The 57081-nt window shown below is 60.6% G+C and carries 52 protein-coding genes and 2 pseudogenes (1 of these 54 only partly in view); 34 read left to right on the top strand and 20 right to left on the bottom strand.

The window, feature by feature from the left end:
- The 6 genes from AAE029_RS14535 to guaA all read left to right on the top strand — a co-directional run.
- Positions 1 to 1030: the 3' portion of a di-heme oxidoredictase family protein gene (locus AAE029_RS14535; protein ID WP_371073570.1), read on the top strand. Its footprint begins 518 nt before the window's first position; only the last 1030 of its 1548 coding nucleotides appear in the window; its start codon lies off the left edge, out of view; it ends in the stop codon at positions 1028 to 1030.
- Positions 1030 to 2199 carry an imelysin family protein gene (locus AAE029_RS14530; RefSeq protein WP_371073569.1) on the top strand — a complete coding sequence of 390 codons (1170 nt, stop codon included), beginning with the start codon at positions 1030 to 1032 and terminating at the stop codon, positions 2197 to 2199. The genes AAE029_RS14535 and AAE029_RS14530 overlap by 1 nt, the downstream gene beginning before the upstream one ends.
- 2 nt (positions 2200 to 2201) lie before the next feature.
- The gene (locus AAE029_RS14525; RefSeq protein ID WP_371073568.1) at positions 2202 to 3296 is read left to right on the top strand and encodes a DUF1513 domain-containing protein; all 1095 of its coding nucleotides are present in this window, start codon (positions 2202 to 2204) and stop codon (positions 3294 to 3296) included.
- 140 nt (positions 3297 to 3436) lie between these two features.
- Complete coding sequence (locus tag AAE029_RS14520) at positions 3437 to 3886, top strand: PaaI family thioesterase (protein WP_371073567.1); 450 nt, start codon at positions 3437 to 3439, stop codon at positions 3884 to 3886.
- Positions 3883 to 4521, top strand: coding sequence for a 5'-methylthioadenosine/S-adenosylhomocysteine nucleosidase (locus tag AAE029_RS14515; protein ID WP_371073566.1), 639 nt, complete (start codon positions 3883 to 3885; stop codon positions 4519 to 4521). The genes AAE029_RS14520 and AAE029_RS14515 overlap by 4 nt, the downstream gene beginning before the upstream one ends.
- Before the next feature lie 81 nt (positions 4522 to 4602).
- The gene (gene guaA, locus AAE029_RS14510; protein WP_371073565.1) at positions 4603 to 6165 is read left to right on the top strand and encodes a glutamine-hydrolyzing GMP synthase; all 1563 of its coding nucleotides are present in this window, start codon (positions 4603 to 4605) and stop codon (positions 6163 to 6165) included.
- 244 nt (positions 6166 to 6409) lie between these two features.
- Here the strand turns inward: guaA and AAE029_RS14505 are convergent, their stop codons facing one another.
- The 3 genes from AAE029_RS14505 to AAE029_RS14495 all read right to left on the bottom strand — a co-directional run bounded on the left by AAE029_RS14505 (position 6410) and on the right by AAE029_RS14495 (position 9721).
- Positions 6410 to 6850 carry a hypothetical protein gene (locus tag AAE029_RS14505; RefSeq protein WP_371073564.1) on the bottom strand — a complete coding sequence of 147 codons (441 nt, stop codon included), beginning with the start codon at positions 6848 to 6850 and terminating at the stop codon, positions 6410 to 6412.
- A 589-nt stretch (positions 6851 to 7439) separates the two neighbouring features.
- A complete protein-coding gene (locus AAE029_RS14500) occupies positions 7440 to 8825 on the bottom strand; it encodes an amidase (RefSeq protein ID WP_371073563.1) in 1386 nt (461 codons plus the stop codon).
- 8 nt (positions 8826 to 8833) lie between these two features.
- On the bottom strand, positions 8834 to 9721 hold the full coding sequence (locus AAE029_RS14495) for a haloalkane dehalogenase (RefSeq protein ID WP_371073562.1): 888 nt from the start codon (positions 9719 to 9721) through the stop codon (positions 8834 to 8836).
- An 84-nt stretch (positions 9722 to 9805) separates the two neighbouring features.
- Here AAE029_RS14495 and AAE029_RS14490 point away from each other — a divergent pair, with 84 nt between their 5' ends.
- Positions 9806 to 10402: a CGNR zinc finger domain-containing protein gene (locus AAE029_RS14490; protein ID WP_371073561.1), complete on the top strand. Its 597-nt coding sequence runs from the start codon at positions 9806 to 9808 to the stop codon at positions 10400 to 10402.
- A 177-nt stretch (positions 10403 to 10579) separates the two neighbouring features.
- On the top strand, positions 10580 to 10999 hold the full coding sequence (locus AAE029_RS14485) for a VOC family protein (RefSeq protein WP_371073560.1): 420 nt from the start codon (positions 10580 to 10582) through the stop codon (positions 10997 to 10999).
- Positions 11000 to 11115: 116 nt separating this feature from the next.
- On the opposite strand, the gene AAE029_RS14480 is transcribed toward AAE029_RS14485, so the two are convergent.
- The 3 genes and pseudogenes from AAE029_RS14480 to AAE029_RS14470 form a co-directional block, all read right to left on the bottom strand.
- The gene (locus AAE029_RS14480) at positions 11116 to 11553 is read right to left on the bottom strand and encodes a DUF3237 domain-containing protein (RefSeq protein ID WP_371073559.1); all 438 of its coding nucleotides are present in this window, start codon (positions 11551 to 11553) and stop codon (positions 11116 to 11118) included.
- A 90-nt stretch (positions 11554 to 11643) separates the two neighbouring features.
- A pseudogene (locus tag AAE029_RS14475) lies at positions 11644 to 11739 on the bottom strand (VapC toxin family PIN domain ribonuclease); the annotation flags it as partial.
- A 47-nt stretch (positions 11740 to 11786) separates the two neighbouring features.
- Positions 11787 to 11981: a type II toxin-antitoxin system Phd/YefM family antitoxin gene (locus AAE029_RS14470; RefSeq protein WP_371073558.1), complete on the bottom strand. Its 195-nt coding sequence runs from the start codon at positions 11979 to 11981 to the stop codon at positions 11787 to 11789.
- 218 nt (positions 11982 to 12199) lie between these two features.
- Between AAE029_RS14470 and AAE029_RS14465 the strand changes: the two genes are divergently transcribed.
- Positions 12200 to 13153 (top strand): AraC family transcriptional regulator, encoded by a 954-nt coding sequence (locus AAE029_RS14465; protein WP_371073557.1) that lies wholly within the window; start codon positions 12200 to 12202, stop codon positions 13151 to 13153.
- Between the two features lie 7 nt (positions 13154 to 13160).
- Here the strand turns inward: AAE029_RS14465 and AAE029_RS14460 are convergent, their stop codons facing one another.
- The 3 genes from AAE029_RS14460 to AAE029_RS14450 all read right to left on the bottom strand — a co-directional run bounded on the left by AAE029_RS14460 (position 13161) and on the right by AAE029_RS14450 (position 15281).
- On the bottom strand, positions 13161 to 13895 hold the full coding sequence (locus AAE029_RS14460; protein WP_371073556.1) for an SDR family oxidoreductase: 735 nt from the start codon (positions 13893 to 13895) through the stop codon (positions 13161 to 13163).
- A 63-nt stretch (positions 13896 to 13958) separates the two neighbouring features.
- Positions 13959 to 14813 (bottom strand): oxidoreductase, encoded by an 855-nt coding sequence (locus tag AAE029_RS14455; protein WP_371073833.1) that lies wholly within the window; start codon positions 14811 to 14813, stop codon positions 13959 to 13961.
- 84 nt (positions 14814 to 14897) lie between these two features.
- Positions 14898 to 15281 carry an Atu4866 domain-containing protein gene (locus AAE029_RS14450; RefSeq protein ID WP_371073555.1) on the bottom strand — a complete coding sequence of 128 codons (384 nt, stop codon included), beginning with the start codon at positions 15279 to 15281 and terminating at the stop codon, positions 14898 to 14900.
- A gap of 106 nt (positions 15282 to 15387) precedes the next feature.
- Between AAE029_RS14450 and AAE029_RS14445 the strand changes: the two are divergent.
- Positions 15388 to 16291 (top strand): annotated as a pseudogene (locus AAE029_RS14445) (LysR family transcriptional regulator).
- Positions 16292 to 16362: 71 nt separating this feature from the next.
- On the opposite strand, the gene AAE029_RS14440 reads toward AAE029_RS14445, so the two are convergent.
- The gene (locus AAE029_RS14440) at positions 16363 to 16923 is read right to left on the bottom strand and encodes a methylated-DNA--[protein]-cysteine S-methyltransferase (RefSeq protein ID WP_371073554.1); all 561 of its coding nucleotides are present in this window, start codon (positions 16921 to 16923) and stop codon (positions 16363 to 16365) included.
- A gap of 187 nt (positions 16924 to 17110) precedes the next feature.
- On the opposite strand from AAE029_RS14440, the gene AAE029_RS14435 reads away from it, so the two are divergent.
- The 5 genes from AAE029_RS14435 (at position 17111) to AAE029_RS14415 (ending at position 22703) form a co-directional block, all read left to right on the top strand.
- Positions 17111 to 18502 carry a cache domain-containing protein gene (locus AAE029_RS14435; protein WP_371073553.1) on the top strand — a complete coding sequence of 464 codons (1392 nt, stop codon included), beginning with the start codon at positions 17111 to 17113 and terminating at the stop codon, positions 18500 to 18502.
- Entirely contained in the window at positions 18499 to 19143 is a 645-nt protein-coding gene (locus AAE029_RS14430) for a response regulator (RefSeq protein WP_371073552.1), read from the top strand. Before AAE029_RS14435 ends, AAE029_RS14430 begins: the two co-directional genes overlap by 4 nt.
- A gap of 200 nt (positions 19144 to 19343) precedes the next feature.
- The gene (locus AAE029_RS14425) at positions 19344 to 19892 is read left to right on the top strand and encodes a TRAP transporter small permease subunit (RefSeq protein WP_371073551.1); all 549 of its coding nucleotides are present in this window, start codon (positions 19344 to 19346) and stop codon (positions 19890 to 19892) included.
- Positions 19893 to 19908: 16 nt separating this feature from the next.
- Positions 19909 to 21468, top strand: a complete 1560-nt coding sequence (locus AAE029_RS14420) for a TRAP transporter large permease subunit (protein ID WP_371073550.1) — start codon at positions 19909 to 19911, stop codon at positions 21466 to 21468.
- 119 nt (positions 21469 to 21587) lie between these two features.
- Positions 21588 to 22703, top strand: coding sequence for a TRAP transporter substrate-binding protein (locus tag AAE029_RS14415; protein ID WP_371073549.1), 1116 nt, complete (start codon positions 21588 to 21590; stop codon positions 22701 to 22703).
- 41 nt (positions 22704 to 22744) lie between these two features.
- Here the strand turns inward: AAE029_RS14415 and AAE029_RS14410 are convergent, their stop codons facing one another.
- The 7 genes from AAE029_RS14410 to AAE029_RS14380 form a co-directional block, all read right to left on the bottom strand.
- A complete protein-coding gene (locus tag AAE029_RS14410; RefSeq protein WP_371073548.1) occupies positions 22745 to 23458 on the bottom strand; it encodes a class II aldolase/adducin family protein in 714 nt (237 codons plus the stop codon).
- A 16-nt stretch (positions 23459 to 23474) separates the two neighbouring features.
- Entirely contained in the window at positions 23475 to 24911 is a 1437-nt protein-coding gene (locus tag AAE029_RS14405; RefSeq protein WP_371073547.1) for an FGGY-family carbohydrate kinase, read from the bottom strand.
- Positions 24912 to 24934: 23 nt separating this feature from the next.
- Positions 24935 to 25786: a sugar phosphate isomerase/epimerase family protein gene (locus AAE029_RS14400; protein WP_371073546.1), complete on the bottom strand. Its 852-nt coding sequence runs from the start codon at positions 25784 to 25786 to the stop codon at positions 24935 to 24937.
- Positions 25787 to 25790: 4 nt separating this feature from the next.
- Positions 25791 to 26792 carry an ABC transporter permease gene (locus AAE029_RS14395; protein ID WP_371073545.1) on the bottom strand — a complete coding sequence of 334 codons (1002 nt, stop codon included), beginning with the start codon at positions 26790 to 26792 and terminating at the stop codon, positions 25791 to 25793.
- Positions 26789 to 27790 carry an ABC transporter permease gene (locus AAE029_RS14390; RefSeq protein ID WP_371073544.1) on the bottom strand — a complete coding sequence of 334 codons (1002 nt, stop codon included), beginning with the start codon at positions 27788 to 27790 and terminating at the stop codon, positions 26789 to 26791. Before AAE029_RS14390 ends, AAE029_RS14395 begins: the two co-directional genes overlap by 4 nt.
- Positions 27783 to 29297, bottom strand: a complete 1515-nt coding sequence (locus AAE029_RS14385; RefSeq protein WP_371073543.1) for a sugar ABC transporter ATP-binding protein — start codon at positions 29295 to 29297, stop codon at positions 27783 to 27785. The genes AAE029_RS14390 and AAE029_RS14385 overlap by 8 nt, the downstream gene beginning before the upstream one ends.
- A gap of 89 nt (positions 29298 to 29386) precedes the next feature.
- Positions 29387 to 30376 carry an autoinducer 2 ABC transporter substrate-binding protein gene (locus AAE029_RS14380; RefSeq protein WP_371073542.1) on the bottom strand — a complete coding sequence of 330 codons (990 nt, stop codon included), beginning with the start codon at positions 30374 to 30376 and terminating at the stop codon, positions 29387 to 29389.
- 323 nt (positions 30377 to 30699) lie between these two features.
- Between AAE029_RS14380 and AAE029_RS14375 the strand changes: the two genes are divergently transcribed.
- Positions 30700 to 31758, top strand: a complete 1059-nt coding sequence (locus tag AAE029_RS14375) for a LacI family DNA-binding transcriptional regulator (protein ID WP_371073541.1) — start codon at positions 30700 to 30702, stop codon at positions 31756 to 31758.
- Between the two features lie 22 nt (positions 31759 to 31780).
- Here the strand turns inward: AAE029_RS14375 and AAE029_RS14370 are convergent, their stop codons facing one another.
- Complete coding sequence (locus AAE029_RS14370; RefSeq protein WP_371073540.1) at positions 31781 to 33145, bottom strand: amidase; 1365 nt, start codon at positions 33143 to 33145, stop codon at positions 31781 to 31783.
- Positions 33146 to 33346: 201 nt separating this feature from the next.
- Positions 33347 to 34072: a transcriptional regulator NanR gene (locus AAE029_RS14365; protein ID WP_371073539.1), complete on the bottom strand. Its 726-nt coding sequence runs from the start codon at positions 34070 to 34072 to the stop codon at positions 33347 to 33349.
- 341 nt (positions 34073 to 34413) lie between these two features.
- On the opposite strand from AAE029_RS14365, the gene AAE029_RS14360 reads away from it, so the two are divergent.
- The 5 genes from AAE029_RS14360 to AAE029_RS14340 all read left to right on the top strand — a co-directional run bounded on the left by AAE029_RS14360 (position 34414) and on the right by AAE029_RS14340 (position 40281).
- Positions 34414 to 35625, top strand: coding sequence for an extracellular solute-binding protein (locus tag AAE029_RS14360; protein ID WP_371073832.1), 1212 nt, complete (start codon positions 34414 to 34416; stop codon positions 35623 to 35625).
- 204 nt (positions 35626 to 35829) lie between these two features.
- Positions 35830 to 36729, top strand: coding sequence for a carbohydrate ABC transporter permease (locus tag AAE029_RS14355; RefSeq protein ID WP_371073538.1), 900 nt, complete (start codon positions 35830 to 35832; stop codon positions 36727 to 36729).
- A gap of 2 nt (positions 36730 to 36731) precedes the next feature.
- A complete protein-coding gene (locus AAE029_RS14350) occupies positions 36732 to 37613 on the top strand; it encodes a carbohydrate ABC transporter permease (RefSeq protein WP_371073831.1) in 882 nt (293 codons plus the stop codon).
- Positions 37614 to 37648: 35 nt separating this feature from the next.
- Positions 37649 to 39166 (top strand): DUF5060 domain-containing protein, encoded by a 1518-nt coding sequence (locus AAE029_RS14345; RefSeq protein ID WP_371073537.1) that lies wholly within the window; start codon positions 37649 to 37651, stop codon positions 39164 to 39166.
- A 17-nt stretch (positions 39167 to 39183) separates the two neighbouring features.
- Entirely contained in the window at positions 39184 to 40281 is a 1098-nt protein-coding gene (locus tag AAE029_RS14340; RefSeq protein WP_371073536.1) for an ABC transporter ATP-binding protein, read from the top strand.
- Between the two features lie 19 nt (positions 40282 to 40300).
- Here the strand turns inward: AAE029_RS14340 and AAE029_RS14335 are convergent, their stop codons facing one another.
- Positions 40301 to 41005 (bottom strand): transcriptional regulator NanR, encoded by a 705-nt coding sequence (locus tag AAE029_RS14335; protein ID WP_371073535.1) that lies wholly within the window; start codon positions 41003 to 41005, stop codon positions 40301 to 40303.
- Positions 41006 to 41181: 176 nt separating this feature from the next.
- Here AAE029_RS14335 and oiaX point away from each other — a divergent pair, with 176 nt between their 5' ends.
- From oiaX to yjfF, 13 genes are all read left to right on the top strand, one after another.
- Positions 41182 to 42438 carry a 3-oxo-isoapionate-4-phosphate decarboxylase OiaX gene (oiaX, locus tag AAE029_RS14330; RefSeq protein ID WP_371073534.1) on the top strand — a complete coding sequence of 419 codons (1257 nt, stop codon included), beginning with the start codon at positions 41182 to 41184 and terminating at the stop codon, positions 42436 to 42438.
- A gap of 4 nt (positions 42439 to 42442) precedes the next feature.
- On the top strand, positions 42443 to 43783 hold the full coding sequence (locus AAE029_RS14325) for a four-carbon acid sugar kinase family protein (protein WP_371073533.1): 1341 nt from the start codon (positions 42443 to 42445) through the stop codon (positions 43781 to 43783).
- A gap of 112 nt (positions 43784 to 43895) precedes the next feature.
- Entirely contained in the window at positions 43896 to 44723 is an 828-nt protein-coding gene (locus tag AAE029_RS14320; protein WP_371073532.1) for a phosphogluconate dehydrogenase C-terminal domain-containing protein, read from the top strand.
- Positions 44724 to 44788: 65 nt separating this feature from the next.
- Positions 44789 to 45730 carry a D-ribose ABC transporter substrate-binding protein gene (locus AAE029_RS14315; RefSeq protein ID WP_371073531.1) on the top strand — a complete coding sequence of 314 codons (942 nt, stop codon included), beginning with the start codon at positions 44789 to 44791 and terminating at the stop codon, positions 45728 to 45730.
- 176 nt (positions 45731 to 45906) lie between these two features.
- Positions 45907 to 46551, top strand: a complete 645-nt coding sequence (locus AAE029_RS14310) for a DUF2291 family protein (RefSeq protein ID WP_371073530.1) — start codon at positions 45907 to 45909, stop codon at positions 46549 to 46551.
- 2 nt (positions 46552 to 46553) lie between these two features.
- Positions 46554 to 48098 carry a sugar ABC transporter ATP-binding protein gene (locus AAE029_RS14305; protein ID WP_371073529.1) on the top strand — a complete coding sequence of 515 codons (1545 nt, stop codon included), beginning with the start codon at positions 46554 to 46556 and terminating at the stop codon, positions 48096 to 48098.
- A complete protein-coding gene (locus AAE029_RS14300) occupies positions 48095 to 49159 on the top strand; it encodes an ABC transporter permease (RefSeq protein WP_371073528.1) in 1065 nt (354 codons plus the stop codon). The genes AAE029_RS14305 and AAE029_RS14300 overlap by 4 nt, the downstream gene beginning before the upstream one ends.
- 1 nt (position 49160) lies before the next feature.
- A complete protein-coding gene (locus AAE029_RS14295) occupies positions 49161 to 50195 on the top strand; it encodes a Gfo/Idh/MocA family protein (RefSeq protein ID WP_371073527.1) in 1035 nt (344 codons plus the stop codon).
- Positions 50192 to 52111, top strand: a complete 1920-nt coding sequence (locus AAE029_RS14290) for a hypothetical protein (RefSeq protein ID WP_371073526.1) — start codon at positions 50192 to 50194, stop codon at positions 52109 to 52111. The genes AAE029_RS14295 and AAE029_RS14290 overlap by 4 nt, the downstream gene beginning before the upstream one ends.
- 236 nt (positions 52112 to 52347) lie before the next feature.
- Positions 52348 to 53310: a galactofuranose ABC transporter, galactofuranose-binding protein YtfQ gene (ytfQ, locus tag AAE029_RS14285; protein WP_371073525.1), complete on the top strand. Its 963-nt coding sequence runs from the start codon at positions 52348 to 52350 to the stop codon at positions 53308 to 53310.
- Positions 53311 to 53421: 111 nt separating this feature from the next.
- A complete protein-coding gene (gene ytfR, locus AAE029_RS14280) occupies positions 53422 to 54945 on the top strand; it encodes a galactofuranose ABC transporter, ATP-binding protein YtfR (RefSeq protein WP_371073524.1) in 1524 nt (507 codons plus the stop codon).
- A complete protein-coding gene (locus AAE029_RS14275) occupies positions 54942 to 55949 on the top strand; it encodes an ABC transporter permease (protein ID WP_371073523.1) in 1008 nt (335 codons plus the stop codon). Before ytfR ends, AAE029_RS14275 begins: the two co-directional genes overlap by 4 nt.
- Entirely contained in the window at positions 55946 to 56914 is a 969-nt protein-coding gene (gene yjfF / locus AAE029_RS14270; RefSeq protein WP_371073522.1) for a galactofuranose ABC transporter, permease protein YjfF, read from the top strand. The genes AAE029_RS14275 and yjfF overlap by 4 nt, the downstream gene beginning before the upstream one ends.
- The last annotated feature ends 167 nt before the right edge of the window (positions 56915 to 57081 follow it).

Genomic DNA, 57081 nt, shown 5'->3' with positions numbered 1-57081 from the left:
ACGGGCGGAGGTTCTGAATTTTCCCGACCCGACCTATGGCGGGCAATTGCAGGATCTCGCCGTTCCCGGCCTTGCAGCCGAAGGCCGGATGGGCATTACCTATGAGGAGAAAAGGGTGACGCTCGGCGACGGCGAAACGGTATCTCTGCGCAAGCCGGTCTACCAAGCCAGCGATCTGGCCTACGGCCCGCTCGATCCGGCAACGACAATCTCGCCGCGGGTAGCACCCTCGATGCTCGGCCTTGGTCTGATCGAGGCCATCCCCGAGGCCGACATCCTTGCGCATGCGGATTCTGACGACAGGGATGGCGACGGCATATCCGGAAGAGCACAGATGGTGCGTGACCACCGCATGGGCAAGCTCGCACTCGGCCGTTTCGGCTGGAAAGCGCAGAATGCGACCGTGCGCGACCAGAGCGCCGATGCCTTTTCCAACGATATCGGCATCTCGACGCCCGACCGGCCCAGTTCGCACGGAGACTGCACCGCGGCCGAGGCGAAATGCCTTTCCATGCCGACAGGCGTCCAGAAACGCCTCGGTGACGTCGAGGCGCCAGACCCGGTTCTCGATCTCGTCACCTTCTATTCCGAAAATCTTGCCGTACCGGCCCGGGGCAAGGCGAGCTTTCCCAAGACCCTGAAAGGCAAGCAGCTCTTCTACCAGTCTGGTTGCACGTCTTGCCATGTGCCGAAATTCGTGACCCGCCGCGACACAGCCAACAAGGCGCAGGCTTTCCAGTTGATCTGGCCCTATTCGGACTTTCTGCTCCACGATATGGGCGAAGGCCTGGCAGACGGGCAACAGGTGGGACTTGCAAACGGAGATGAATGGCGCACGCCGCCGCTCTGGGGTATAGGACTAACCCGAACTGTCAGCGGACACACCTTTTTCCTTCATGACGGCCGGGCCAGAAATCTCACCGAAGCCATTCTCTGGCATGGCGGCGAAGCGGAAAAAAGCCGCAATGCGTTCTCTTCCTTATCCAGGGAGGATCGGCAAGCTTTGATAAATTTTCTGGAGTCCCTTTGATGCGCCACTGGCCAAGCCTGCTTTTCAGTATCGCCCTGATGGGGCTTGCTCTTTCGGCAGCGGCTCAGGATAGCAGCCAACAGTCTCCTGCCCAATCATCGCCAGCCGAGGCAGCGCCGACCCAGCCAGCTCAACCAGGATTGCCACCGTCAGGACTGAACGAGGAGGCGGTCCCGGCCGTGATCCAGAGGGCGATCGACGAGGTCATCCGGCCCGGATATCGCAACATGCAGCAATCGGCTGCCCGCCTGACGACGGCGATGAAGGATCTTTGCGACGGCGGCACCGAGCAGACGCTCGAAAGGGCCAAGACCGCCTTTGACGACACGATCCGCTACTGGTCGATCATCGAAATCGTGCAGACGGGACCTGTCATGGATGACAACCGCTTCGAGCACATCCTCTTTTATCCCGACCGCAAGGGCGTCGGTCTGAAGCAGGTTCAGGCACTGATCGCCAAGGCCGACGAGAAAGACACAACGATCGATGCCATCGCTGCAAAGAGCGTGGCGCTGCAGGGCCTGACGGCGCTCGAATATGTGCTCTACGGCAGCGGTTCCGAATCCCTCATCACCGAAAAGAACGGCTTCCGCTGCCGTTATGGCGCGGCCGTCGCCGGCAATATCCAGCGTGAGGCCGGCAAGATCGTCGCCGCCTGGGAGAAGCCGGACGGCGTGCAGGCGAGCTGGAAGCATCCCGGCCCCGACAGCGCCGACTTCATGGACAACCGCGAAGCCGTGACCGCACTTCTCGGCATTCTGGTCCACGGCGCCGAAAATGTTCGCGACCAGCGGCTCGAAACCTTTTACAAGGGCGGCGATACGACGCCACGGCCGAGAATGGCGATCTACTGGCGCTCGCGGAATACCTGGAAATCCATGGCGGCCAATCTGGAAGGACTGAAGACCTTCTGGGAGAAGGCGGGCATGGCCGATCTGCTGCCACCGGACAAGCGCGCCGTTGTTGCGGAGATCGACGCCAGCTTCAAGGCGCTGCTTGAAGCCGTGCCGAAGCTCAATCCTGATATCGAGGTCGCCGTCAGCGACGCCGAGCGCGCGAAGCTTGACACGCTGCTTGCCACCAGCCGCAACCTGATCACCGAGCTCAACGACCAGTATGGCGCTGCAATCGGGCTTTCGGCCGGCTTCTCCTTCTCCGATGGGGACTGAGGATGTGGCGTAGCGCGACCATGGACCGGCGCGGCTTCGTCAAGGCGGCGGGCCTGACCTTTCTGGCGGCACTGCAGCCGAAGGCATTGCTGGCGCTTGAACGTGCCGACGCCGTCTATGCTTCCGGTCTACGCGCGAAGGATGGCTCCTACGCGGTCGCAACGGTCACCGAGCGCGGCGAGATCGTCGACCAGGTCGCCCTACCCAACCGCGCGCACGGCCTGGCGTTCAGCCGGGCGACCGGCAAAACCGTCGCCTTCGCCAGACGTCCCGGTACTTACGCCATGATCTTCGATCCGTGGAACCGCGCCGAGCCGATCGTCATCACCTCGCCGGAAGGCCGTCACTTCTACGGGCACGGCGCCTTTTCGCCTGATGGCAAGCTGCTTTATGCCAGCGAGAACGATTTCGACAATAATCGCGGCATGATCGGCATCTATGATGCGACCGATCGCTTTACCCGTATCGGCGAATACGAGACTTTTGGCGTCGGGCCGCACGACATGACCGTCTCGGACGACGGCCGCACGCTCGTCATCGCCAATGGCGGCATCGAGACACATCCGGACTTCGGCCGCACCAAGCTCAACCTCGGCCACATGCTGCCGTCATTGACGCTCGTCGATGCGGCGACCGGAGCATTGATCGAAAAGCACGAACTGCCACCGCAGTTGGCGCAGGTCTCCACCCGTCACGTCGATATCGACGCCACCGGCCGGATATGGTTCGCCTGCCAGTACGAGGGGCACCGCAACGACCTGCCACCGCTTGTCGGCTATTTCGGCAAGGGCGAGGATCTGGCCTTCGTTTCGCTTCCCGAGGAAACGACGCGCAGGCTGGCCAATTATGTCGGCGCAATTGCGGTGAACCGGGACCAGGGTCTGGTCGGAGTCACCTCGCCCAAGGGTGGGATGGCCGTAACGCTGGATGCAAAGACTGGCGCCGTTGTCAGCGAGGAAAGCGTTACGGACGCGGCCGGCATTGCGCCTGCATCACGCGGTTTTGCCATTTCCTCCTATGACGGAGATTTTGGCGATATCCGCAGCGATGTTGCCTGGGATCAGCATATCGTGCGCATTTCAGAACCCACGCGCTAGCCCATTCGGCGACTGTTTCGTTGGAAACCGATTTTCCCGTCGGTGCGCTTGTCGAACCGGGCAAGCCATGCCACTTTCCGGCACCTAGAGCATACTTTGCGCGTTCGCTCGAACGTGCGGCGCTTTAGAAGAGGTGGCGCATGAACGATGACGACAATAGCGATTTCCGCGAGCGAATCCGGCAGATCTTCGCCCGGCAGGCAGCGTTGCATACGATCGGCGCCGAACTGACACGCATTGAACGCGGCACCGTGGAGATCGAGCTTCCTTTCGACCTGAAGCTGACACAGCAGCACGGCATGCTGCACGCGGGCGTCATCTCGGCAGCGCTCGATTCCGCCTGCGGATTCGCCGCCTACAGTGTCATCGACCCGAAAGCCTCGATCCTGACGATCGAGTTCAAGGTCAATCTCATGTCGCCAGGGCGCGGTGAGCGCTTCCTCTTTCGCGGGGAAATCACCAAACCAGGCTCCAATATCATCGTCGCCGACGGCCGGGGCTATGCCGTCAGCGACGGTCCAGCCAAGCTGATTGCTTCCATGACCAGCACCATGATGGTCGTCCGGGGGAGAGAAGGAATTACGGGATGAAGTTTGAACTGAAATCGATTGCGGGAAAATCCATCCTGTTCGTGATGGCGGCGGAAGCGGAATACGGGCCATTCCTGCGCTCGCGCATCGAGCCGCTGATGACCGGTGTCGGGCCCGTCGAAGCCGCAATCGCGATGACACGTGCGCTGAGCAGGCTGGAGGAGCAAGGTGACCTGCCGGACCTTGTCGTCTCCCTCGGTTCAGCCGGTTCCTCGAAGCTGGAGCAGACGGAAGTCTATCAGGTCACCTCGGTTTGCTACCGCGACATGGATGCTTCGCCGCTCGGCTTCGAGAGGGGCCGCACACCATTCCTCGATCTCCCTGCCGTCGTCGATCTGCCGCTGCGTATTCCCGGCATTCCGGAGGCAAGCCTTTCCACCGGCGGAAATGTGATCTCGGGTGCCGCGTATCAGAACGTCGCCGCCGACATGGTCGACATGGAAACCTTTGCGGTGCTGCGCGCCTGCCAGATCTATAACCTGCCGCTGATCGGGCTACGCGGAATCTCCGACGGGGTCGAGGAGCTGCAGCATATTTCCGGCTGGACCGAATACCTCCATATCGTCGACCGAAAGCTCTCCTATGGCGTCGACAGCCTGTTTACCGCGCTCGAGGACGGCGTTTTCTGGTTTTAGACGGACAATCGGGACAATATTTCCCTGGGTCCAGGCGTTTGCCCGATTGCAAGCCGGAACGCTTTTCTTTAAAGGCTCGACATGACCCAGACAGCACATCCCGACACAGTTCTAATCGTCGATTTCGGCAGCCAGGTGACGCAGCTCATCGCACGGCGCGTGCGCGAAGCGGGCGTCTACTGCGAGATCGTTCCTTTCCAATCCGCAGAAGCAGCTTTCAAGCGCCTGCAGCCGAAGGCCGTGATCCTCTCCGGAGGCCCGGCCTCGACCGTGGACGAAGGCTCCCCGCGGGCGCCGCAGATCATCTTCGACAGCGGCCTGCCGGTCTTCGGAATATGCTACGGCCAACAGACGATGTGCATGCAGCTCGGTGGCAAGGTCGAGAGCGGCCATCATCGCGAATTCGGCCGCGCCTTCCTCGATATCGAAACGGACTGCGCCCTCTTCGAGGGCCTCTGGTCTTCCGGCTCGCGCCATCAGGTCTGGATGAGCCACGGCGACCGCGTCACGGCACTGCCCGAGGGCTTCGAGGTCGTCGCCACCTCCTCCAACGCGCCTTTCGCCTTCATCGCCGATGAAGGCCGGAAATATTACGGCGTGCAGTTCCATCCGGAGGTCGTGCACACTCCCGACGGCGCCAAGCTGATCGCGAACTTCATTCACAATATCGCCGGCATCAAGGGCGACTGGACGATGTCGGCCTACCGTGCCAAGGCGGTCGAGGCGATCCGCGAACAGGTCGGCGACAAGCGCGTCATCTGCGCTCTTTCCGGCGGCGTCGATTCTTCCGTTGCCGCGCTTCTAATCCACGAGGCAGTCGGCGACCAGCTCACCTGCATCCTCGTCGACCACGGCCTGATGCGCAAGGACGAGGCCGCAAGCGTCGTCGCCATGTTCCGCGAGCACTACAACCTGCATCTCCTGCATGTCGACGCCTCCGACCGCTTCATCGGCGAACTCGAAGGCGTCAGCGACCCGGAGACAAAGCGCAAGATCATCGGCCGGCTCTTCATCGAGACTTTTGAGGAAGAGGCGAAGAAGCTCGGCGGCGCCGAATTCCTCGGCCAGGGCACGCTCTATCCGGATGTTATCGAATCGGTCTCCTTTACCGGCGGCCCGTCCGTCACCATCAAGTCGCACCACAATGTCGGCGGCCTGCCCGAGCGGATGAACATGCAGCTCGTCGAGCCGTTGCGCGAACTCTTCAAGGACGAGGTGCGCGCGCTCGGCAAGGAACTCGGCCTCCCCGACAGCTTCATCGGCCGCCACCCCTTCCCTGGCCCCGGTCTTGCGATCCGCTGCCCCGGCGGTATCACACGCGAAAAGCTCAGCATCCTACGCGAAGCCGACGCGATCTATCTCGACGAGATCCGCAAAGCCGGCCTCTACGACGCCATCTGGCAGGCCTTCGCCGTGCTGCTGCCGGTCCAGACGGTTGGTGTCATGGGCGACGGCCGCACCTACGAATATGTCTGCGCGTTGCGCGCCGTCACCTCGGTCGACGGCATGACGGCGGACTTCTATCACTACGACATGGAATTCCTCGGCCGCGCGGCAACGCGCATCATCAACGAGGTCCGCGGGATCAATCGGGTGGTCTACGATGTGACGTCCAAGCCGCCGGGCACGATTGAGTGGGAGTGAGGGTACAAACACGGGAATAGCGTAGTTTCGGCGGGCCGCTTGACCTTTGATCGAGACTGCATGGCATTTGCTCTAGTTGGGTTCGCGCTCCTTTGAAAAGCTGTTGATGTAAAGCGCCATCGGCATGGCATAGCGTTGTGGCGTGGAACAGCGTGCAAATCGGCGGATGTCTAGACCTGGCGTTCCTGGAAGTGCCCGATCGCTAATCGGGCCCGTCCAAGGAATGACGAACGGAGTGACGGCCTTACTTCACCGTGATGCTCATACCGCTGAGATCGGCGTTGATTTGCAGGCCTACCTGCCTGCCCGAGAGTTCGAGTTGGGCGCCCTTGTCATTGGTCATGACGATCACCTGAGCCCCTCTGCCGAGCGCGCCGCCACCGCCCACTGCACCGTACACACCCGTCACATCTCGGGCGCGGCGTATGTGGCGCACGGTACCTTGGAAATAGGTCTTGGAGGCACCGAAGGCGAGGCCGCCTGAGATGCCGCCGACCGTGATCGGATATCGGCGACCATGGAAGGTCAGCGTGCCCTCGCCTCCGGCGCCACCGACGAAGAAGGCCGCCTTGTAGATGGCGAAACGGATCGTACCGCTGTCGGCATGCGCCGCGCTGGCAAAGCTAACTCCTGCTGCGGCGATGACGGCAATCGCGACTGAACGAAATCTGGACGAAATCTTCATGATGAGAGCCTCCTCAAGAGCGCCGCTTACCCAGCCGGCCGGGCACGTCAGCGCCGCATCAATGTTATAGCTGAACAGTCTCGCACGTCATTAGTTCCGAGGCACGAGGACTGAATCCCGCTGCGGGCAGACCGCCACCAAACGAGGCGGTTGGCGAACATGTCTCGGCTGCGAGAAAAGTGGCTGAATAGTGGGAATCTGCCTACGCCAGCCGCAACTGAAAACAGTTGTGAAACAGTTAGGTGGATCAGTCACGCGGGTCGAGGTCAGACCCACGTGGTACGACTGCCGCCGTTCGCCGCGTCTTCCTTTTTCGTAGATGGTGCTGTCGGCAAACGGCACAATGAGTCGGAGTTCGTGCCACCTGTTGGTTCGGAGCAAACCGTCAGCACGGTCGCGGGACCTGAGTATCCCCGGTCTTTGACATCGTCATCTCGATAGGCGCCATCCGAATCCGCACGCGGTTCGTCTTATTGGTCATGCCTGTCCTCCCACCGCCGGGACTTTTGCAGCCTCATGCGAACCGGGCCGTGGGCCAGCAGGACGTAATCGAGAATAATGGACCTGGCAGATATCGGCGGCTTGTCCTTTATGGAAGCGGATGCCGCTTGTGCCAGGGCGTCGCTTGTTGATACTCCACCGCCGCGCGGATGAGCGTCGCCTCGTCGCGGCCGGCAAGCTGAATACCGATTGGCATATCACGCTCACTGAAGCCGCCCGGCAGCGTCACGGTTGGATGACCGGTAAGATCGAAAGGCGCCGTGTATCGCTGCAATTTCAGAATGAGATCCGGCTGGGCGCCGAGCGTGCTGATATCGGCAATTGTGAGCGGTGCGAACGGTTGTACCGGCACAAGGAGCGCGTCGATGCTCCGGAACAGGTGCGCGAAGCGCCCGCGCAGGTCCATGCGCCGCAGTCGGATGGCCTGGTAGTCGAGCGCGGAAATCGAGCTCCCCGCGTCGAGCACTGACGCGAGCACTGCGCCATATTCGTCCTTGCGAGCCGGATATGTGTCGCGATGCGCGAAGGCGGCCTCGAGCGCACAGGCCGGCGCCCAGTCAGCGACCGCTTGCGTGACATCGGGCACGCTCACCGGGACGATTTCCGCGCCGAGTTGGCGAAACACCTTCTCGACTTCTACGAGGACATTCCGTACCTCTGAAACGACGTCCGCGGTGTTCCATCGCGCGTCGACGCCGAGGTGCATGTCGTGGATGCTTCCCTTGGCTGCCCGGACATATTCGGGCGGCGGGTCGGCGAGCGTTGTGGGGTCCTCGCCATCCGGGCCTGCGATGGCCGTGAGAATCGCGGCGGCGTCGGCGACGCTGCGGGCGATCGGTCCGACATGATCGAGGCTCGCCGCGAGTTCCAGGACGCCGAAGCGGCTGACGCGCCCCCAGGCCGGTTTGATTCCCGACAGGCCCGTGGCGCCGCACGGCCAGCGAATTGATCCGCCCGTATCTGAGGCTAGCGCGCCGTAACAAAGCCCGGCCGCAGTGGCAACGGCCGCCCCACTCGAAGAGATGCCAGTCCAGTATGCAGGATTCCAAGGGTTCTTCGGCGGCGTGATCGCTGGATGATGATCGGAATACGCTCCTTCGGTCATTTGCAGCTTGCCGAGCACAACTGCTCCCGCGCGCTTCAGGCGCGCGACGACGGTGGCGTCCTCCGCCGGCACGAAGTCGCGACGGATCGTGGTACCCCCGGCGGTGGGTACGCCCTTTGTCCAAAACAGATCCTTGATTCCGAGCGGCACGCCGTGGAGCGGTCCGCGATAGCGGCCGGAGGCGATTTCGGCGTCCGCTGCCTGCGCGGCGACCAGCGCCTGCTCCGGCATGGTGCGCGTATAGCTCGCCAACTGGCCGTCTAGTCGGTCTATTCGTTCGAGCTGCGCGCGCGTTACCTCAACTGAGGTCAGTTCGCGCCGCCGCAGTAGATCCGCAAGCTCATTCAGTTGCAGATAGTGTAGATTCATCGGTCTCTTCACCTGATCTGGCCTGCAAGCACCTTCGCGACGAAGCGCGCAGACGCCTGTCCGACCTCGTCCGGCGAGTCCTCCTGCAAAAAGTGCGAACCGTGCACCGTGACCACCTGCTGGTTCGGCCAGGCACGGCAGAATTCCCTTTGCGCGCCGATGAGGAACCCTGCGGGCTCGGCGTCGATGAACAGTTTCGGGACGGGGCTCATCGACAGCCAGCGTGAATAGGACTCGACGATCTCGACGACATCCGCGGGCTCGCCGCCAATGGGCAGATCGCGCGTCCAGGCAAGCATCGGCATGCGAGAGGGGCCTGGATTGCGATAATGACGCCGGTACACTTCCAGAATCTCGGGGGCGATGTTCCGCAACGGCAGCAGGTACTCGATGAAGAGATTCTTCTCCAGGATCAGTTCCTCGCCTTTCGGCGAGCGCTGCGCTTGAAAGAAGGCGCGCGTTGCGTCGGGCCATTCGTCCCAGGAGAGGAACGGTCGCACGATCGCCTCCATGTAGACGATGGCCTTGACGCGCTCGGGATGGCGCCGCGCCCAGGAAAAGCCGAGCGCCGAACCCCAATCGTGAACGACGAGAATGACGGTCCGGTGGAGCCTGAGTGTCTCGAACCAGGCGTCGAGATACCGTTGGTGATCGATGAAGCGGTAGCGACCGTCTGGTGCCGCGCCTGAATTGCCCATCCCCACATAGTCCGGCGCCAGGCAGCGCCCGAACGGCAGCAGATGGGGAATTATGTTCCGCCAGAGATAGGACGGCGTGGGGTTCCCGTGCAGGAACACGATGGGATCGCCCACGCCAACATCGACATAAGCCATCGTCGTGCCCAGTACGGGCAGGTATTTTCGATAGGAAATGTCCTCCGTGGAGATAGGGGTCATCGAAAGGCTCCTTTCGAGGCAAATCGTCGACACCTGTATAACGCTTTTGCTGGTGTTATGTTCCCGTCAACCAGCAAAAGTGTTATGCTGGTGTCAATGAGGCTTTCGAAGAAATACGGCGTACCCCCCGAGCTGGCGCTGCTCTACGATTTCGTGAACACGCTCGACGAGCGCCGCTACGTCGAAAATGGGGTCCCGCACGCCGGAGGAGACGAGATCGAGACGCCGCGCATGCTGGAGTCGTGGATGCGTGAGTGTGGCTTGTTGCATCGGGGAAAGCATGTCGATGCCGGTGACCATCGGGCCGCGCTCGAACTGCGGGAGGCCCTGCGGGAATTTCTTTCGAATCCGCCGGAGCATAGGCCTCAAGCGATCGAGACGGCTCGCAAACTCAGCGCTGCGAGTCGGAAGTTCCCGCTCATGCTGATGGTATCCGACAAGGGGGCGGTCGAACTCGCCCCCGTTCCTGGCTCAAGTGCGCTAGGTAGTGTGTTGGGGCAAATGATCGGTCTGGCAAAGACGGAACGGCTGCTGCGGCTGAAGACCTGCGCCTCAGAGGAGTGCCACTGGATTTTCTTTGATCGCTCCAAGCCGGCGAACCGGCATTGGTGTTCATCCTCCCGCTGTGGCAATCGACAGAAGACCCGGGCATATCGGACAAGGCACCGACAAGCGTCCTGAATGGGCGTCCTGAATGGGCGTATCGCGGCCGCGCCAGGAAAGCCGACGCATGGTGAAGAACGGGACTATGAGATCGCCGCGATGACGAGCCGTGTGTGCTCTCCCCTTTTCAGTATGCTCATGCGGACATATTCTGTTCTAATCGGCAACAGCAACGCCGTCAGAACGGAGTGTCACGTGAAGATCTTGTTCATTTCGAGCATGGCCATCGTCGCGTCCGATCCAGCCGAGAGCCGCAAGCTCTTTGTGGACGCTTTGGGGTTGCCACTCAAGCGCCACAAGGGCGACGACTACTATTTCAGTGAAAGCATTGGCGGCAGCAAGCATTTCGGTGTGTGGCCGCTTTCACAGGCTGCCGAAGCATGCTTCGGAACCCGCGACTGGCCGGCGGATCGGCCGATACCACAAGCCTCTATCGAGTTCGAAGTCGAAGACTTGGACAGCGTCGCTGCCGCCGCGCAGGAGCTTCAGGAAAAAGGGTGTGCAATGCTCCATGGCGCGCGCACCGAGCCCTGGGGTCAGACCGTTGCCCGACTCCTAACGATGGAGGGAGCGATCGTCGGCATCTCGTATGCGCCTTGGATGCATGAGGCTTAGCTTTGCTTCCAAGGCGGAGACCCGCAAGGGAAAGAGCGCGTTCCGCGCCCTGAGCGAGATCGTGGCGCCGCCGACGCATGTCGTCCAGGAGTCGGTTCTTGACTAGCTTAGCTAAGCTAGGTGACGCGGTAGATGCGGTACTCAATCCGGTCTTTTCGAGTAAGACGGCCCTCGGCCACAAACAGATGCTGGTTAAGCCATGCGTATTTCAGTGCGCCGGCATCAAAGTGCATCGCCATCCGCATATAGTGATCCTCGAAGCGGGTGGCCTCACCCGCCTCGGCGGCCTTGGTGAATGCGTCATTCATCTGCACGAGGCCGATGTAGTGCAGCAGAATAACGGCGTCATCTTCCGTGATGAATTGAACGCGGACATCGGGCCGGCCAAAACCATCCGCTCCCGGCCGGAACCAGTCGCCGCCCGGCATCGCGATGCGCGCCTTAATACGCGGACCTTCAAGCGTGCCCTCGCTCATCTCCCAGTAGAGGCGCTCACCAACGGGCGAGCCTTGCGTCGCCGGCATGGGACCGCGCACGCGCAGACGATAGGTCATCTCGAACTCAAGGCCAGCCATCGGATCGGACTTCGTTCTTTTCGGCAATATGAATTAACGGCGGCGGAAGGCGCGGGTTCCTTGCGCCGGCGCCGGATCCTGCTCCGCCAGCCAGGCCTGTGCGCGAGCGGTCATTACCTCCTTGGAAAGTGCCGCGACAATCAGCGAGGTGTCGAGATAGGGTATCAGAAGCGATCATCGTCACGCATGGAGCGCACCAGATCGGCCGCATGCTAGGCCTGCGGTGTCATGGTGGTCGTCAGGGCCCGGAGCCTGGCAAAATCGATCCGCTTGCGGGGTCTGGCCACGGCGGTGAGCCGCGCAACAGGTTTGCCGCGCCGGGTGATGTTGATGGAATCCCCGGCTTCCACCCGATCGACGAGTTCGCTCAGATGTGCCTTGGCGTCAGCCAGATTGATGGCGTCCATTTCACGCTCCTGACCATGTGGATGGTCATATAGCCAGGGCAACGGATAGTTCCAGTGCAGAGGTCACCATGCATTCTGACCCGACATTAACCGGAACGGCGCGTCCAGAACTTCGGCGCCGCCGCGGTGGATGACACTTTTATCAATTTCGATAGTATTGCGACGTCAGCAGTAGCGGCTGCAGTTGAAGTGGATGCAGGAGGCTTGAACGGCAGCCGATGGAAAAGCTTCTCATATCGACCAGTGCATTCGCCGCAGGGGATCAGACCGAAGCGTTTCGTGAAACCTTCGGACGATCGATTCTGCGGATCGATATCGAGCCTTTGCACGGCCAGGTGCTTGAATCGGAAATGTTGCTTCAACGGCTGCCCGGCGTTGGAGTAGCCTCGGGTTTCGCCTCACCTGTCCATTGTCGCCACGCCGGTAACCTGATCGACAACGACGATCTGGTCCTCTCTTTCACGCTCGGCGGTTACAGCGTGCTCAATCAGCATGGACGCAAAACGGAGGTTGGCGACGGCGATGTCGTTTTGACTGCAAATGGCGAGCCTGCCACATTCCTGCATCCGACATGGATCCGCGTGCTCAATCTGCGGCTGAGCCGCGAACGCCTCGCTCCAAGGCTCCGCGACATCGGCGCCATTTTCCACGCGCCGCTTCTTCGCGACGGACCGGCTTTACGATTGCTGAAGGGCTATACACGTATTCTTCAGTCGAATGATTTACTTACAACTCCTGCTCTCGGAGATGCCGTGGCAACGCATCTCTACGACCTTGCCGCTCTCGCACTCGGCGCCACGCAGGATGCCGCAGCTGTTGCCAAAGGCCGAGGAGTCCGCGCCGCACGTCTCCATGCAATCAAGAACGACATTCTCGAGCGACTGACGAGCAGCGACCTTTCGATAGACATGATCGCGCGCCTGCATAAGATTTCGTCAAGCTATATTCGACAACTCTTCGCGGATGAACATACGACATTTGCGGATTTCGTGCTCGAGCAGCGGTTGGCACTTGCCCATCGTATACTGACCGGTCCGCGCATTTCCCCTCGCCCGATCAGTCAGGTCGCCCTCGATTGCGGCTTTGGCGACCTCACCTATTTCAATCAGACCTTTCGGCGCCGCTACGGAAGAACGCCTGAGGATATTCGCGCAGAAGCGCTTGGCATTTAATACAGCTTCAATGCGGGCTTGCTGTCGGACGTACGACAATCTCGCTGACATCGACATCCTGCGGCTGGCCGATCGCATAAGCGATGGACGCGGCGACCGCATCAGGGCTGATCGTGATCGAGCGCCATGACTTCATGAGGTCGCGCGCAGCCGGATCGCTGATCGTATCGGCCAGTTCCGACGTCGTCGTCCCGGGCGAGATGACCGTTACGCGGACGCGGTCGGTCTCCTGCCGCAGGCCGTCCGAGATCGCCCGCACGGCAAACTTGGTTGCGCAATAGACGGCGGCAGTCGGCGAAACGGCATGGCCTCCGATCGAGGAGATGTTGATGATCTGCCCCGAGCCCTGCTCCTGCATGATGGGAAGCGCTGCAGCGATGCCGTAGAGCACACCCTTGATATTGACGTCGACCATCCGGTCCCATTCCGCGACCTTGAGCGCTTCCAGCGGGGACAGCGGCATGACACCGGCATTGTTGACGATCACGTCAAACCGGCCGAATTCGGCAAGCGCATAATCCGCGAATGCCGCAACATCATCCTGCCGTGTCACGTCGAGCTTGCGAAACCGGACTTTTCCGCCGGTTGCCTCGATCTCGCCCGCAAGACGCTCCAGCCGGTCGGTGCGGCGAGCGCCGATCACGACCCGGGCACCGGCAGCTGCCAGCATTTTCGCGGTGGCTTCACCGATGCCACTGCTTGCACCCGTGATAGCCACGACTTTTCCTTCAATGCCAATCATTCTTCGATCCTTTTCAATTTTTCGGTTTGCGGAGGTGTCGCCTCCGGGTCCTGTCGATCTGATTCAGGCTACGCGCGTTTCCGGAAAGTCGGCGCTCAGGGTCGTGTCCGCCCAGGCGTCGAAATTCGCGCGCAAGGCCTCGAGCCGTTCCCGGGCGATCTTCAAGGCAGGCGCCCCCAGCAGCAGCCGCAGCGGCGGCTCGTCCGCTTCGGCCGCCTCTATGATCGCAAGAGCAGCACGTGCGGGGTCTCCCGGCTGATTGCCCGAAACTGCACGGGTCTGTGCGCGTCGCTTGCCGGCCGTTTCGGCATAATCGGCAATCAGAAGCGGCGACTCGACCATAGAACGGCCCGCCCAATCCGTCCGGAAGGCACCCGGTTCCACGATCGTCACGTGGATGCCGAGCGGCTTGACTTCGTGGGAAAGCGATTCCGACAAGGCTTCGACCGCAAACTTCGTGGCGTGGTAGTAGCCGGTGGCGGCGAAAGCCACGAGCCCGCCCAGGGACGAGATGTTGACGACGTGGCCGCTCCGGCGGATCCGCATGCCGGGAAGCACGCGCTTTGTCACTGCGATCAGGCCGAACACATTAGTTTCGAACTGCGCGCGAATGGCTTCTTCTTCCCCTTCTTCGATCGCCGCGAGATAGCCATAACCGGCATTGTTGACGAGAACGTCGATCCGGCCGAAGCGCTCTTCGGCCTCAGTAATCGCGCGATCGATCGAGGCGCTGTCCGTTACATCGAGATGCAAAGCGAGGGCACGGTCGCCATGATTTGCGACAAGACCCGACAAATCCTCAGGCCTGCGCGCCGTTACCACCGCGCGCCAACCGTTTGCAAGCACTGCCTCGGCAAGTGATCTGCCAAGGCCGGAGGAGGCGCCGGTAATTAGCCATACAGGTGTTTGCTCCGTCATCATAATCCTTTCGCCGGCGCTATCCGCTCCGGCCTCCTTGTTCTCTGATGGGTGGAAGTGGCCGACCTGAACCGGTCAGCGATGTCATCTGCGGCGAAAGATCATGCCGCCGTGGTGCAGGGTATCGCGGTCGACGAAGTCGCCGTCCGCCGTAAAGCCTGTGTCGTCCCAGTATTCGATGTGGTTGCCCCGGATTTCGTACCGGCCCTGATAAGCGCTTTTCCGATTGCCGCGCGCTTCGTCGTAGCGTCCGTTGGGAAAAAGCTCGTGCTGGATGTGACCGTCCTCGGTCACCCACATGCCGACATAGGGATGTTCTGCCATTCGCTGTTCGCTTTCGATCATTTGAGGGACCTCGATAATTTCGTTGTTGCGGTCCTGGCCAAGTGCGCCACCTTCCGCAAATCCCAGGAAGGCAACACAGGCGATGGCGAGGCCGGGGGCTCGATGCGAGGTAGGTTGCTTCATGTCTTGCCTTCCATTTCTTCCGTGGGATCGGCAAGGTGAGAGTAGGCGGTACAACGTGGCAGATCGAGTTGCCAATACCGGATGCATTGGTTAGATATATTAATCAATGACCGACGCTCTTGAGGGTATTTCCGTGTTTCTTGCCGTCGCGGAAGCGCGCAGCTTTCGCATTGCCGGCGAACGGCTGGGCGTCACACGCTCCGCCGTCAGCCAAGGCTTGCAAAGGCTGGAAGATCGGCTCGGCGTCGCGCTCGTCCAACGAACGACACGCAGCGTCCATCTCACCGAAGCGGGTGAGCAATTATACGAGAGCGTGCGTCCCGCGCTCAGCGATGTCCAAACGGCGCTTCAGACAGTTCGCGAGCTTCGAACACGCCCGAGCGGCCTGCTTCGTCTCACTGTATCCTCCATTGCCGAAAGCTTTCTGTCCGGTCCCACCCTCGCGGGCTTTCTAGCGGCATATCCCGACATCAGGCTCGACCTTACGATCACCGACGAAGAGTTCGACATCGTGCGCGAAGGCTTCGACGCCGGGGTAAGGCTCGGTGAGGTGATCGAGCAGGACATGATTGCGGTCCCAGTTTCCTCCGAGCAGCGGCAATTTCCCGTTGCCGCAAAAGCCTATCTCACCCGGGATGGTGCTCCGTCGCATCCGAGCGAGCTTACCTCGCATTCCTGTATCGGCTGGCGACCTCGACCCGATGCGGCACCCTATCGGTGGGAGTTCACGGAGAACGGACGCGACTTCGACGTTTCCGTCGAGCCAAGGGTAACGACCAATGATATGGCGACCATGATCCGTCTGGCCTGCGCGGGCGCCGGCATCACCTTCGGCATGGAGGAAACGTTTCGGCCGTCTTGCGCGCGGCGAACTGGTGCCCCTGCTGGAGGCATTCTGCCCACCCTTCCCGGGCTTCTATCTCTACTATCCGAGACGGCAGCATCAGCCATCGAAGCTGCGGGCGCTGGTTGATTATCTGCGGCAATGGAACCGCGAGCACAGCAGGTGATTGATGGCTGCAGTGCTGTTGTCCGCTTAGAGCGGTTCAACTCACGCGTAGAGCCGCCCTAAGCTCTTGTTTTAAAACAATGATTGCTGTGCGGCCTCAGACGGTCCAAGATGAACGCCTTCCAATTCCAGCATGCGGAGCTTTGCAGACGAACCGCCCGGTGCTGAAAACCCGCCAATCTTGCGGCCGGCGGCCAGGACACGGTGGCACGGGATGATCAACGCCACCGGATTCTTCGCCATAGCTTGGCCGACGTCACGCGCGGCTTCCGGTCCGGCTCCGAGTTCCTTTGCCAGGGCGCCATAGGTTGTCGTGTGGCCCCATCCCACTCGCCGCGCTGCATCGTAGATCTGCCTGAAGAACGCATCCTGCCCCTCGAGGTCGAGCCTGACGCCGGAAAAGTCCGTCTCCTCGCCCGCGAAATAGCGCTTTACTGCAGCAACTGCTTTGGCCACCTCCGGCGTGGGCGCGCCGGGTCTACCGCCGGGCAGACGACGCAAAAGGAGCCGCTCGGTCGCTTCGGCACTCTTCGTCGGCAATTGGAAACGCGTGATGCCGGCGCTGCTCCAGGCGATACCGCAGAAACCGCCCGCGGTTTCGAAGATGAGATAATGGTGCATTGTCTGAGCCATGACCTAGCCTCCATATTTGCACTTGCCCTGAAAATCGTGCAGCAGAGCCTTCAATTCAACCCGTTTCTTGCGGCGAGCCTCGGCTGAGCCGATGAAGACGGAATATTGAGCTGCCACGACTTTCCGGGCATATGTACCGTCCTGCTCGCGGTTGAAAGCATCCTGAGAGGGGGAAGGAGCACTCACCTTGAATTTACGGCATCAGATCGTGGCGCTGGCCATCGTGCCGCTCGTCTTCGCAATCCTTACGGTCACCATCTTCATTACGTGGCAATCGACCACCTTGGTACGCAGCAGCATCGACACCTTCGAGCGGAACATGCTGAAGGCAAAGGAAACGGAGCTACTAAACCTTACCAATCTGGCCTTGTCCGCGATCCAGGACATCTATCAGAAAGCCGGGCCGGACGACGAGGAGGCAAAGGCGCGCGTACGGGAGATCCTGACATCGCTCGACTATGGCAAGGATGGCTATTTCTTCGTCTACGATTACGACGGCAACAATGTCGTCCACCCGCGCCAGACCTTTCGGCCCGGCCACAACTGGCTGGATCTGGTCGATCCGGACGGGGATCAGGTCATCGCCAACCTGATCCAGAAGGCCAGAGAGGGCGGCGGGCTTCACCAGTACAAATGGGAAAAGCCTTCGACAGGAGGTATTGCCGATAAGCTCTCCTTCGCGGTCGGGCTCGACAAATGGAAATGGATGCTCGGAACCGGCGTCTATCTCGACGACGTCTTTGCCCAGACGGCAGCAGCCAATGCCGACCTGCGGGCGAATATTCGCAAAACCTTCCTCGTCGTTGCGCTTATCGCGGTCCCGGCGGTCTTCATTGTCTTTGCCACCTGCATGCTGCTGACCCTTCGCGAGCGGCGCATGGCCGATGGCAAGCTCAAGCAACTGACGCAGCGCATCATCGATACGCAGGAAGAGGAGCGTGCGCGGCTCGCCCGCGAACTGCACGACGGAATTTCGCAAAATCTCGTGGGCGTGCGCTATGCGATCGATCTGGCAAGCCGAAAGGTCAAGAGCCGCAGCGACGATGCGTCGAGCGCGATCGATCGCGGGGTCGAGGCGCTGAACGGCGCGATCAAGGAAGTGCGGCGCCTGTCACACGATCTGCGGCCGCGCGTGCTCGATGATCTCGGCCTGACACCGGCACTGAAGGCCCTCAGCCATAACTTTACCGAGCGCACGGGCATCCCCACGGAGCTCGAGGCGATGACGTTCAGGACCATGCTGAAGCCCGAAGCCAGCACAGCCCTCTATCGCGTTGCCCAGGAGGCGCTCAACAATATCGAAAGGCACGCGGGTGCGACGCGCGTCGATATCAAGTTATGGAGTGTCGCCGGTCGCATGCGGATGACGGTCGCCGATAACGGTATCGGTTTCGACGGCAGCGCCAGCGAGGATAGCGCCACCCACCGTGGAGGACTTGGGTTGCGAAACATGCAGGAGCGCATGGCCCATTTCGGTGGTCTGCTGCTCGTCAGCTCCAGCCCTCAAGGCACCACGCTCACGGCCATGCTCCCGAAATCGGCAACTCTCCGACCTCACCGTCGGACGGAGGCCGCATGAACGATCGGAACACCATCAAGGTACTGCTCATCGACAATCACCCGCTGGTGCTGGACGGGCTTCGGGCGGTTCTCGAAACCTATGGGCATATCGAAGTCGTCGGCACGGCGGCACTCGCTCATGCGGGGCTGGAGATTGCGCGGCAGACGAGGCCCGCGGTCGTCCTCATGGACATCAACATGCCGAAGCTCAATGGGATCGACGCTATCGAGCTCTTCAAGGACGAGCTGCCCGAGACACGTATCCTGATGCTTTCGATGCATGACAGCCGCGAGTACATCTCGACCTCGATCATGCATGGAGCGTCGGGCTATATCCTCAAAGATGTTTCCACCGATGAGATTATCGCCGCCATCGAAGCAGTAGCGGCGGGAAGAACCTATTTCTCGTCGGGCGTTTCTGACGTTCTGCTGGAGCGGAGGGAGAACGAGAACGCCGTGCCGCTGACGACGCGGGAGCAGGATGTGCTGTTGCTGCTTTCCGCGGGCAAGAGCAATCGCGATATCGCGCAGTCGCTCGCCATATCGGCCGCAACGGTGGAAACACACCGCAAGAACATCAAGAAGAAGCTCGGGATAGCAACGACTGCGGGATTGACGCGCTATGCCATCGAGCATGGGCTGGCCTCGTCCGATAGCTAAAGCTGTTGTTCTTCATGCATGCCGTTTCCGCAAAAACCGCTGTACAGTTTTGCGCGACATGCATTGGAAGTCGGCCTACCCAGTACTGGGTAGGCCGATGCATTTCGCCCGAACGCCATCTTGTTCCGTAAAAAACCGCGCCATACGAGTGGTTCCCGTGGACGGCCGCCGAACAGGCTGGCCTCGGGAGGAACGCTATCATGTCCGGCATTCTGTCGCTGTCGCGCGCCATCGACGCGATCAACACGTTTTTAGGTAAATCGGTCTCCTGGTTGCTTTTGGCAGCCGTATTGATCAGCGCGATCAACGCAACGACGCGCAAACTGTTCAATTTGAGCTCAAACGCATGGCTGGAGGCACAGTGGTATCTGTTCTCCGCAGTGTTCCTGATTGCCGCCGGTTACACTCTTCTCAGCAGCGAACATGTGAAAGTCGACCTAGTCTATGGTCAGTTGCCGCGCCGGGTGCAGCTCTGGATCGAAGTCCTCGGTACGATCTTCTTCCTGTTCCCGTTCTGCCTGATCACGATCTATCTTTCCTGGCCGATTGTTGTCGCCAAATTCATGAGCGGCGAGATCTCCAACAATACCGGCGGCCTGCTGCTCTGGCCCGTCTGGGCGCTGATTCCGGCCGGCTTCGGTCTCCTCGCCCTGCAAGGCCTTTCGGAACTCATCAAACGGATCGCGATCCTTCGGGGCGACCTGCCTGACGCAATAGCGCTCGCCGACGCCGAAGCCGAAAAACTCTAATCCGGGAACAGATCCTATGTTTGCGCTCATCGCGGAAAATCTCGCGCCCATCATGTTCCTGTCGCTGATCGTCGTGCTTTTGCTCGGCTATCCCGTGGCATTCGCGCTCGCCTTCGTCGGTTTCGCTTTCGGCTTCATCGGCATTGAGATGGGTCTCCTGCCGATCAACCTCTTCGGCGCCATTCCCGACCGCATCTTCGGCCAGATGTCGAACGAGACGTTGCTGGCGATCCCGTTCTTCACCTTCATGGGGCTGGTGCTCGAACGGAGCGGCATGGCCGAGGACCTACTGGATACGATCGGGCAGCTGTTCGGCCCGGTCCGCGGCGGGCTTGCCTTCGCGGTAATCTTCGTCGGAGCGATCCTGGCGGCCACCACAGGCGTCGTCGCCGCATCGGTCATCTCCATGGGCCTGATCTCGCTTCCGATCATGCTGCGCTACGGCTATGACCGCAAAGTCGCGGCAGGCACCATCGCCGCCTCGGGCACGCTGGCGCAGATCATTCCGCCGAGCCTCGTGCTGATCATTCTCGCCGATCAGCTCGGCCGGTCCGTCGGCGACATGTATAAGGGCGCCCTGGTGCCCGGCCTTCTGCTGGTGGCCGCCTATGCCGCCTACATCATCACCATGTCTTTCCTCCAGCCCAAGAGCGTTCCGGCGCTGCCGCTCGAAGCGCGGTCCCTGCGCGGCTGGAAGCTGGCTCGAAAGGTCGTCACCTCGCTGGTGCCGCCGCTGGTATTGATCTTCCTCGTGCTTGGCACGATCTTCATTGGGCTTGCTACGCCCACCGAAGGAGGGGCGATGGGTGCCGTCGGGGCGCTGGTGCTGGCGGCGATGAATCGTCGCCTCGACCTGGCGATGATCAAGTCGGCCCTTTATTCGACGGCCAAGCTTTCCTCCTTCGTGATCTTCATTCTGCTCGGCGCGCGCGTCTTCTCGCTGACATTCTACGGAGTGAACGGTCACGTCTGGGTCGAGCATCTGATGACCTCGATACCCGGCGGCGAAATCGGCTTCCTCATCGTTGCCAATCTGCTGGTGTTTTTCCTCGCCTTCTTCCTCGACTATTTCGAGCTGGCCTTCATCATCATCCCGCTGCTTGCTCCGGTTGCCGACAGTCTGGGCATCGACCTCATCTGGTTCGGCGTCATGCTGGCGATCAACATGCAGACCTCGTTCATGCATCCGCCCTTCGGTTTCTCGCTGTTCTATCTGCGCTCCGTGGCGCCGACGCGCCCGTACAAGGACAGGGTGACCGGGGCGACGATCCAGCCGGTCAAGTCAGGGCAGATTTACATGGGCGCACTGCCGTTTCTCGGGATCCAGCTGGCGATGGTCCTTCTTGTGATGGCGTTTCCGCAACTCGTCACACACTACAAGTCCGGGCAGGTCACCGTCGATCCCTCGACGATCCAGCTCAATGTGCCGATGCCAGGTGCAGGTGGCGAGAATCCCTTCGGCACGCCCGCACAGCCGTTCGGAGCACCCGAGCCGTCCTTCGGCGCCCCGGCTGCACCGAGTTTCGGCTCCCCTGCTCCGAGCTTTGGCGCTCCGCAACCCGAGCCGGCGAAGTGATGCACTTCTTTTGTGGCGGCGCCACAGGCGCCGTCAGTACCCAGACTTACAGCATCCAGCCGAAGCGGCAGCCAGGAAACGGGCCGTCAGGCGGTAAAACCCAAATGAGGAGGATTTTCATGACAAACGAATTCAATCGTCGCGGCTTCCTAAAAAAGGGCGCGCTTGCGGGTGCCGCCGCGGCTGCCAGCACTGCCCTTGCCGCTCCGGCCATCGCCCAGGAACTGCCGACTCTGCGCTGGCGCCTGACGTCGGGATTCCCGAATAACCTCGACACGATCTATGGCGGCGCCGTCGTCATGGCCGAGGCGCTTTCGAAGATCACTGAAGGCAAGTTCCAGATCCAGGTGTTCCAGGCCGGCGAATTGGTGCCAGGCCCGCAGGCGATCGATGCCGTACAATCCAATACGGTCGAGATCGCACATACCTGCGGCTACTACTTCACCGGCAAGAATCCGACCTTCGCGATCGGCTCGACTATTCCGTTCGGGCTGAACGCGCGCCAGCAGAACGCCTGGCTCTACCACGGCGGCGGCAACGAGCTTTACGATGAATTCCTGGCGGATTACGGCGTGGTCGGCAAGCCTGGCGGTGGCACCGGCGCGCAGATGGGCGGCTGGTTTCGCAAGGAAATCAACAATCTGGCTGATCTTAAAGGCGTGAAGATGCGCATCGCCGGCGTTGCCGGCGAGGTCATGTCACGCCTTGGCGTAGTGCCGCAACAGCTTCCGGGCGGCGACATCTATCCGGCACTGGAACGTGGCACGATCGATGCCGCCGAATGGGTCGGCCCCTACGACGACGAGCGACTGGGCTTCTACCAGATCGCGCCCTACTACTATTATCCCGCCTATTGGGAAGGCGGATTGACCATTCATTTCTTCATCAACAAGAGCCAGTACGAAGCGTTGCCGGAGGCTTACAAGGTGGCGCTGGACACGGCCTGCAAGGCCGCAAACATCAACATGCAGGCCCTTTACGACGTGAAGAACACGACGGCGATCCGCTCGCTCGTCGGCAAAGGCGTCAAGCTTCGCCCGCTGCCGCGCGATGTCATGGATGCAGCCTACAAGGCGACATTCGAGCTTTACGCCGAATACAGCGCTAAGAATCCGGCATGGGCGAAGATCTATCCGAAGTGGAAGAAATTCCGCGACGAATCCTTCGAGTGGTTCCGCGTCGCCGAATATAGCTACGACAGCTACATGTATGCTGCGCAGGCGGCTGGTAAGTAATCAGCAAGGCGGCGGGAGCTCCAGCCCCGCCGCCACGGAGATCATGTCTCCTTGTCGGCAACGGCCGCACGCGGCCGGGCGACGTCGTTCACGCCCTCGGCGTCAGGCGCATGGCCATAGCTCATCCGACGCATCTGCTCGATGACGCGTTCCATTTCGTCATCGGGCAGGATCGGCGGCTCCCCGAGCGTCAGGGCCTGCACGTACATGCGCGATAGCGTCTCCACTTCGATTGCGAGCCACAGCGCAGATTCGAGGGTCTTTCCGAGCGATATCTGCCCATGCTGGCCGAGAAGGCAGGCAAGGCGGCCCTTCAGGGCAATCAACGCGTTGTCCGACAGAGCCTGGGTGCCGAAGGTTGCGTATTCCGCGCAACGGATCGTGTTTCCGCCGGCGACCCCCGTCATGTAATGGAAGCTCGGGATCGTTTTGTGGTGACAGGCAAGCGTTGTCGCATAGAGGGAATGGCAGTGCAGCACGACATTGATGTCGGTGCGTTCGCGCAGGATATCGCGATGGAACCGCCATTCGGAAGATGGCCGGCGGCCGACATAGGTGCCGTCGAAGTCCATCTCGACAATGTCCTCCGGCTGCATCGTCTCATAGGCAAGCGAGGACGGCGTGATCAGGAACCCGCTTTCGGTCCGCAGCGAAAGGTTGCCCGCTGTTCCCTGATTGATGCCGCTACTGTTCATCCGGCAGCAGATGTCGACCATTTCCCGTCGAGCGGCGAGATCCGTCTGATCTCTCTTCATGGAGGTATCCTTTCATTCATGACTGTATGCGGCTAGTGAGAGAGCGCCAGCGTTTGACATAGCTGTCCAAAACGGGTTGGAAGGTTGCCATCCCTGCAGGCTCGCAGAGATTGATCGGGGCCGGGCGTGAACGCCCTATATGGCCCACCAACAACGCTGCCCCCGCCGTCACGCCGGCGCTGTCGAGATTATAGAGAAGCTTCCGTTGGGAAATGGCGGCGACGAGCCTTGCGTAAAGAGGATCGCGGACGAAGCTTCCGTCCAGAACGACAAGCGAGGCGGAGCCGAGCGCATTCAGGCATTCGCATGTCAGAAGCGCGCAATAGAGAAGTGCAAGCGCTTTTCGCTCCGCCGGGCTTTCGGGCAACGGCCCCAGATATCTGCCCCGGCCCGCGCTTCCCGGAAACAAGCCATCGTCATCGCTGAATGACGGCATCGCCATTGTTCCCTGCTCGACAAGCCGGACGAGGGTATCGAATTCGACATCAGCCTGAGGCGCATCGGCGCCGGCGACCCGGGAGAATTCGCGCCCGCCCATGCACAGTACACCGCCGAGGGGCACGCCGCTCACATCGCTATTGCAGGTCATACCGCGATGTTCATCGAGATCGGAAAGCGGTGTGGCGTCGCACAGTCCGACGATCCAGGTTCCGGTGGAGACGAGCGCAAAATTCCTCAGTCCGGCGGCCTGATAGCGATAATAGTTCAGGCTGCTGTCGTGGCCGCCGGCCAGCACCTTCAGGGCCGGCCGCAGGCCATGACGGGCGGCAAGGGCGGGGCGAATAGTGCCGATCGTATCCCACGCATTGGCAAAAGGCGGCATGAGTCTGTGCCATCCCCGCGCCTCAACGATCGGTGTCCAGTGCCGTTCGACGACATTCCAAAGATGCGATTGCGCGCCCAGATAGCTCACCTCGGAGACGGCCACGCCGCTGAGGCGCCAGGCCCAATATTGCGGAATACCCAGAAACCAGCACGCCCTGGCGAATGCCTCGGGCTGCTCTTGCTGCATCCAATACATCTGCCGGGCCTGATGCGTGGCCCCGAGCATGATCGCGCTGCCGCGATCGAAGAAGGAGCCGCTTTGAGGCGTGTAGGCATCACGGATATCATCCGGCAATGGCTGCTCGTAGTCGATCATCGGCAGGGCAGCGCCGTTACCCCGATCCGGATCATCGAAGGTCAGGACGCCGCCGGAACCATGGCCGGAACAGACGATGCTTGCGATCGGATGCCGGCGGGCCAGCTGGGCAAGTGTGGCGAATATCCAGTCGCCGAGCCCGTCGAGGTCATGATGCCGCCATGGAGGGGCATCATTCACCGCATTGACCACGCTCAGCACCTCGACGACCGTACCCGTCTCGGAAACGGCGCTGAGCTTCACATTGGTCTTGCCGATATCGAGAACCGCGATCGTCGCCTCGCTCTCTCGCTCATCCGAAGCCATCGTCATAACCCTCCGGACGTCGATGCCTCCTATGCAATAAGGCCGTATTGGCGCGCCTTGTTGCGCAGGAATGGCAGCCCGTTGCCCATCACCTCGGCCTCATCCTTGGCAACCGGCCGCCAGACGGCAAGACCGTAGGCGACTTCCGGCGGCATGTTGATGAAGCTTTCCATCGCCAGGCCTCCCTTGAAGCCAATGGCGGCCAGAGCGGCGTAGATTTCGTTCCACGGGCAATTGCCGTAGCCCGGCGTGCCCCGGTCGCTTTCTGAAAGATGGATATATTTCAAGTGCTCGCGCGCATCCAGGATACCGGTCGCCGCCCCCTTTTCCTCAATGTTCATGTGATAGGTGTCGAGGTGCACGAAGACATTGTCGGCACCGACGCGCTCGATCATGTCGACAGCCTGCCGTGCGGTATTGATCAGATGATTTTCGTAACGGTTGACCGCCTCGACGCCGAGCTCGATGCCATGCGGCCTGGCATGCCTGGAGGCCGCCTCCAGCACGCGGGCGATGTTATCGTATTCCTTCTGCGTGGGCGGTACGCCCGTGCGCTCGCCGATGCCGCCATAGATGACCCCCGATAGCGCTTCGGCGCCTATTTCCGCGGTCTTGTCGATCGCGACCTTCAGATGCTCGATCGCTGCCTCCGGCCGCACCGAGGCCCAGGCGCTTTCCGGGAGACCCAGCGAGCAGACGGCGCGGAGCTTGTGCTTTTCGAGCAGCGCCCGCGTATGGGGCGCGTCGACCGCCGGTGCATTCAACAGCGCGATCTCGATGAAATCCATCTCGTATTTGACCGCTGCCGCGATAGCTTTTTCCGCGCCGGCACGGTCCCAATTCATCGTCCACATGCTCGTATGGACACCAAAGCCTTCCATGGTCCTATCCTTTCCTGTTCCTTAGAAACTTGAGCTTGAGCTGTGCGGCTACCCAGCGCAGGACCATCACGCCGACAAGCAGGATGCCCCAGACGGCAGTCGCCAGATGCTGGTTGGCGCCGAGCAGATTGAGCCCGGACGAAAGAAGCTGCAGCACAATCAGCGCCACGAAGACCGGAATGACGCGGCCGAACCCGCCGAAGGGATTGACGCCGCCAAGGAAGCAGGCGAGCACCGTGATCAGCAGATAGGATTCGCCGTGGCCGACGCGCACGGAATTGAAGCGCGCAAGCATGATGATGCCGGCTACCGAACACATCAGTCCGGAAAGCGCATAGACCCAGATGATGACCTTGCGCGTATTGACGCCGGAATAGCGCACCGCCTCGATATTCGAGCCGATCATCGTGGTCGAAAAACCCAGTTTGGTGCGCGTCAGCAGCACATGCCAGATGAGAACGCAGATGATGAAAACGATCAGGGGAATGGGAATGCCAATGATCGAGCCGTGGCCGAGCGGCCGGAGGAAATCCGGGAACCCGGAGATATCCCCGCCGCGCGTCAGGAACTCGCCGAGACCGCGCAGGAAGATCATCATCGACAGCGACACGAGAATGGGATGGGCGCGGGTAAAGGCAATGACGAAACCCATGATGACGCCGCTTGCCGCACCCACAGCCAGCGCCAAAACGACGCCGACCACGAAGGCACCGAAGCCTGCATCGACACCGCCGTTCACCTGCAGCACCCACGCGAGCGTCAGGCCGGCAATGTTGGCCGTGAAAGTGATCGCCAAATTGAGCCCGCCGGTCAGGATCGGCAGCAGCATGGCAAGTGTCAGCAGCCCGAGTTCCGGGAGCTGGAAGGCGACGGAGCCGAAGGTGGCCCGGCTGATGAACTGGGGCGAGGCGATGCCGAAGAACAGCATGACGGCAACAAACGCAAGCGAAGGTCCGGCCATTTCCGGACCTGCCATGCTGCGGAGGCGATCGACAAGCCGGTTCATGGGCGCCTGCCTTCCGCGCGCATGAAGGGCAGCAGCCTTTCCATGCTGGTGTTCGAAAGCGTGATGGCGATGAGGATGATCGCGCCGACGATCATCTTGAAGGCAAAGGGCGAGACGCCCATCAGGTTGAGGCCGTTCTGGGTGATCGACACCAGGAGCACGCCCAGCACACAGCCGAGCACCGACCCCCTGCCGCCACCGAGGCGTGCGCCGCCGAGAACCACGGCGGCAAGCACATCGAGTTCCCGGCCGTAGAGCGCATTGGGCACGACTTCCTGCGCATAATGCGCCTGGATGAGACCGGCAATGCCCGCCATCAATCCCAACCAGCCAAAGGCGATGAACTGCATGGCGCCGATATTGATACCGAAACGGCGCGCACCTTCCGGATTATCGCCGAAGGCATAGAGCTGCCTGCCAATGGTGGTCCGCGTAATAAGCGCCCAGGTTACGACCACGCAGATCGCCATGACGAGCACCGGCAGTGTGATTTCAATCCAGCTGCCGTCCGCCATCTCATGCTCGAACAGCACGACGCGGCTCGTCAGCCAGTCCGGCAGATCGTAGATCGACACGCCCTTGGTGAAGAACATCAGGAGGCCGAAATAGATATTGAAGGTGGAGATCGTCGCGACGATCGAGATGATCCGGAATTTGTGGATGAGGAAGGCATTGAACGAGCCGAGCGCGATTCCGACGGCAGCAGCAAAAAGAAGCCCGATCGCCCAATTGCCGCCGCCGATCCAGCCGAGCGCCAGCGCCGTCACATACTGAACGACCGAAGCAGCGACCGCAAAAGAGATGTCGATGCCGCCCGCAATCAGCACGACCAGCAGCCCGACGGCGAAGATGATATTGACCGCGCTGGTGTTCAGCAGGTCGAAGACGTTGCCGAGCGTGAAGAAATTCTCCGTCGCCAGCGAGAGGAAAAGGCTCATGCAGGCAATGACGAGGAAAAGCGAGGATTCGGTCGCATGGGTGCGGATGAAGCTACGCATAGACCGCCTCCTCTATTTCCGCGAGACTGTGCCGGCGCGGATCGTATTCGCCGACGATGCGGCCCTTCTTCATGTGCAGCACCCGGTCGGCGTGAAAATAGACCTCCGGCACCTCGTCCGAGATCAGGAGGATGGCGAGCCCGCTTTCGGCGAGTCTTGCGACGATATCGAAGATGCCGGCGCGTGCGCCGACGTCGACCCCGACCGTCGGGGCGTCGAGAATGAGGAGTTTCGGGTCGGTCGCCAGCCATTTGGCGATCGCGACGCGTTGCTGGTTGCCCCCCGAAAGCGTGGCGATCGCGTCCTCCTGCAAGCCGATCCTGACGGCGAGTTCCGAGATCCAGTGGGATACCAGGCTGCGCTTGCGCTGTTCCGAAATCAAACCGCCGGAGACGATCTTCTTGAGTGAGGCGACGACGAGATTGTCGGCGATCGACTGCGGCTGGACAAGGCCGAGCGACAGGCGATCCTCTGAAAGATAGGCGACCCCGGCAGCAATCGCCCGCCGGTTGGACGAGAAGGAAACGCGACGGCCGTCGAGCGTCATCGTGCCGGATGTCGGCTTTGTCATGCCGAAAAGTGAGAGCGCCAGCTCCGTTCGACCTGCGCCGAGAAGTCCCGTGATACCGAGGGTCTCGCCGCTGCGCACGGTAAGGTTCACATCCTCGAATTGTCCACGACGGGAGAAGTGTTCCAGCGCCAGCACGACGGGGCGATCTTGCCTGGAAGCGGCGCGCACCTGCTGGTCGAAGGTCTTGCCGGTCATGAGTTCAGTGATCTTCGACTGCGTCATGCCGTCTGCCGGATAGACGCCGACCAGAGCGCCATCGCGCAGGACCGTGATCCGGCTCGAAATCTCCAGCACCTCCGCCAGCCTATGGCTCACGAAAACGACCGCAACACCGGAGGCCGAAAGATTGCGAACGATTTCCAGCAGGTAATCCGTTTCCGATTGCGTCAGCGACGCAGTCGGTTCGTCCATGAACACGATCTTGGCCTCGCCGACGAGCGCGCGTGCAATCGCCACAATCTGGCGCTGCGCGATCGCAAAGGATTTCAATGGCCGATCGACATCTAACGACACGCCGAGGCGGGCGAGCGCGTCGGTCGCGATCCGGCTCATGCGGCCGTAATCGACGAATTTGGGCCAGCCGCCGACTACCATCTCGAAGGCGATGTTTTCCGCAACGCTCATTTCCGGGAAAAGCGCCAGATCCTGCCAGATGACCTTGATACCGGACGCCTGCGCCGTCACCGGCGACATATGGGAATGGCTCTCTCCGTCATATTCGATGATGGCGCCGGCCTGAGGCCGGTAGACCCCGGTGATGATCTTGATGAGCGTGCTCTTGCCGGATCCGTTCTCGCCGGCAAGGCAGTGCACCTCGCCCGGCCGGACCTCGAAGCTGACGTTCTTCAGCGCCTTGACGCCACCGAAGGTCATATTGATGTTTCGCAGAGACAGCAGAGGCTGTGAGCTCTCTTCTGCGCCAGCGGGAATGGTCATGGAACGCCTGTAAGAACCGGATTTCTAAAGAGACTTGCCAGGCCGGCCGAAGCCGGCCCAGCAGCCGGGAGGTACCTGCGTAACTCCGATCAGAGACCCATGCCCGCCAGCTCGTCGACGGTATCCTTGTTGATCCGAACGAGCTGGTCGACGATGATATTGTGGTTCTGGAAATCAGGATGAATGACGCCGAGGCCTTCGATCTCCTCGCCATCCTTGATTTCCTCGCCCTTCATCAGCTTTTGGGAGAGCGTCACGAAGACCTCGCCCGCCTGCTTCGGGTTCCACATGAAGCCGCCCGAGATCGCGTCAGCCTTCAGAAGCTTCTGACCCTGCCCTGGCGAGAAGGGGCCGAGAACGAAGATCTTGCCAACCTTTCGGCGTTCCTCGATCGCACGGCCTGCGCCGATCGGTCCCTGGCTTCCGAATGCGAGGAAGCCCTTGAGATCGGGATGGGCGGATATCAGGTCGAGCGCCGTGCTGCGACTCTTGTCGACATCCTCGGCGACACCGTAGCGATCGCCGACAAGCTTCATGTCGGGGTAATTCTTCTTGAGGTAGGCGATGGCGGCGTCCGCCCAGGCATTATGCAGCGGGACGGTCAGCGAACCGACGAATACGGCATATTCGCCCTTGCCGCCCATCTTCTCGGCGAGAAGCTTGGCATGGGCCTCGCCAAAACCTGTAGACGATGCCAGCTCGAAATCCCAATCGGCGCCCTTCTGGTTCGGCGATTCATGGGTGATGACGATGATGCCTTGCTGCTTGGCTTTGTTGAGCACGGGCTCCAGCACCTTTGCATCATTCGGAACGACACCTATGACCTTGACGCCCTGCGCAATCAGATCCTCGATGGCGCGCACCTGAAGAGCCGGATCCGCGCTGGTCGGGCCGACCATGAAGGCATCGACTCCAAGCTTTTGACCCTGTTCCTTGATACCGGCCTCCATGGCGTTGAACCAGGGAATGCCGCCGATCTTCACGACGATACCGACTTTACCGGAATCCTGCGCATAGGCCGTGGCGGCGGCCGCCAGGGACAACGATGCTGCGAACACTGCGACCAGAAATCGTTTCATGTCTTCCTCCTCCACAATCCCCACAGGGGAACGACAAGGCCTGCCTGGGATGGCATCCTTCCTGTCCAGCTAGCGAAGAACTGATGCTCCCGCCTCCCTTCGAAGCCGCTTCCTCAAACGGCGACATCATTGAGCACAATCGATATTTCTTTTTTTGCACAATCGATGGTGCAATAACTATCTTTTAGATTTAATCTTTCGTCAAGCCGAATTCGGCACTACAGCATCCGCGCTTAGCGAGAGGACTTTCGGCATGGAAGGAAGCTCGCGGATTAAGGAGCTGGAGCGCCCGCTGGGCACCGAGGAAGGGGCGGGATACAGCCATGAAGAGAGACAGCAAGAGGAAAGCCACTATCTATGATCTATCCGTGCTTTCCGGCATTTCTCCGTCGACGGTAAGCGCGGTCCTTAACGGCACCTGGCGCCAGCGCCGCATCAAGGAAAGCACGGCCGACCTCATTCGCGACCTCGCCGAAAAGCATCAATATACCGCCAATCGCCAGGCACAGGGCTTGCGCAGCTCCCGCTCGGGTCTGGTCGGACTGCTTCTCCCGGTCTACGACAACCGCTATTTCTCGTCCATGGCGCAGACCTTCGAGGCGCATGTGCGCCGTCGCGGCCAATGCCCGATTGTCGTCAGTTCCAGCCGCGATCCTCGGGAGGAGCGGGAGACCGCCGAAAATCTCATCTCCTATTCCATCGACGAGCTCTTCATCTGCGGCGCGACCGACCCCGATGGCGTGCATGAAATCTGCGAGGCCGCCGGCCTCAAGCACATCAATATCGACCTGCCCGGGACCAAGACCCATTCCGTCATCAGTGACAATTACGAAGGCGGGCGGATGCTGACGGAGGCCATCATTCGCTATTTTCCGGCAGAGGATCCCCTGAAGCCCGAAGAGCTCTTTCTTTTCGGCGGACGAAATGATCATGCGAGCCGGGAGCGCATCCGCGGTTTTCGCGATGTTAAGCAGGAACTGCTCGGCGGTAATTTCGACGGCTCGATCCAACCGACGGGCTATTCCCCCAACACCGCCCGCATCGGATTCGAGACGTTCTACCAGCGCGAAGGCCGCCTCCCCCGCGCACTGTTCATCAATTCATCAATCAATTTCGAAGGCCTGCTCAGGTTCATGTCGGCGCATCCACGTGATCAGTTCGCGGAACTGGTCGTCGGCTGCTACGACTATGATCCCTTCGGATCCTTCCTGCCCTTTCCCGTCATCATGATGCGCCAGGACGTCGAGGGGATGATCACCAAGGCATTCGAACTGATCGAGGAGCCGCGTACGCCACCGCAGATCCATCTGATCCGGCCCGAACTCGTCCCGCCGCGAACCGCCTTGTCGGGACCGTTGGATGCGCTCAAGGACATCGCATAGTCCGTCATGAACTGATGTCGCCCTATTCGCCGCGAATGGCGGCCTCGGCCGAAAGCGCCACGGAAAGCAGCGGCTCGTCGTGATTGCCAATCGCCGACAGAAGGAAGCCGACCGGCATGCCGGCGTCACCGGTACCGCAGGGGATGGAAACACCGCACCAGTCGAGGAAATTGCCGATCAGCGTATTGCGCAGCGTGCGGCCGTTCGTGGCAAAGAAGTGATCATCGTCTGCCTCCAGCGGCCCGATCGGCGGAGCGACATGCGCAACCGTCGGGAAGGCGATGAACCTGTCGCCGACCAATCTGTTGACATCCTCGATCAGACGCTCGCGCGCGTTGCCAATCGCCACATAATCGCTGAGCGACGTTCTTTCGCCAAGCCGCGTACGCATCACGACGCGCTGGTCCATAGCCTCGGCACCGGGGCCGGCCAGGCGCTCCTGATGCAAGGCATAGGCTTCCGCCGTGACAAGGGCACCGTGCTTCGTCGTGAGCTCGAAAATCGCGCTGAAGGCGGGAATGTCTACCCTCGTCACAGAGACGCCCGCGGCGACAAGGCGTTCGATTGCGGCTTCGAAGGCATCAACAACAGCCATTTCCGCACCGTCGAAAACCACATTCTTCGGAATGAGGAATTCGACGCCGCGCAGGTCCCGACGGCGAACGGCCGGCGCTATCGCGCCGCGCATCGCGGCGTCGACCCAAACCGCATCCTGCACGGTATGGCAAAGCGGCCCCAGCGAATCCAGGCTCTTGGCGAGAGGAAATACCCCATCCATCGGATAGCGCCCGCGGGTCGCCTTATAGCCGACAATGCCGGTCAACGCTGCCGGAATGCGCACGGACCCGCCGGTATCGGTGCCGATCGCGACCGGAACGAGGCCGGCAGCAACGGCAGCGGCGGAACCTGAGGAGGAACCGCCCGGTATGCGCGGGACATCGGTGCTGCGTGGATTGTGCGGCGTGGCGTAATGCGGATTGACTCCGAGGCCGGAGAAGGCGAACTCACTCATATTGGTGCGGCCGATTGCGACCATGCCGGCCTCGCTGAGTGTCCTGACGACTGTTGCGTCACGGGGCGCGGGAGCTTCGCGCCGAAGGACCGTCGAGCCGGCGGTGGTGACAATGCCTTCCGTGTCGAAAAGGTCCTTCCAGGCGACCGGCACGCCATCGAGCAAGCCAAGCGAGCGGCCGGCCTTGATGCGTTTCGACGCGGCTTCGGCTTCCCTGAGCGCGCGGTCCTTCAATAGACTGACGAAAATTGCCTTATCGGGAAAGCTTTCGATTGCGTCGAATGTCGATTCCGCCACTTCCACGGGGTCGGCGGCACCACCTTGCATCAGCACCGACAGTTGCGTGGCGGACATTGCGCCGAATGATTTCGTCATCGTCTCGCTCCCGATTCACCTTTTGCGATCTCACCATAGATGAATCTTAGGGATTGCACAGGCGCGAGCTTGCCTGGTTCTTGTCGGATCTACCGCGTTTGAGCCGGTAGCTGCGCTGAAGATTTTCGCCACAGGGATTGAACGACTTGAGGGCTTCGCGATCGAAGCCTGTCGCGACCGATCTGTGTGCGCCAGATCCGATCATTCCTGACCCTTGTGACCCGTGTTCGAATACAGGGCGCGCGAACGCTCCAGATGCTTGAGCATGGCTTGCTCGGCGGCATCGGCGTCATTGGCCGCCAGGCAGTTCAGGATTTCCTCGTGTTCGACCAGAGTGAATTTCTCCTTGCCCGTCCAGATCAGCATGTCCGTATGATATTCCTTGAGCCATGCCAGCAACGCTTCACTGACGGCGACGAAGATCGGATTGCCGGAGATCTGAGCGATGCGGGTATGGAATTCCATATCGGCGGAAATGAACGGCTCCGCCTGACCAAGGCTTCGCCGCTGCCGCGCCAGAATTTCACGCAGCTCGTCGATATCCTGCTTTGTCGCCTTTGCCGCCGCTTCCCTGGCCATGCCGCGCTCGAAGAAGATGCGCGCGCTTTTCAGGTGTTCCAGGGAATCGGATGACTGCGAGAGCATGATCTTTGCGGTCAGGTCGACCTGTCGGAGGATCGTCTTGGCAGTCAGCTCCAGCACTTTGGCCCGCTCGCCATGCGAGATGGCGACCAACCCCATGTTCGCGAGCGCCTGCATCGCTTCGCGGATCGCGGGCCTGCCGACACCGAAGCGTTCCATCAATTCCCGTTCGGACGGCATTTCATCGCCCGGGCTCAGCTCGCCCGACGTGATCATTCGCTTCAAGCGCGCAAAAACCTCGTCCGAAAGTTTGCGACGGACAATCTGCTCGGCTGGCTGGACCATATTCTCTCGCTGGATCACGGCTTGATATTCTTGTGCGCCTCTCCTCATACCCAGAGCTAAAGACGGAGAGTGATTTGCTCAGGAACTTCGGGCCGCAATTCTAGTCGAAACTGCCCGCCGCACAAGTGATGTAATCATTATACCACACTAGACATTTTACGCGAGCAGCAGCGACTTTGCCCGGGAGTAATCGCTTACCCGTTCATTCACCAATGAACAAATGATTATCTCATCATACCAGTTGACATGCTTATCAGCATTTGTCAAAACCACGCCCATGCACTGTTGAGAGGAGGAGAACAATGCGCATCGGTAAGAGTTTCATCCGCTCTTTCGCCGTCATGGCGACTGCGGCCGCCGTCTTTTGCGCCAATGGCGTCAAGGCGGAAGATCTAACCTTCTGGACGCTGAACTACGACGCCGATTCCGCTAACAAGGCACTCAAGAAGATTGCCGCGGATTTCGAGGCCGCCAATCCCGATACGCATATCGAAATTGTCCAGCGCGCTGTGGACGAGCACAAGACGGCGCTGCGCGTCGCCGCCGGTTCGAGCAAGGGACCGGACATTTATTTCAGCTGGGCCGGTCTTGGCCTCGGCGGCGAATATGTGAAGGCAGGCCTGTCGCTGCCGCTCGACAAATATTACGACCAGTATAAGTGGACGGATGAGCTCCTTCCTTCGGCAGCCGCCTTTGCGGATCTCTATCCGGGTGGCAAGCACGGCGTGCCCTTCACTTTCAAGGGCGAGGCGGTCTACTACAGCAAGAAGCTCTTCGAACAGGCGGGCATTACCGAGGAGCCGAAGACCTATGACGAGCTTCTCGCCGCCGCCGAAAAGCTCAAGGCAGCCGGCATCCCGGCCTTCACCTTCGGCGGTTCCGTCAACTGGCACGTCATGCGTCTGATGGACGTGATCCTCGAGACCAAATGTGGCGCTGAAAAGCATGACGCACTGAAGTCGATGAAGGTGAGCTGGGCGACCGAACCCTGTGCCAGCGAGGCATTCACCGATTTCGCCAAGTGGACCAAGGACTACACGCTGCAGCCCTTCATGGGGATCGACAACAAGCAGTCCTACAGCCTGTTCGTCGCCGGCCGTGCCGCCATGATGCTGGAAGGCGACTGGCTCGTCGCTCAGCTCGCCGGCAGCGCCAATATCGATGATTACGGCCTGTTCCCGTTCCCAACGAACACCAATCGGCTCTACGGTTTCGCCGAGTACAATTACGTCAGCACCAAGAGCAAGAATCCCGATCTCGCCGCCAAATTCCTGGACTACTTCATCTCGACCAAGGTCCAGCAGGAGGTTCTCGGCCAGATCAGCGCGATCTCGGTCAACAAGGACGTGCAATATACCAACCAGCGGCCGCTGGAAGCTGAATGGCTGGATATCTTCAAGACCTACAGCAAGATCTACATGAACGGCGACCAGGCATTCCCGCTTGACGTCACCACCGAGTATTTCCGCGTCATCAATGACGTCGCCGCCGAAAACATCGAGCCAGCCGAAGCGGGCAAGCAGTTGCAGAGCTTCATCGAAGGCCGCTCCTAGAGCCGGATGACTTCAGGTCAACGTGACCTGAAGTCTGGATCCGCCTCTCAATCAAGTCGGAGCGGGATCTCGCCCGAAAAACCGCACACACTTTTGGCGTCCCGCTTCAGGTCCTCCCAGGACAGCCGCGCCGGTCCCGTCCGGGGCCGGCGCCCGCACCGAACATCGCAGATGCAATGAGACCGACGTCCGGAGCAGATGAGAATGTCATTCCTGAACAGAACACATGATCCACGCTTCCAGGCGCTTCTGCTCATCGCGCCTGCGGTCACGATCTATGCGATTTTCGCGCTTTACCCGATGCTGAACGTCGTCGTGGTGAGCTTCCAGAAATGGAACGGATTGGATCCGCAGCGCCAGTTCGTCGGGCTCGCCAACTACCAATACATCTTTACCCGCGATCCCGTCTTCTGGGTTGCCTTCCGCAACACGGTGATCTGGACCCTGATGTGCCTGGTCTTCCCGCCGTTCATCGGGCTCATGCTGGCGCTGAGCCTCAACCAGAAGATCTTCGGCCGCAACTCCTTGCGCGCCATATTCTACCTGCCGGTCATTATCGCTCCGATCGCTGTGGCGACCATGTGGAAGTGGATGTACGATCCTTTCTTCGGCCTTTTCAGCCAGATGCTGACCTCCATGGGGCTGCAGACCTGGATCAAGGACTGGCTCGGCAACCGCGACATCGCCCTCTATTCGGTCTTCGTCGCCTATCTCTGGCAATCCGTCGGCTTTTCGATGGTGCTCTTCCTGGCGGGCCTGCAGAACGTTTCCCAGAGCCTGGTCGAGGCGGCGCGCATCGACGGCGCCGGCCGCTGGGCGGTCTTCCGGCATGTGACCCTGCCGGCGCTTCGAACGACGATTACCATCGTGCTCGTGCTCTCCATCATCTCCTCCTTGAAGGCGTTCGACATCGTCTACGGCCTGACCGGCGGCGGTCCCGCGCAGTCCACACAGATGCTGGCGCTCTGGGCCTTCACCCAGGCGATGCAGATCTTCGACTTCGGCCGGGGCGCGGCGATCTCAGTCGTGCTGCTGCTGATCACCATCGCCATCGTCATTCCCTACCTGCGCTGGACCCAGAAGCACGAGGAGGCGGAGCAATGACAATGACGCCGGCAGAGACCATCCCCTCGGAGTTCGATGCAAGCGCCGCCACCAGGATGCGCCGCGATCCGATCCTGATCGGCCTATGGCTGGCCCTGATCGTCGTCGCGCTCATCTGGGTTGCTCCCTTCGTCTTCATCGTCTTCACCTCGCTGAAGACCAAGATGGAAGTGACCTCAAGCGGAGCGTTCATGCCGCCGAGTCATCTCGCACTCGAGAATTTCAGCGGGGCCTGGAACCGGGGCAATTTCGCGACCGCCTTCTTCAACAGCGTCATCATCACCGTGATCAAGGTTCCGCTCGGGCTCGCACTTTCGGCCATGGCGGCCTATGGGCTGGCGAAGATCCGCCTGCGGTTCGGCAAGCTGTTACTGCTCATCGTCGTCTTCGGGACGATGATTCCTTTCCAGGTGATGCTCGCGCCCCTTTTTACGCTGGTGAACTCGTTCGGGCTGATCGATACCTATCCCGGCGTCATCCTGCCCTATATCGCCTTCGGCGTTCCCTACCAGGTCTTCATCCTGCACGGCTTCTTCAAGAATATCCCGAAGGAACTTTCGGAGGCGGCGCTGATCGACGGTGCCAACCACTTCACCATCTTCCGGCGCATCTTCCTGCCGGTCTGCCTTCCGGTGCTCGCCGCGCTGCTGATTCTCGACTTCGTCTCGACCTGGAACGAATTCGCCATGGCGCTGGTGCTGCTGCAGGACCAGAACATGTGGACGCTGCCGCTCGGGCTGATGTCCTTCCAGGGGCAGTTTTCCAGCGATTACGGCCAGCTTAACGCAGCCATCGTCATGACCGTGCTGCCGGCCACGCTCGTCTACCTGATCTTTCAGCGATACTTCGTCTCCGGCCTTACCTCCGGCGCCGTCAAGGGATGAAAACCGATATTTCGAAGTCTTTCGAGGAGAAAAACATGTCCAAAGCAACCGTCGAAAAATGGGGTGTCTTCGAGGCGGCTTTCAACGGCCCTTCTGATGGCAATCCCTATCTCGACGTGGCCTTCGACGCCATCTTCATGCAGAACAGCCGGGAAGTCCGCGTGCCGGGCTTCTACGACGGCGAGGGCGTCTATCGCATCCGCTTCATGCCTGACAACGAGGGCGAATGGTCGTTCCGCACGCGATCTAGGAGCGCCGAGCTGGATGGCAAGACAGGCAGCCTGACGGCCACCGCTCCGTCCACGGACAATCACGGGCCGGTGCGCGTCCGTAACCAATTCCATTTCGCCTATGCCGACGGCAAGCCGTTCCTCTCCTTCGGTACGACATGCTATGCCTGGACGCATCAGCCGCTCGCCATGCAGGAGCAGACGCTGGAAACCCTGAAGAAGGCGCGCTTCAACAAAATCCGCATGGGCGTCTTTCCGAAGGATTATCCCTACAACGTCAACGAACCGCTTTATCCCTGCTTCGAAAAGGGCGCCGACGGCAAGGAGGATTTCGACAGGCCTAATCCCATCGCCTTCCGCCACTTCGAAAAGCAGGTCGCGGCACTCTGCGATCTCGGCATCGAGGCCGATATCATCATCTTCCACCCCTATGACCGCTGGGGTTATGCGGACATGTCGGCGGAGCAGGACTTCCGCTATGTGGCCTACCTTGCGGCGCGCCTCTCGGCCTATCGAAATGTCTGGTGGTCGCTTGCGAATGAATATGACTTCCTGCTGAACACGAAGCCACTGGAGCAATGGGACCGCTACTTCCACATTCTGGAAGAGAACGACCCCTACCAGCATCTGCGGTCCATCCATAACGGCGACGTGCGGATGAACTTCGACCATCGTAAGCCGTGGGTGACCCATACCTGCATCCAGAACTGGGATGTGAAGCGGACCCAGGAATGGCGCGATGCCTATGGCAAACCTGTCATCAACGACGAACCCGAATACGAAGGCAACATCATCCAGTCCTGGGGCAACCTGACACCACAGGAACTCGTCCACCGGTACTGGGTGACGCTCACGCGTGGCGGCTATGCAGGCCACGGCGAGACCTACTCGCATCCGGAAGACCTGATCTGGTGGGCGAAGGGCGGCGTGCTGCGCGGAGAAGCATGGAAACGCATCGGCTTCATGCGCGATCTTCTCGAACAGGACGTCGTCAACGGGCTCGAACCCATGGGAACGATCCACGACTGGCCGTGGAGCCGCGTGTCCGGCGCGCGCGACGGCGATGTCCGCTTCATCTATTTCGGCGAGCATCAGCCGGTGATCTGGTCGCCTGGCCTGCCGATGGATAGCGATGACTACGATGTCGACGTCATCGACACCTGGAACATGACGGTTACACCCGTCAGGAAAGTCGAGGCACCGATCACGCATCCGACCCGTCACGGCTCTGTCGTGCGCGGAGGCAAGCCCGATGCCGCCTTTGGTGTCGAATTGCCCGGGAAGCCTTATCAGGCGATCCGCGTTCGCAGGAAGAAGCAGTAGACGTCAGGGAGAGCACGATGTCCGGATTGACCATCAGCAACGTCAAGAAATCCTATGGCGCAGTCGAAATCATCCACGGTGTCAACATCAACATCGACGACGGCGAATTCGTCATCCTCGTCGGTCCGTCGGGTTGCGGAAAATCAACTCTTCTGAGGATGATTGCGGGACTTGAGGACATCTCCGGCGGAGAGATCAGGATCGGCGGGCGCGTGGTCAACAATCTCCAGCCGAAGGACCGCGACATCGCGATGGTCTTTCAGAATTATGCGCTCTATCCGCAAATGACGGTCGCGCAGAACATGGGTTTTGCGCTGGAGCTCGCGGGCGCCAAGCGCGCGGAAATCGACCGCAAGGTGGGTGAAGCCGCTCAGATTCTCGGCTTGCAGCCGCTTCTCGGACGCAAGCCCGCTCAGCTGTCCGGCGGCCAGCGTCAACGCGTCGCCATGGGCCGCGCGATCGTACGCGACCCAAAGGTGTTTCTGTTCGATGAACCGCTTTCAAATCTCGACGCCAAATTGCGCGTGAAGATGCGCTCCGAGATCAAGGCCCTACACCAGCGGCTGAAGACCACAGTCGTTTACGTCACGCATGACCAGGTGGAAGCCATGACCATGGCCGACAAGATCGTCGTGCTTCAGGGCGGCAAGGTCGAACAGATCGGCTCGCCCCTCGAACTCTATGACAGGCCTTGCAATATTTTCGTGGCCGGATTCCTGGGGTCTCCCGCCATGAACTTCATCGAGGGAGAGATAGACACGATCGGAGGTCCCGCTCTGCTCCTTCCGAGGGGAATGCGCATTCCGCTTTCGATTGCGCCCGATACGGCAGCAGGTTCCGTCACTCTGGGCATTCGCCCGGAAGATATTTCGCATGGCGAAGGCGACGACATCGATGCCATCGTCAAGGTCGTCGAACCAACAGGATCGGAGACTCATGTGGCTGTCGAGGTCGAAGGTACGGAGCTGACCTGGGTGGTGCGCGATCGCGTCGAGCTACGACCCGAGCAAGCTGTGAAGCTGTCGTTCAAGTCCTCGAAGGTGCACTTCTTCGATAGCGCAACGCAACAGCGAATCCATTCAGTCAAGGAATTCGCGACAAGCCCGGCGGCATAGGTCTTCGGCGCCCGTTTGCCTACTTGCCATAAAGCGATCTTGATCTTTCGAGGTGCTTGAGAACCGCGGCTTCAGCGCCGTCGGCATCGTTGGCCGCAAGCCGGTCGAGGATCTCCTCATGCTCGACCAGCGTGAACTTTTCCTTGCCGGTCCAAATCAGCATGTCCGTATGGTATTCCTTGAGCCAGGCCAGCATGGCTTCGCTGACGGCGACGAAGATCGGGTTGCCGGAAATCTCTGCAATGCGTGTATGGAACTGCATATCTGCGGAAATAAACTCTTCCGCATGGCCCAGCGAGCGCCGCTGGTGGTCGATGACCTCGCGAAGAGCCTCCACATCGCTGGGTTTGGCGCGCTGCGCCGCCTCACGCGCCATGCCGCGCTCAAAGAAGATGCGAGCGCTTTTCAAATGTTCCAGAGAATCGGCGGACTGCAGGAGCATAATCTTTGCGGTGAGATCGACCTGGCGAAAGATCGATTGGGCGGTGAGCCTCAGCACCTTCGCCCGCTCGCCGTGCGAGATGCTCACCAGGCCTTTATTGGCGAGCGATTGCATTGCCTCGCGGATAGCGGGCCGACCGACTCCGAAACGCTCCATGAGGACGCGTTCCGAGGGCATCTCGTCGCCTGGCTGCAATTCGCCTGAAGTGATCATCCGCTCCAATCGGTCAAATACCTCGTCCGATAGCTTGCGACGGACAATTTGCTCGATTGGTTGGGTCATGACGTCTCGCTGGCTCAAATCTTCCCTCCCTTAGCATTCCGGCACGCGGTTCGACAAAGCGCGGGCGATGGGAATTCCCAAAAATTTCCGTTGCAGAAAATGGAATACTCATTATACCAGATTACGAGTTGGCGCCATGACAAAGTGACATGGTCAGAGGAGCAACTGCATTCGTCATGATCATTCTTACCTACCGCATCGAAACCCCCGGCAGCGTCGAGGCCATGGCCGACAAGATCGCCAGCGATCAGTCAACGGGAACCTTCGTGCCGGTTCCGGGCGAAACGGAAGAACTCAAGTCGCGAGTCGCGGCGCGCGTACTTGCAATTCGTCCGCTCGAGGATGCGGAACATCCGACATGGCCAGAAATTGCTTCAGCCGACACGCGGCTGCGCCGGGCTGATGTCGATATCGCCTTTCCGCTCGATGCCATCGGGACCGATCTCTCCGCCCTGATGACGATCGCGATCGGCGGCGTCTATTCGATCAAGGGTATGACCGGCATCCGGATCGTCGACATGAAGCTGCCCGATGCTTTCCGGGGCGCGCATCCCGGTCCGCAATTCGGTGTCGCCGGCAGCAGGCGCCTGACCGGTGTCGAGGGCCGGCCGATCATCGGCACCATCGTCAAACCGGCGTTGGGGCTCAGGCCGCATGAGACCGCGGAACTGGTCGGCGAACTCATTCAATCCGGCGTCGATTTCATCAAGGACGACGAGAAACTGATGAGCCCCGCCTATTCGCCGCTGGCGGAGCGCGTCGCGGCGATCATGCCGCTGATCCTCGATCACGAGCAGAAGACCGGAAAGAAAATCATGTATGCCTTCGGCATCTCCCATGCCGACCCCGACGAAATGATGCGCAATCACGATCTCGTCTTGAAGGCGGGCGGCAATTGTGCCGTCGTCAACATCAACTCGATCGGCTTCGGCGGCATGAGCTTCCTGCGCAAGCGCTCCGGCCTCGTCCTGCACGCGCATCGCAACGGCTGGGACGTGCTGACGCGTCATCCGGGCGCCGGCATGGATTTCAAGGTCTGGCAGCAATTCTGGCGCCTGCTCGGCGTCGATCAGTTCCAGATCAACGGCATCCGGGTGAAATACTGGGAGCCGGACGAAAGCTTCGTCGAATCCTTCAAGGCGGTCAGCACACCGCTTTTTGACGCCAGCGACTGTCCACTTCCGGTAGCCGGCTCAGGACAATGGGGCGGGCAGGCTCCGGACACCTATCAGCGCACCGGGCGGACGACCGATCTTCTCTATCTTTGCGGCGGCGGCATCGTCAGTCATCCCGGCGGGCCGGCGGCCGGCGTGCGCGCCGTGCAGCAGGCATGGCAGGCCGCGGTCGCCGATGTTCCTCTGGAGGAATATGCCAGGGATCATCCGGAGCTTGCAGCCTCGATCGAAAAATTCAGCGATGGCAGGGGCGCCTGAATAGATGAACGACGGCAACCTCCTCATCAGCTACTACGGGGACGATTTCACCGGCTCCACTGACGTGATGGAAGCGCTCGCCTCCCATGGCGTGTCGACAGTCCTGTTTCTAGGTATCCCGCGAACGGAGATGCTCGAACGTTTCAAGGATTGCCGCGCGATCGGCATTGCCGGAACGAGCCGCAGCGAAAATCCGGTATGGATGGAGCAAAACCTCGCCCCGGCATTCGAATGGCTCAAGGGCCTCGGAGCGGCAATCTGCCATTACAAGGTCTGCTCGACCTTTGATTCCAGCCCGCAGATCGGCAGCATCGGCAAGGCGATCGAGATCGGCAGGGCTTCCTTCGCCCAGCCATTCGTCCCTGTCATCGTCGGCGCACCGCAGCTTCGGCGCTACACCGCCTTCGGGCACCTTTTCGCGGCCTATCAAGACCGGGTCTTCCGCATAGACCGTCACCCCGTGATGAGCCGCCATCCCGTCACCCCTATGAACGAGGCCGACCTTGCCCTGCATCTCGGCAGGCAGACGGCGCTTCCCATTGTTCTCGCCGACCTCGTTACAATGCGATCGGCCGATGTCGACTGGCGGATGGACGAGCTTGCCGCGCAATGCCGCGGTGTCCTGCTGATCGACGTGGATGACCTCGCCAGTCAGACGGCGGCGGGACGGCAGATCTGGCGACTTCGCCGCGACGGCGGCCTTTTCGTTGTGGGATCGTCGGGTGTCGAATATGCGCTTCTCCAGAACTGGAGAGCCGAAGGCCGGATCGGCGGATCCGCGGAGTTTCAGTCGCCGGGGAAGGTCGATCGTCTCGCCGTTGTATCCGGCAGCGTCTCGCCGACAACGGAGCGGCAGATCCGGCACGCCATCGATGACGGCTTCGAAGGCATCGGCGTCGATCCGCTCTCGCTTGTCGGCGAAAGCCGAGATCAGGCGATCGACGAGGCTGTCCAGTCAGGATTGGACGTGCTGAAGCGGGGACGCAGCGTTATCCTGCATACGGCGCTCGGTCCCGCCGCAGATCGCGGCAGTGAAATCGATCGGGTTCCCGGCGCGCGCCACCGGCTTGGCGAGGGTCTCGGTATCGTCCTTCGCCGTCTCGTCGAGACGGAAAATCTGGCCCGCGCGGTGATTGCCGGTGGCGATACATCCAGCCATGCCCTGAGAGAACTTCGCGTCGAGGCGCTGACGACCCTTCTTCCCCTTCCTCAGACGCCCGGCTCGCCGCTCTGCGTTGCCCATGGCGACTACGCGCCGACCAACGGTCTGCAGATTGCGCTGAAGGGCGGCCAGGTCGGCACGGACGGTTATTTCTCGCAGATCCGCGACGGAAGAAGAGGCTAGTCATGGACGCGCCCCCGCCCGCTTACAATTTTCAAGGCGGAAAGTGGAATGGTGATTGACTCATCATACCAGCTGGGATACCAATCTCGATATCCAAGAAAGGTGAGGAAACATGACTTCGATTGCGCTCTTCGGTGCCGGCGGCAAGATGGGATACCGGCTCGCCAAAAATCTCAAAGGCTCACGCTTCGACGTGCGACATGTCGAGGTCAGCGATGTCGGCAAGGCGCGCTTGAAGAACGATCTCGGATTGTCCTGCGTTCCCGCCGATGAGGCACTTGACGGGGCCGATGTCGTCATCCTGGCCGTACCGGATACGGCGATCGGCAAGGTCGCTGCCGGCATCGTCGACAAGCTGAAACCAGGCACGATGGTCGTGGCCCTCGACGCCGCAGCGCCTTTTGCAGGCCACCTGCCGAAGCGAGACGACCTCACCTATTTCGTCACGCATCCCTGCCATCCGCCGATCTTCAATGACGAGACGGAGATGCGGGCCAAGAAAGACCACTTCGGCGGGCTTTTCGCCAAGCAGCATATCGTGTCGGCTCTGATGCAGGGACCGGATTCTGCCTATGCGCTGGGCGAGGAGATCGCAAAGGTCATCTGGGCGCCTGTCATGCGCTCGCACCGCGTCACGGTCGAACAGATGGCGATGCTGGAGCCGGGCCTGTCTGAGACGGTCTGCGCCTCGCTGCTCGTCATCATGCGCCAGGCGATGGACGAGTGCATCGCGCGGGGCGTACCGGCCGAAGCCGCTCGCGACTTCCTGCTCGGCCACATGAATGTGCTCGGCGCCGTTATCTTCAAGGAAGTCGACGGCGTGTTTTCGGATGCCTGCAACAAGGCAATCGAGTTCGGCATTCCGGCGCTGATGCGCGACGACTGGAAGAAGGTTTTCGAACCGCAGGAGATCGCAGAAAGCATTCGGCGTATCACCTGACGTCATCTCCCCCTCTTTATCGCCCTGCGGGGGACAGGGCTTGCAGTTTCACTCGGGAGGAAAACATGAAACTGGCACGCAAACTGACTATCGCCGCTTTCGCCGGTGCGCTCGCGCTCGGTACGGCAATGCCCGCATTTTCGGCGGACCTGATTGCCATCATCACGCCTGCGCATGACAATCCGTTCTTCAAGGCGGAGGCCCAGGGCGCCGAAGCCAAGGCCAAGGAGCTCGGCTACGAGGTCCTCAGCGTCTCGCATGACGACGACGCCAACAAGCAGTCCGAACTGATCGATACCGCGATCGGCCGCGGCGCCAAGGCGATCATCCTCGACAATGCCGGCGCGGACGCGACCGTCGCCGCCGTGCAGAAGGCGAAGGATGCCGGCATTCCGTCCTTCCTGATCGACCGTGAGATCAACGCGACCGGTGTCGCCGTCGCGCAGATCGTCTCCAACAACTACCAGGGGGCACAGCTCGGCGCGCAGGAATTCGTCAAGCTGATGGGCGAGAAGGGTAACTATGTCGAGCTGGTCGGCAAGGAATCCGACACCAATGCCGGCATCCGGTCGCAGGGCTATCACGATGTGATCGATGACTATCCGGACATGAAGATGGTCGCTCAGCAGTCGGCAAACTGGAGCCAGACGGAAGCCTATGCCAAGATGGAGACCATCCTGCAGGCAAATCCGGATATCCAGGGCGTGATCTCCGGCAATGACACGATGGCGATGGGCGCGATCGCAGCATTGCAGGCCGCCGGCCGCAAGGATGTCATCGTCGTCGGCTTCGACGGCTCCAACGATGTTCGCGACTCGATCAAGGCCGGCGGTATCAAGGCAACCGTGCTGCAGCCTGCCTATGCCCAGGCGCAGATGGCTGTCGAACAGGCTGACGCCTACATCAAGAACAAGACGACACCGAAGGAAGAGAAGCAGTTGATGGATTGCATCCTCATCAACTCCGATAACGTCAACAAGCTTGAGACCTTCGCCCTGACGAACTGATGGCGGCGGGCATTTCGGCGGAGAGCGGGCAACCCGCTCTCCGCATGCTATCGTTAGAGCGGTTCAGCTTTTCCTTGAATCGCGAACCGCTCTAGCCTTTTGTTCTTACGCAATTCCGGACGGAAAACCGCTGCAAATTTTTCCTGGAATTGCTCTAGAGGGGTGGAGTGCATTCGATGCTGAGGATGAGGAGCGCGGTGCTGGTCGCATTGCTGGCGGCGGGACTACCGGGCTGCAAGATCATCAAGACGCCGACGGCCGAGGAAAAGGCGGCGGAGGCAGCCAAAACCGCATTTGATCCGGCGCAGAAGGTCGCCGCGATATGGCAGTCCCAGGCGGTTCCCGCGCTTGAAAAGCGGGCCGGCGACCTCAAGGATGTCGTTGCGCTCGCATCGACCAATCCGGACCAAGCAGGTGCCAAATACGGCAATCCGAACAAGCAGAGCAATTCACCGTGGACCTATGCCGTGAAACTGCAGGGCAAGGTAGTCGCGGCGGATACCGCTTCACGGGCGGCAACGCTCGACGTTGATGCCGACGGTGACGGGAAGACCGATGCCAAAGTGCAGATCGGTCCGGCAATCCGTGGAACGGCGCTGCGCGATGCGCTCGATTTCGTCAATTTCAACGAATTCAAGAACCAGATCGAATGGGCCCAGTTCGGCAAGGCCTTCAACCAGCATGTCAATGATACACTGCTGGCATCCCTGCCGCGAGACGGCCTTCCCGGCAAGACAGTAAATGTCGTTGGCGCATTTCCTCTGCCCGCGAAGGGCGAACTGCCACTGATCACCCCTGCAACGCTAATCGTGGGGCAATAGCCATGCAGCAAAACGCCTCGGACGACATCATCCTGCGGCTGGAGGACGTGTCGAAGGTCTATTCGGGCATCGTCGCCGTCAAGCGCGCCAATCTCGAATTGCGCCGCGGCGCGGTGAACGTCCTCGTCGGTGAGAATGGCGCGGGAAAATCGACGCTGATGCGCATCATTGCCGGTGTCGAACGGCCGACGATCGGCCGGATCATTCTCGATGGCGAGCCCGTCTTCTTCGACAGTCCGGCGGACGCGCAGGCGCATGGCATCGGCATGATCTTCCAGGAGCTCAATCTTTTCGCCAACATGTCCGTTGCGGAAAACATCTTCGCGACGCGCGAAATCACGCGCGGCATCCTGGGGATCGATCATAACGCGCAGGTGACCAAGGCCAATGGGTTCCTGGGGAAGCTCGATGCGGGCATCGATGCCGAGACGATGGTCGAGGATCTGCCGATCGGTCAGCAGCAGCTTGTCGAGATCGCCAAGGCGATATCGCTGAACGCCCGCATCCTGATCATGGATGAGCCCACATCCGCCCTTTCCGCGGCCGAGGTCGATGTGCTGTTCAAGGTTATCGCCGAACTCAAGGCCCAGGGTGTCGCGATCGTCTATATCTCGCACCGGCTGGAAGAACTGATGCGCATCGGCGACTACATCACCGTGTTGCGCGACGGCCAGATCACCGGTGAGGCCAAGGTCAAGGACATCGACACGCAATGGATCGTCCGCTCGATGATCGGCTCGGACGCAAAGGATTTCTCCAAGACGATCAGACATAAGATCGGAGACGAGATGTTCCGCGCCGAGGAGATTTGCCTGCCAAGGCCGACCGGTGGCCTTGCCGTCGACCACGTTTCCCTCTCCGTCCGCTCCGGCGAGATTCTTGGGATCTACGGGCTGATGGGCGCGGGTCGCAGCGAGTTCTTCGAATGCGTGATGGGCAGACATCTGCATTCTACCGGGCGTATCTTCATCGACGGTGAGGAGGTGCGCGAACGCGACACGACACGGAGAATCCGGCGCGGTCTGGCGCTGATCCCGGAGGACCGGCAGCGCGAGGGGCTGGTTCAGGTGCTCTCGATTGCAAGCAACTTGACGCTCGCCAGCCTCGAAAAATTCACCCGCTTTTTCCATATCCGAGCCGATGCCGAAAAAGGCGCCGTTCGCGAGACCATCCGCGACCTTTCGATCAAGGCGCCCAATCCGGATTTCGAAGTGACCTCCATGTCGGGCGGCAATCAGCAGAAGGTCGTGATCGGCAAGGCGCTGATGACGGGACCAAAGGTGCTGCTGATGGACGAGCCGAGCCGCGGCATCGATGTCGGCGCCAAGGCGGATGTCTTCCGAACCATGCGCAGGCTCGCAAGCGACGGCCTGGCAATTCTATTTTCAACCTCCGACCTTGAAGAGGTCATGGCGCTTTCGGACCGCATCGCGGTCTTGAGCAACGGCCAGCTCGTCGCTGTCTTCGACCGCGCGGACGCGAGCGAAGACGCGATCATCGCCGCTTCGGCCAAGGGACACGGACATACAGGGGAACTCGCGTCATGACGGCGGACACCACTTCGACATTTGCTGCCAAGGCGAACACCGGCTCACTGCTTCTTACGCTGATGAAGGCCCGAACCTTCATCGCGCTTTTCGCCGTCTTCATCTTCTTCGCCTTCGCGGCTCCCAACTTCCTTTCGACCGCAAACCTGATCCTGATGTCGAAGCATGTGGCGCTCAACGCCTTTCTCGCCATGGGCATGACCTTCGTCATCATCACCGGCGGCATCGATCTCTCGGTCGGCTCGATTGTCGGCCTTTGCGGCATGGTCGCGGGCGGGCTGATCCTGAACGGGCTCGACCTCCAGATCGGCTACACGATCTATTTCAATATCTTCGAGGTCATCCTCATCACCCTTGCCGTCGGTATTGCCATAGGGCTGGTGAACGGATTGCTCATCACCAAGCTCAATGTCGCGCCGTTCATCGCCACACTTGGCACGCTCTATGTCGCCCGCGGCTTCGCACTACTTTCTTCCGACGGGCAGACCTTTCCGAACTTGGTCGGCAAGCCTGAATTTGCGACAACCGGCTTCGGCTTCCTCGGCGCCGGCCGCATTCTCGGCTTGCCGGTCTCGGTCTGGATTCTGGTCATCTTGGCTCTTGCGGCGGCCTACGTCGCCCGCTCGACGCCGCTTGGTCGCCATATCTTTGCGGTCGGCGGTAACGAGCGGGCGGCGCGCATGTCCGGCATCCGCGTCGATCTCGTCAAGATTTTCGTCTACATGTTCTCGGGCTTTTGCGCGGCCATCGTCGGGCTCGTGGTTTCCTCGGAGCTGATGGCGTCGCATCCGGCGACCGGCGAGAGCTTCGAGCTCAACGCGATCGCGGCGGCGGTCCTCGGCGGCACGTCAATGTCGGGCGGGCGCGGCACGATCGGCGGCACGATCATCGGCGCTTTCGTCATCGGCATCCTTTCCGACGGGCTCGTGATGATGGGCGTTTCGTCCTTCTGGCAGATGGTCATTAAAGGCCTCGTCATCATCATCGCTGTTGTCGTCGACCAGGCCCAGCGCCGCCTGCAGCAGCGCGTAACCCTCATGCAAATGGCAAAGGCAGGATGAGATGACCGGTTTTCACGGCGCTTTGATCGGCTGCGGCTTCTTCGCGATGAACCAGATGCACGCCTGGAAGGACGTAAAGGGAGCGGATATCGTCGCCATCTGCGATCGCGATCCCGAACGCCTGAGGATCGTCGGCGACACGTTCGGGGTCGAACGGCGCTACAGCGACGCGGCAGCGCTCTTCCGGGATGGCGGCTTCGATTTCGTTGATATCGCCACGACCGTACAGAGCCATCGTGCGCTGGTGGAAATGGCAGCGGCTCACAAGGTTCCGGCGATCTGCCAAAAGCCGTTCGCCAAGACGCTCGCGGATGCCAAGGCAATGGTGAAAGCCTGCCGCGATGCCGGCATTCCCCTGATGGTCCATGAAAACTTTCGTTGGCAGACACCGATTCAGGCCGTGAGGAAAGCGCTCGATGATGGAGCGATCGGCCAGCCGTTCTGGGGGCGCTTTTCGTTCCGCTCCGGCTTCGACGTCTTTTCCGGCCAGCCTTATCTTGCCGAAGGCGAACGATTCATCATCGAGGATCTCGGCATCCATACGCTCGACATTGCCCGCTACATCCTTGGCGATGTCAGCACGCTCACGGCGCGGACGAAGCGTGTCAATCCGAAGATAAGGGGCGAAGATGTTGCGACGATCCTGCTCGATCACGAAGGCGGCGCAACCTCGATCGTCGATGTCAGCTACGCGACGAAGCTTGGGACCGAACCCTTCCCGGAAACGCTGATCGAGCTCGACGGTACGGAAGGCACCATCCGTCTTTCGCAGGGCTATCGGCTCGAGGTGACCAACGCCAAGGGGACCGAACTCCTGGACGTATCGCCCAGGCTCCTTTCCTGGGCTTCCAGACCTTGGCACAATATTCAGGAAAGCGTCCTTGCCATCGAGCAGCACTGGGCTGACCGTCTCGCCGCAGGCCGCGAGACCTCGACATCCGGCGCCGATAATCTCAAAACCTTCGCGCTTGTAGAAGCGGCCTACGAAAGCGCCGAGAGCGGCAAGCCGATCGATATCGGAGCAATGCTGCGATGATCGGTCAAGCGGATCATTTCCTTATTTTCGGCACGCATGAAGTCGAAGTGCAGCCCGTGCACCTTGTTGCAGGAAGGCTGGTCGCCGACCTCATAAACGGCAATCTTCGCACGATTACCTACGACGGCGTCGAAGTGCTTCGTGCCGTCTCCTACCTAGTCAGGGATCGCGACTGGGGCACCTATAGCCCGCGGATTGAAAATCTCGCCATCGAGCAAGGCGCCTCCGCGTTCTCCGTAAGTTATACGGCGCATTGCGTCGGACCGGATCGGACCGATCTCACGATTGAGGCCAGGATCACTGGCGATGCGAACGGCAGGCTGATCTTCGAAGCCGACGCCCTTTCAACGAGCGGCTTCGAGACGAACCGTTGCGGCTTCTGCATCCTTCACCCGATTGCCGGCGTGGCCGGGACGGGTGTGATCGTGGAACATGTCGACGGCAGTCGCGAAGACACGCGCCTTCCCGATCTGATCGATCCGTGGCAGCCTTTCAAGGATATGCGGGCAATAACCCATACGGTCCTGCCGGGTGTGACAGCCGAATGCAGGATGGAGGGCGACACATTCGAAATGGAAGACCAGCGCAACTGGTCGGACGCCTCGTACAAGACCTATGTTCGTCCTCTCGCCCTGCCCTGGCCTTACGAAATCCCGGCCAACGAGTCCCTTCGACAGCGCATCACCCTCGATATCGCCGACCGGCGCGAAGCTCCTGCGACCGCCGCAGCGACGCCTCCGACCGAAGAACCGGTTGTCATCGAGAGAGGTAGAAAACATGGCGTCATGCCGGCCATTGGCTTGGTCATCACGCCGGAGGAGGCGAAGGCCAGCCTTAAGGCCGCTTCCATTTTGACGGAAGTCGGCGCGCAGGAATTGATTTTTCATTTCGATCCGCTGGCCGGTCATACCGGTGAAGTATTCCGGGATTTTGCAGCGCTGGCGGACCTCCACCACGGCAAGACGACACTGGAACTGGCGCTGCCCTGTCGTCGGTCATCGGCGAACGAGACGAAAGAGATTGCGGCCTGGATTCGCACCGCGCGCTTTCAGCCGCATGCTCTCGTGATTTCTCCCTCGGTCGATAGGCAATCGACGCCGCCCGGCAGCGCGTGGCCTGAATGCCCGCCGCTCGAGGAGATTTACGCAGCGGCGCATGCATCCTTTCCGGGCGTGCGGCTCGGGGGTGGCATGCTCAGCTATTTCACTGAACTGAACCGCAAGCGCGTGCCAGCGGAACCGCTCGACTTCATCACCCATTGCACCAATCCGATCGTCCATGCCGCCGACGATCTCAGCGTCATGCAGACATTGGAGGCCCTGCCTTTCATCACCCGATCGGTTCGTGCCATCTACGGTGACAAGGCCTACCGCATCGGTCCTTCGACCATCCCCATGCGGCAGAACCCCTATGGCAGCCGCACCATGGACAATCCGGCGGGTGGCCGCATTCCGATGGCCAACTGGGATCCGCGGCATAACGGGCGCTTCGCCGAAGCATTCGCCCTCGGCTATGCGGCAAAAGTGCTCGATGCCGGATTGGAGTGCCTGACGCTTTCGGCTCTCACCGGCCCGTTCGGCCTGATCGCCGACAGGGACGAGCCGGTCCCGGAGGGCGGAAGACGGCCGATTTTCCGTGCGATCAAGGCGCTTGCGAGTCTCTCCGGATCCGAATGGATCGAAGCGACGTCCTCCGACCCGTCAAGGATTGTTTCATTCGCCGCGAGGCCGGAGTCCGGCGATATCCTCTGGCTCGTGAATGTCACGGCAAAGGCGCAGCAGGCCAGTCTCCATGCATTCCGGACGAAAGGCGATGCGGCGGATGACGTTGTCACACTGGCTCCCTACTCAGCCATTTCTGTGAGCCCGGCAAACAGCTTGCCACCGGCTATGTCACCTCGAATTTTGTCGCTCTGAGAGCGCAATCGACAACCTGATCCATCGTCTGCACGGTGACGCGCCGGTCATCCGGAGCAATTGCCCGCGGCCTTTGCTCGCGGTGCAGATCGCATCGAATGACCTGTCCGTTTCTGAAGCTCGTCGGGAGGATGCAAGGGAATGTTGTCGCCACTCCTAAAGGTGGATTTACAAAAGTACTACTATATGCTTTTTTCTCCCTGGCCGCGTGGAGAGTCGGCCCATTGGAGGAAATCATGAAATTGAAAATTGCGCTTTTAAGTGCCACGGTTTTGGCTGCCTGCATGTTTGGTTCGGCTTCCGCCGCGGAATTGGTCGTCGGCTTTTCGCAGATCGGCTCGGAATCCGGCTGGCGCGCCGCCGAAACCACGGTCACCAAGCAGCAGGCGGAAAAACGCGGCATCGACCTGAAGTTCGCCGATGCTCAGCAGAAGCAGGAGAATCAGATCAAGGCGATTCGATCCTTCATCGCGCAGGGCGTGAACGCCATTCTGCTCGCACCAGTCGTGGAAACCGGCTGGGACGATGTCCTGAAGGAAGCCAAGGAAGCGGAAATCCCGGTCATCCTGCTCGACCGTACCATCAACGCGCCCAAGGATCTCTATCTGACGGCAGTCACGTCGGACCAGGTCCACGAAGGCAAGGTCGCCGGCGACTGGCTGGTAAAGACGGTCGGCGACAAGAAGTGCAACGTCGTCGAATTGCAGGGGACCACCGGATCGTCGCCGGCGATCGCCAGAAAGAAGGGCTTCGAGGAAGCCATCGCCGGTCATAACAATTTCAAGATCGTCCGCAGCCAGACCGGTGACTTCACCCGCACCAAGGGCAAGGAAGTCATGGAAAGCTTCCTGAAGGCGGAAAACGGCGGCAAGGACATCTGTGCACTTTATGCCCATAACGACGACATGGCTGTCGGCGCCATCCAGGCTATCAAGGAAGCCGGTCTGAAGCCGGGGACCGACATTCTCGTGGTTTCGATCGACGCGGTGCCGGATATCTTCAAGGCCATGGCAAGCGGCGAAGCCAACGCAACGGTCGAGCTGACCCCGAACATGGCCGGCCCCGCCTTCGACGTGCTTGACGCCTATCTCAAGGACAAGAAGGAGCCCGCGAAGTGGATCCAGACGGAATCGAAGCTCTATACGAAGGCCGACGATCCGATGAAGGTCTACGAGGAAAAGAAGGGACAGGGCTATTGATGTGACACAGGAACTGCGCCGACGCTCTTACGCGCCGGCGCGGTTCCACCCTGCCGGGAGCGGACGCTGCGTCTTGCCGGCACAGGAACTGAACATCAGGAATTCCCGTTCATGGCTTATGATTTCGAGAAGATTCTCGTCGCGTCCGGAATATCGAAGCATTTTCCCGGCGCCATCGCCCTGGACAATGTCGATTTCACCCTCCGCCAAGGTGAGGTGCACGCATTGCTCGGCGAAAACGGCGCAGGCAAGTCGACACTGATCAAATGCATGACCGGCGCCTATCATCGCGACGCCGGCAGCCTCCAGCTCGCAGGAAGCGAGATCAATCCGGCCAATACCCTCGCTGCCCAGAAGCTCGGCATCGGTACGGTTTATCAGGAAGTCAATCTGCTTGCGAACCTGAGCGTTGCCGAGAACCTGTTTCTCGGCCGCCAGCCGAAGCGTTTCGGCATGGTCGATGTGCGCGCCATGAACCGCCAAGCCCGTGAACTTCTCGCCCGCTATGGAATGGATATCGACGTCACGGCACAGCTCGATCGCTTCTCGGTCGCCGTCCAGCAGGTCGTGGCAATCGCCCGAGCCGTTGACCTTTCCGGCAAGGTCCTCATTCTCGACGAGCCGACGGCAAGCCTCGATACGCAGGAAGTCGCGATGCTCTTCCGTATCATTCGGGACCTGAGAGAAAGGAGACTCGGGATCATCTTCATCACGCACTTTCTGGAGCAGGTCTACGACATAAGCGACCGCATCACCGTGCTGCGCAACGGAAGGCTTGTCGGAACGCGCGATACGGCCGACCTGCCGCGCCAGAGCCTTATCAGCATGATGCTCGGCCGCGAGCTGGCACAGGCGGAAGAGGCAGCCAAGGAAAAGTCGATCGCCGCCGGCCCCGTCAAATACAGCTTCCAAGGCTACGGGAAGCGCGGCAAGGTCAAACCCTTCGACCTCGACGTGCGTGTCGGTGAGGTCGTCGGCGTCGCCGGCCTGCTCGGATCGGGCCGCACCGAAACCGCCGAACTGCTCTTCGGCATAGAGCATGCCGACAGCGGCACAGCCAGGATCGACGACAGGCCTGTGACACTCTCCAGTCCGCGCACCGCCATCCAGAATCGGTTCGGCTTCTGCCCCGAGGATCGCAAGACGGACGGGATCATCGGCGATCTTTCGATCCGGGAGAATATCGCCCTTGCATTGCAGGCCCGCCGGGGTTGGGCCCGGCCGCTTTCCCGCAACGAGCAGAATGTCCTTGCTGATCGTTATATCAAGGCGCTCGACATCCGCACGACGGATCGCGAAAAGCCGATCCGACTGCTCTCCGGTGGAAATCAGCAGAAGGCCATCTTGGCACGCTGGCTTGCGACCAATCCCGAATTCCTCATCCTCGACGAGCCGACGCGCGGCATCGATGTCGGCGCTCATGCCGAGATCATTCGCCTGATCGAAGAGCTCTGCGCCAAGGGCATGTCACTCATCGTCATCTCTTCGGAGCTGGAGGAACTCGTCGCCTATAGTTCACGGGTCATCGTCCTTCGCGATCGGGAACACATTGCCGAGCTGACGGGTGACCGTATCAGCGCTGCCGGCATCGTCGAGGCCATTGCCGCCGGCGAGAAGAAAACGGAGGTCGCATGAGTCTCCCGCTGAAGGCGCCGGCCATTCGGCTTGCGCCGCAACTGATTGCCCTTACGGTCATTCTCATCCTGAATTTCATCATGTTCCCGCAGTTCCTGAACGTCGTCGTTCAGAACGGGCGGCTCTATGGAAGTCTCATCGACGTCATGAACCGCGGTGCACCGGTGGCCCTGCTGGCGATCGGCATGACCCTGGTGATCGCGACCAAAGGTATCGATCTCTCGGTCGGGGCCGTCATGGCGATCTGCGGCGCCGTTGCCGCCTCGTCCGTCGTGGCCGGCAATTCACTCGCCTACACCCTGATCATCACGCTTTGCATCGGCCTTCTGTGCGGTGTGTGGAACGGCTTCCTGGTGGCAATCCTCAACATCCAGCCGATCATCGCAACGCTGGTGCTGATGGTGGCGGGCCGCGGCATTGCCCAGCTCATCACCGAAGGCGTCATCGTGACCTTCAACGATGAAGGGCTGACCTTCTTCGGCAGCGGCTCCTTCGCCTTCCTGCCGATGCCCGTCGTCATCTGGCTGATTGCCGGCGCGCTCGTCATTCTGCTCGTGCGCCGCACAGCGCTTGGTATGCTCGTCGAGGCAATCGGCATCAATCGCCGCGCCAGCAGCCTCTCCGGCGTCCAGACCCCAGTTCTGCTCATGGCAGTCTACATGCTGAGCGGCCTATGCGCTTCGATCGCCGGCATCATTGTCGCAGCCGACATCAAGGGCGCCGATGCCAACAATGCCGGGCTCTGGCTGGAGCTCGACGCCATTCTTGCTGTCGTCGTCGGCGGCAACTCGCTGCTCGGCGGTCGGTTCAGCATTCTCGGCTCGCTGATCGGCGCCATGATCATTCAGGCGGTCAATACGGGCATCCTGCTTTCGGGCTTCCCGCCGGAATTCAATTTGATCATCAAGGCCGTGATCATCATCGTCATTCTGGTCATCCAGTCGCCGGCGCTGCAATCGGCCACCGTCTTCTTCAGCCGCAAATCGGGAGGGCAGCGGAAATGAATTCGAAATACCTGCCCCTGCTTGCGACGATCGTGATCTTCATCCTCGCCTATGCGGTCTGCACACTGCAGTATCCGACCATGCTATCGACGCGCGTCATCGGCAATCTGCTGACGGACAATGCCTTTCTTGGAATAGCCGCGGTTGGAATGACCTTCGTGATCCTTTCCGGCGGCATCGATCTGTCGATCGGCTCGGTCATCGCCTTTACCGGCGTGTTCCTTGCCGTCATCCTGCGCGATACCTCGATCCATCCCCTGCTGGCCTTCGTCCTCGTGCTCATCATCACGACCGCCTTCGGCGCCGCCATGGGAGCGATCATCCACTATCTGCAGATGCCGGCCTTCATCGTCACGCTGGCCGGCATGTTCCTCGCCCGCGGAATGGCCTTCGTGCTGTCGATCGACAGTATTCCGATCAATCATGAATACTATTCGACATTGACAAGCCTCTACTATCGCCTTCCAGGCGGCGGACGACTGACGCTGATCGGCGGCATCATGCTGCTCGTATTCGCTGCCGGAATGTTCATTGCCCATCGCACGCGCTTCGGAACGAACGTCTACGCCTTGGGAGGCGGTGTACAGACAGCCCAGTTGATGGGCGTTCCCGTCGGCCGCACGACGATCCAGATTTATGCGCTTTCGGGCTTTCTCGCCGGTCTCGCCGGTATCGTATTTTCGCTCTACACCTCGGCAGGCTATTCGCTTGCGACGGTGGGGGTGGAGCTCGATGCCATCGCGGCAGTCGTCATCGGGGGGACGCTTCTGACGGGAGGAGCAGGCTTCGTGGCGGGCACGCTCATCGGCATCCTGATCCAGGGACTCATCCAGACCTACATCACGTTTGACGGGACGCTCTCGAGCTGGTGGACGAAGATCCTGATCGGGCTGCTGCTCTTCGCATTCATCCTGCTGCGGAAGGGCATTCTGCTCCTCTCCAGCCTGAACAAGAGGTATGCCTAGAGCGGGATGCCGAAAAGTGTGCGCGGTTTTCGGACGACATCCCGCTCCAGCTTTTTGATTGAGAGGCGGATTCAGATTTCAGGTCGATCCGACCTGAAATCATCCGGCTCTCGAGCGGGATGCCGAAAAGTGTGCGCGGTTTTCGGACGACATCCCGCTCCAGCTTT

Origin of the sequence: Sinorhizobium sp. CB7 (assembly GCF_041357635.1) — a bacterium.
GTDB lineage: Bacteria > Pseudomonadota > Alphaproteobacteria > Rhizobiales > Rhizobiaceae > Rhizobium.
Note: the sequence above shows the minus strand (reverse complement) of the source record. Positions and strands in the feature narration are given on the sequence as shown.

Excerpts from the sequence above, each read along its gene's own strand:
- AAE029_RS14430 (WP_371073552.1), top strand. The coding sequence starts at position 18,499 with ATGAACGATCGGAACACCATCAAGGTACTGCTCATCGACAATCACCCG.
- AAE029_RS14345 (WP_371073537.1), top strand. The coding sequence starts at position 37,649 with ATGTCCAAAGCAACCGTCGAAAAATGGGGTGTCTTCGAGGCGGCTTTC.
- AAE029_RS14455 (WP_371073833.1), bottom strand. The coding sequence starts at position 14,813 with ATGACGGAGCAAACACCTGTATGGCTAATTACCGGCGCCTCCTCCGGC.
- ytfQ (WP_371073525.1), top strand. The coding sequence starts at position 52,348 with ATGAAATTGAAAATTGCGCTTTTAAGTGCCACGGTTTTGGCTGCCTGC.
- AAE029_RS14355 (WP_371073538.1), top strand. The coding sequence starts at position 35,830 with ATGTCATTCCTGAACAGAACACATGATCCACGCTTCCAGGCGCTTCTG.
- AAE029_RS14530 (WP_371073569.1), top strand. The coding sequence starts at position 1,030 with ATGCGCCACTGGCCAAGCCTGCTTTTCAGTATCGCCCTGATGGGGCTT.
- AAE029_RS14320 (WP_371073532.1), top strand. The coding sequence starts at position 43,896 with ATGACTTCGATTGCGCTCTTCGGTGCCGGCGGCAAGATGGGATACCGG.
- AAE029_RS14360 (WP_371073832.1), top strand. The coding sequence starts at position 34,414 with ATGGCGACTGCGGCCGCCGTCTTTTGCGCCAATGGCGTCAAGGCGGAA.
- AAE029_RS14375 (WP_371073541.1), top strand. The coding sequence starts at position 30,700 with ATGAAGAGAGACAGCAAGAGGAAAGCCACTATCTATGATCTATCCGTG.
- AAE029_RS14305 (WP_371073529.1), top strand. The coding sequence starts at position 46,554 with ATGCAGCAAAACGCCTCGGACGACATCATCCTGCGGCTGGAGGACGTG.
- AAE029_RS14500 (WP_371073563.1), bottom strand. The coding sequence starts at position 8,825 with ATGAATCTACACTATCTGCAACTGAATGAGCTTGCGGATCTACTGCGG.
- AAE029_RS14340 (WP_371073536.1), top strand. The coding sequence starts at position 39,184 with ATGTCCGGATTGACCATCAGCAACGTCAAGAAATCCTATGGCGCAGTC.
- AAE029_RS14310 (WP_371073530.1), top strand. The coding sequence starts at position 45,907 with ATGCTGAGGATGAGGAGCGCGGTGCTGGTCGCATTGCTGGCGGCGGGA.
- AAE029_RS14515 (WP_371073566.1), top strand. The coding sequence starts at position 3,883 with ATGAAGTTTGAACTGAAATCGATTGCGGGAAAATCCATCCTGTTCGTG.
- AAE029_RS14385 (WP_371073543.1), bottom strand. The coding sequence starts at position 29,297 with ATGACCATTCCCGCTGGCGCAGAAGAGAGCTCACAGCCTCTGCTGTCT.
- AAE029_RS14295 (WP_371073527.1), top strand. The coding sequence starts at position 49,161 with ATGACCGGTTTTCACGGCGCTTTGATCGGCTGCGGCTTCTTCGCGATG.
- AAE029_RS14405 (WP_371073547.1), bottom strand. The coding sequence starts at position 24,911 with ATGACGATGGCTTCGGATGAGCGAGAGAGCGAGGCGACGATCGCGGTT.
- AAE029_RS14460 (WP_371073556.1), bottom strand. The coding sequence starts at position 13,895 with ATGATTGGCATTGAAGGAAAAGTCGTGGCTATCACGGGTGCAAGCAGT.
- AAE029_RS14505 (WP_371073564.1), bottom strand. The coding sequence starts at position 6,850 with ATGAAGATTTCGTCCAGATTTCGTTCAGTCGCGATTGCCGTCATCGCC.
- guaA (WP_371073565.1), top strand. The coding sequence starts at position 4,603 with ATGACCCAGACAGCACATCCCGACACAGTTCTAATCGTCGATTTCGGC.
- AAE029_RS14450 (WP_371073555.1), bottom strand. The coding sequence starts at position 15,281 with ATGAAGCAACCTACCTCGCATCGAGCCCCCGGCCTCGCCATCGCCTGT.
- AAE029_RS14400 (WP_371073546.1), bottom strand. The coding sequence starts at position 25,786 with ATGGAAGGCTTTGGTGTCCATACGAGCATGTGGACGATGAATTGGGAC.
- oiaX (WP_371073534.1), top strand. The coding sequence starts at position 41,182 with ATGATCATTCTTACCTACCGCATCGAAACCCCCGGCAGCGTCGAGGCC.
- AAE029_RS14465 (WP_371073557.1), top strand. The coding sequence starts at position 12,200 with ATGGAAAAGCTTCTCATATCGACCAGTGCATTCGCCGCAGGGGATCAG.
- AAE029_RS14390 (WP_371073544.1), bottom strand. The coding sequence starts at position 27,790 with ATGCGTAGCTTCATCCGCACCCATGCGACCGAATCCTCGCTTTTCCTC.
- AAE029_RS14350 (WP_371073831.1), top strand. The coding sequence starts at position 36,732 with ATGACGCCGGCAGAGACCATCCCCTCGGAGTTCGATGCAAGCGCCGCC.
- AAE029_RS14325 (WP_371073533.1), top strand. The coding sequence starts at position 42,443 with ATGAACGACGGCAACCTCCTCATCAGCTACTACGGGGACGATTTCACC.
- AAE029_RS14315 (WP_371073531.1), top strand. The coding sequence starts at position 44,789 with ATGAAACTGGCACGCAAACTGACTATCGCCGCTTTCGCCGGTGCGCTC.
- AAE029_RS14380 (WP_371073542.1), bottom strand. The coding sequence starts at position 30,376 with ATGAAACGATTTCTGGTCGCAGTGTTCGCAGCATCGTTGTCCCTGGCG.
- AAE029_RS14415 (WP_371073549.1), top strand. The coding sequence starts at position 21,588 with ATGACAAACGAATTCAATCGTCGCGGCTTCCTAAAAAAGGGCGCGCTT.
- AAE029_RS14440 (WP_371073554.1), bottom strand. The coding sequence starts at position 16,923 with ATGGCTCAGACAATGCACCATTATCTCATCTTCGAAACCGCGGGCGGT.
- AAE029_RS14490 (WP_371073561.1), top strand. The coding sequence starts at position 9,806 with ATGCTGGTGTCAATGAGGCTTTCGAAGAAATACGGCGTACCCCCCGAG.
- AAE029_RS14300 (WP_371073528.1), top strand. The coding sequence starts at position 48,095 with ATGACGGCGGACACCACTTCGACATTTGCTGCCAAGGCGAACACCGGC.
- yjfF (WP_371073522.1), top strand. The coding sequence starts at position 55,946 with ATGAATTCGAAATACCTGCCCCTGCTTGCGACGATCGTGATCTTCATC.
- AAE029_RS14290 (WP_371073526.1), top strand. The coding sequence starts at position 50,192 with ATGATCGGTCAAGCGGATCATTTCCTTATTTTCGGCACGCATGAAGTC.
- AAE029_RS14420 (WP_371073550.1), top strand. The coding sequence starts at position 19,909 with ATGTTTGCGCTCATCGCGGAAAATCTCGCGCCCATCATGTTCCTGTCG.
- AAE029_RS14410 (WP_371073548.1), bottom strand. The coding sequence starts at position 23,458 with ATGAAGAGAGATCAGACGGATCTCGCCGCTCGACGGGAAATGGTCGAC.
- ytfR (WP_371073524.1), top strand. The coding sequence starts at position 53,422 with ATGGCTTATGATTTCGAGAAGATTCTCGTCGCGTCCGGAATATCGAAG.
- AAE029_RS14275 (WP_371073523.1), top strand. The coding sequence starts at position 54,942 with ATGAGTCTCCCGCTGAAGGCGCCGGCCATTCGGCTTGCGCCGCAACTG.
- AAE029_RS14335 (WP_371073535.1), bottom strand. The coding sequence starts at position 41,005 with ATGACCCAACCAATCGAGCAAATTGTCCGTCGCAAGCTATCGGACGAG.
- AAE029_RS14425 (WP_371073551.1), top strand. The coding sequence starts at position 19,344 with ATGTCCGGCATTCTGTCGCTGTCGCGCGCCATCGACGCGATCAACACG.
- AAE029_RS14525 (WP_371073568.1), top strand. The coding sequence starts at position 2,202 with ATGTGGCGTAGCGCGACCATGGACCGGCGCGGCTTCGTCAAGGCGGCG.
- AAE029_RS14395 (WP_371073545.1), bottom strand. The coding sequence starts at position 26,792 with ATGAACCGGCTTGTCGATCGCCTCCGCAGCATGGCAGGTCCGGAAATG.
- AAE029_RS14470 (WP_371073558.1), bottom strand. The coding sequence starts at position 11,981 with ATGGACGCCATCAATCTGGCTGACGCCAAGGCACATCTGAGCGAACTC.
- AAE029_RS14370 (WP_371073540.1), bottom strand. The coding sequence starts at position 33,145 with ATGACGAAATCATTCGGCGCAATGTCCGCCACGCAACTGTCGGTGCTG.
- AAE029_RS14520 (WP_371073567.1), top strand. The coding sequence starts at position 3,437 with ATGAACGATGACGACAATAGCGATTTCCGCGAGCGAATCCGGCAGATC.
- AAE029_RS14365 (WP_371073539.1), bottom strand. The coding sequence starts at position 34,072 with ATGGTCCAGCCAGCCGAGCAGATTGTCCGTCGCAAACTTTCGGACGAG.
- AAE029_RS14495 (WP_371073562.1), bottom strand. The coding sequence starts at position 9,721 with ATGACCCCTATCTCCACGGAGGACATTTCCTATCGAAAATACCTGCCC.
- AAE029_RS14480 (WP_371073559.1), bottom strand. The coding sequence starts at position 11,553 with ATGACCTATCGTCTGCGCGTGCGCGGTCCCATGCCGGCGACGCAAGGC.